Source organism: Actinosynnema sp. NPDC053489 (genome assembly GCF_044544865.1).
GTDB lineage: Bacteria > Actinomycetota > Actinomycetes > Mycobacteriales > Pseudonocardiaceae > Actinosynnema.
On the sequence record NZ_JBITXT010000024.1, the window covers coordinates 1 to 57,032 of the forward strand.

Genomic DNA, 57,032 nt, shown 5'->3' on the forward strand with positions numbered 1-57,032 from the left:
GAGCGGCGCTTCGACAACGTCCGATCTACCAGGAGTTCCCCCGTCTGCGCACCAAAGGGGCCTTCACCACCTCAAGCTCGGAAACAGGCACTGAGAAGCGCCCTGGCGGCCTGTCCGCTTCCCTCTCGCGCACTTCCCCCAGCAGCCGCTCACCGCGCCTGAAGTCCGCTCACGGCGGGTTACCGAGCACGCGGCCGTTGCCGCCTAACCCTGATCAACACCAACCGTATTTGATCAGCACCAACCAGGACCCGCCTTGTCGGTCGAGACCCACCCGTTGTGAGTGATGTCGTGGTAGCGACCGTTGTCGATGACGTCGTACCAGAAGTTCGTGCAGGCCCCCAATTTGACGTCGTAGTGGGTATCGCCGTGCGGGCTCACGTAGAGCCAGGTGTACGTGATGTTGGAGTTGACGTGGGCCTGACTGGCCATGATGGTCACGTCACTCGCCTCGGCCGTGGAGTTGGCGGCGGGCACGAGGACCGTACTCGCGGTGAGCGCGCCGGCCACGGCGAACATTTTGAAAACACCTGAACGCATGGAACGAACCTCCATGACGGACGGAATTCATCTAAGAAATCTCAAGGCTGCGAAGGACAACTAAACACGTCCCGATGCCCCTGTCCACATGGGTCACTCAGCTGTCGCAGTGTGTACCACCGGGTGGCGGCAACGCGGCGGACACTCAGCCGAACCGAAATGCGATCATTATTCGGTTTGCTCCATGCCGATGACCGGCACTCGCCTGACCGATCCCTTATCGAGGTGGTCGGATATGACCGAAATGATGCATTGGCGGGTCTCCACATTAGTCCTTACCAGACACCACGCCCACTGCGGCTTGACAACCGCACAGGGGCACTCCGGCAGGGACCCTCGCGCCGGGTGGAGAACAGTCCCCACGGGCGTCCCCACAAGGGTTCCCGGACTGCGCGAACGGCCCTGAACGTCGCTGTAGCGCGCAAGCACCCCACCTCGAACCCGGCGCGCTTGGCGAAGGCACCTCGTGTAGGGGAACAGGAGGTGATCCCATTCACGGGTGAAGAGACCCGGCACGTTCTGAACCAACCGTCAAGCGCCGTAACGGTGTGCGGTTCGCAATGGCGCTCGCGCTCGGTCTGCGAAAGGGTGAGGTACTGGGCTTGAAGTGGTCGCGGATCGACCTGGACAACGGTGTGCTCCGCACATTTCGGCAACTTCAGCGCCACATGTGGCAATACGGATGCGCCGATCCTCAGGAGCGCGACTCTGCACACCACAAGACCCAGCTTTGCAAGAAGAACTGCACCCGACACCACCGTAAGCCGTGTCCCTCACCCTGTCCGCCCACGTGCACGGCGCACGCTTCAACGTGCCCACAACGCCATGGCGATGGGCTCCGGAAGTGGACGTGAGATCACGGACGGGAAGGCGTGCGGTCGGCATTCCCAAGCCGCTGGTAAAGCCGCTCCGAGAGCACAAGGCGACCCAGGGTGCCGAACGGGAAACTGTCGGGCCGGAGTGGCACGAGGAACTGCTGCGAGAAGCAGGTGTCCGCGATGCGCGCCTACACGATGCCCGGCACACCGCCGCCACGATTCTGATGGTGTTGGGCGTATCACCCAGGCAGTCATGGAGGTGACGGACTGGTCGCAGGTGCCCATGACGGCCCGGTACCAACACGTATCCACCGCGTTGGCCAGCAGCATCGCCAGACAGGTTGAAGATCATCTTTAGACATAGTGGGATTCACTTGAATTCCACGCTGTGCCGAATTCCGTCGAATGTAGACCGTTCGAGTGAACCTCGGTAAAGCTCCACCAATCCGACGGACAGTCTGGCAATCTACGACCGGGCAACGCGTTCGGGGGGGGGGGGGGGAATCCCGGAGAAGCGGTTGAAAGTTTCAACGCGCCCATTTTCGGAAAATAAGGGGATTGAATGAACAGCAAAATGCGACTGGCCCTGGCCGCAGTGGCGATTGCTTGCGCGAGCGTGGCACCGGCGACCGCCGCGTACGCCGATGCCGCCACCGACACGGGCACCGGCACGGTCGCACCGCAGTGGTTCGGGGACGCTCACGTGACGCTGAACACGTCCAGCAGCTTCGGCGGGTGGGTCGACGGGAACGGCCCCGACAGCTACCAGGCATACGTCTACTGCAGCGACGGTTCTTACAAGACCGGCGCGACGCGATGGGCGGGCGACCGCCGAGGGTCCTTCGCCTACTGCGCATCCGGGAAGACGAGGACCTCCTACGGTTTCAGGCTCATCGAAGCCTGAGACGACGCACGACACCTCAGCGTGGCGGTCGGTTCAAGTTGAACCCCGATTCAGCGGGGTGACGACCGAGACCCGGACCGAGACCCGCTATGATCATGAAGACGCCCCCTGACCAGGGTCTTCCCCGGTCAGGGGGCGATTCGTGTCGAGCCGGTGGCGGGACTTGAACCCGCAACCTTTCGCTTACAAGGCGAGTGCTCTGCCAATTGAGCTACACCGGCGTCGGCCCGGAGGCCGGGAACATCGTAAGCGCCCGCACGGGGTGCCACCTGCGGCGAACGGTCTGCTCACCCCGGGGTGGCGTTGGTCCGTCCGGAGGTCGCGGGTACCGTCCGGGTGGCGTCGGCCGTCGGTATAACCGCAGGCCAGCGGCATCAACAGTATCGAACGGACAGTGATCGAATCACCTGGTCCAGGTAGCTCGTCCGAGGGTGGCGCAGGACACAGCCTCGACTGCGACACGACGGGCGTGGCGGACCGGCGGGAAGGGCGGCTCCGGGTGCGGCTGTGGCGGCGGCGGGCGTGGCACCGGACCCGGCACACCGGGGAGGCGCCACCCGTCGAGGGACCGCCCCTCCCGGACGAGGCGACCGTCCACCTGGTGCTCGACCTCGCGCTGCGCGTCGGCGAGGCGCAGATGGCGGGCGGGGCAGGCGCGGCCGACGTGACGGCCACGGTCCTGGCCGTGGCGACCGCGTACGGCCTGCCGCACACCGAAGTCGACGTGACCTACACGGCGATCACCGCCTCCTGCCACCGCGGCACGGGCGCGCCGCCCGCCACGGCGCTGCGCGTGGTGCGCGGCCGCAGCGTCGACTACACCCGGCTCGCCGCCGTGGAGGACCTGATCCGGCGGATCGCCGCGGGCGGGGTCACGGCGGTGGACGCGATCGCCGCGATCGAGCGGATCGGTCGCGCCGAGCACCCCTACCCCCGGTGGGTCGCCACGCTGGCGTGGGCCGGCATGGCGGCCTCGGTGGCGCTCCTGGTCGGCGGCGGCCCGCCGCTCGCGGCGACGGCGGCGGTCGTGACCGCGCTGATCGACCGGGTCGGGCGGCTGCTCAACCGGCGCTCGCTGCCGTTCTTCTTCCAGCAGGTCGTCGGCGGCGCGCTGGCCACGGCGGTGGCGGTGGCGCTGTACGCGGCGGACCTGCTGACCGGCGTGCGGCCGTCGCTGCTCATCGCCACCGGGATCGTGGTGCTGCTGTCCGGGCTGTCGCTGGTCGGGACCGTGCAGGACGCCATCACCGGCTACAACGTCACCGCCGCCGGCCGCACGGTCGAGGTCGCGCTGCTCACCGCGGGCCTGATCGCGGGCATCGCGCTGACCCTGCGCGCCGGCGTCCAGTTCGGCGTGCGGACCACCGTGACCGACCCGCTGCCGCCGCTGATCTCGGACGTCCCGGTGCAGTTCGCGGCCGGCGCGAGCACCGCCGCGTTCTTCGCCCTGGCCAGCTACGCGCCGGTGCGGGCGCTGCCGGTGGCCGCCGCCGCGGGCGCGGTCGGCACCGGCAGCTACGGCCTGCTCGCCCTCACCGGAACGAACACCATCACGTGCGCGGCCGTCGCGGCCACCGTCGTCGGCTTCGGCGGCAAGGTCGTCTCGCGCCGGCTCGGGATGCCGCCGCTGCTCGTGGCGGTGGCGGGCATGGTGCCCCTGCTGCCCGGCTGGACCACCTACCGGGGCCTGTACCAGCTCACCGCGGAGGGCGATCCGACCGGTTTGTCCACCCTCGCGCTGGCCGCCGGCACGGCGCTCGCGCTCGCGAGCGGCGTCGTCCTGGGTGAACATTTGGGGCGTCCCGTCCGCACCGGCCTGGGCAGGCTCGCCGCCCGTTCCCGGCGGTGACCACCTGAACACGCCCTTTCCACGTGAGATCGCCCACCTGACGCTCTTTCGTCAAGTCAACACAGTGTGACGGGGCCGACGACAGGGCATCCAACCTGCGCGTTCCCACTAACCTCGACGGTGGGCGAGACGAATCCCTTAGGAGGCGCTACCCGGTGAGCAGCATTGGCGAGAACGGCGCGGATTTCCTGGTCGTGGCCAACCGCCTGCCGGTTGACCTGGAGCGCCTGCCCGACGGCACGCAGCGGTGGAAGCACAGCCCCGGCGGCCTGGTCACCGCCCTGGAGCCGTTCCTGCGCACGCACAGCGGGGCGTGGGTCGGCTGGCCCGGCATCGCGGACGCGGAGGTCGACGCGTTCGAGGAGGACGGCCTGCAGCTGCACCCGGTGGCGCTGAGCGCCGCGGAGGTCGCGGACTACTACGAGGGATTCTCCAACGGCACGCTGTGGCCGCTCTACCACGACGTCGTCGCGCCGCCCGCCTTCCACCGCCGCTGGTGGAACGCCTACGTCCGGGTCAACCAGCGCTTCGCCGACGTGACCGCCAAGGTCGCCGCCCAGGGCGCGACCGTGTGGGTGCAGGACTACCAGCTCCAGCTGGTGCCCGCGATGCTGCGCGAGCTGCGGCCCGACCTGCGCATCGGCTTCTTCCTGCACATCCCGTTCCCGCCGGTCGAGCTGTTCATGCAGCTCCCGTGGCGCACCGAGATCATCCGCGGCCTGCTGGGCGCGGACCTGGTCGGCTTCCACCGGCCCGGCGGCGCGCAGAACTTCCTGTGGCTGGCCCGCCGCCTGGTGGGCCTGGAACCGAGCCGGGGCGCGGTCGGCGTGCGCACCCGGCCGGGTGTGGTCCAGGTCGGTGACCGCACCGTTCGGGTCGGGGCATTCCCGATCTCTATCGATTCGGCGGGGCTGGACGCGCTCGCGCGCGACAAAGAAGTCCAAAAGCACGCGCGGCAAATCCGCGAAGACCTCGGGAACCCGAAGAAGATCCTGCTCGGCGTGGACCGCCTCGACTACACCAAGGGCATCGACGTCCGGCTGCGCGCGCTGTACGAACTGCTCGCCGACGGCCGCGTCGACCCCGGCGAGGTGACCATGATCCAGCTCGCCACGCCCAGCCGGGAGCGCGTCGAGCACTACAAGCAGATGCGGGGCGAGATCGAGCAGGCGGTCGGCCGGATCAACGGCGAGTTCTCGACCGTGGGCCACCCGGTCGTCCACTACCTGCACCAATCGGTCAACCGGCGGGAGTTGACCGCGTTCATGAGCGCCGCGGACGTCATGGTCGTGACTCCGGTGCGTGACGGGATGAACCTGGTCTGCAAGGAGTACGTCGCCACGCGCTACGACCTCGGCGGCGCGTTGGTGCTCTCGGAGTTCGCCGGAGCGGCGGCCGAACTCACGAGCGCGTTCCTCGTCAACCCACACGATCTGGACGGTGTCAAGAACGCGTTGGAGGCCGCCCTCACGCTCGATCCGGCCGAAGGTCGCCGTAGGATGCGCGCGCTGCGCCGCCAAGTCCTCACGCACGACGTCGACCGATGGGCTCGATCGTTTCTTGATGCCTTGGGCGTGCAGTCCGCGATCTGAATCAGTTCAGCACAATCAGATCACAGTTACCGACCCTTGTCCCACCGAGCATTGAGGAGGGGCGTTGACCGCCGAGGCCCTCCCCGCCGAACTTCGTCGTGCGATCGTTCAGCTGGCACGCACACCGCGCCTGCTGGTCGCCTGCGACTACGACGGGACATTGGCTCCGATCGTGGCCAACCCAGAAGACGCCCGCCCGCTGCCCGAGTCGGTGGGCGCGTTGCGCTCCCTGGCCGGTCTGCACGAGACGACCGCCGCCGTGATCTCCGGGCGCGCCCTGCGCGACCTGGCGACGCTGTCGCGCCTGCCGTCCGAGGTGCACCTGGTGGGTTCGCACGGCTCCGAGTTCGACGTCGGTTTCGTGCACGCACTGGACGCCGACGCGAAGCAGCTCCACCGACGCCTGGAGTCCGAGTTGGAGGGGGTCGTCGCCGGGCACGAGGGCGTCGGCCTCGAGGTGAAGCCCGCGAGCATCGCGGTGCACGTGCGACGTGCCGACCCCGCCGTGGGGGAGCGGGTTCTCCACACCGTGCGCACCGGACCGGCCACTTGGGACGGCGTGCAGGTCACCGAGGGCAAGGCGGTGATCGAGTTGGCGGTGGTGCAGACGGACAAGGGACATGCCCTGGACGTGCTGCGGCACCGCGCGTCGGCGACCGCGGCGGTGTTCGTGGGCGACGACGTGACCGACGAGAAGGCGTTCGCCCGGTTGTCGGGTCCGGACGTGGGCATCAAGGTCGGTGACGGCGAGTCGCTGGCCGAGTTCCACGTCACCGACACGCTGGACGTGGCCACGGTGCTGGCGTTCCTGCTGGAGGAGCGCCGCGCGTGGTTGCACGGTGACCAGGCGGTGCCGATCGAGCGGTTGACCATGCTGGCCAACGAGCGGTCGGTGGCGTTGTTGACCCCCGATGCGCGGGTGAACTGGTTGTGCCACCCGGAGCCGGACTCGGCGGCGGTGTTCGCCGACCTGCTGGGCGGTCCGTCGGCGGGTCACTTCTCGATCAAGCCGGAACACGGGTCGCTGCCGTTGGGGCAGCGGTACGTGCCGGGCACGATGATCGTGGAGACGCGCTGGTCGCGGTTGTTGGTGACCGACTACCTCGACCACGACGTGCCCGGGCACCGCACCGACCTGGTGCGGCGGATCTCCGGGTCGACCAACGCGGTGATCACCTTCGCGCCGCGGCCGGAGTTCGGGCAGGTGCCGGTGCGGCTGCTGCGCGAGCGCGACGGCCTGCGCGTGGTGGGCACCTCCGAGCCGATGGTGCTGCGCTCGCCGGGTGTGGACTGGCAGATCACCAGCGACGGCATCCAGGAGACCGCCACCGCCGTGGTGCGGCCCCGTGAGGGCGCGCCGATCCTGCTGGAGCTGCGCTGCGGCACCGACGACCTGTCGGAGGCCACGCTGGGCGAGCCCGAGCGGCGGGCGCGGGCCGGGGCGTTCTGGTCGGACTGGGCGGCCACGCTGAAGCTGCCGCCGGTGGAGTCGGACCTGGTGCTGCGGTCGGCGCTGACCCTGAAGGGCCTGGTGCACCACGACACCGGTGCGATCATGGCCGCCGCGACCACCTCGCTGCCCGAGGAGCTGGGCGGCATCCGCAACTGGGACTACCGCTACTGCTGGCTGCGCGACGCCGCCCTGACCGCCCAGGCCCTGGTCTCGGTCGGGTCGACCGGCGAGGCCGAGTCGTTCCTCGGCTGGGTGCACGGGGTGCTGTCGACCCTGCCCGGCCCGGAGCGCCTGCACCCGCTGTACACGCTCCAGGGCACCATGCTGGGCGCCGAGGCGGTCATCGACACGCTGCCCGGGTACGCCGGGTCGCGGCCGGTGCGCGTGGGCAACCTGGCCAACCAGCAGGTCCAGCTCGACGTGTTCGGGCCGGTCGTGGACCTGGTCGTGCAGCTGGCCGACGCGCGCGGCTCGCTCACCGACCAGGACTGGCTGATGGTGCAGGCCATGGCCGAGGCGGTGGCCCGCCGCTGGCACGAGCCCGACCACGGCATCTGGGAGGAGCGGCACGCACCGCGCCACCACGTGTACTCCAAGGTCATGTGCTGGGTGACGCTGGACCGGGCGGTGAAGCTGGCCGAGACCTACGGCCGCGACGTCGACCCGGCGTGGCCGGTGCTGCGCGACACCATCGCCACCGACGTGCTCAAGCACGGCTGGAGCGAGGAGGCGCAGTCCTTCACCACCGCCTACGACGGCGACGACCTCGACGCCGCCTCCCTGCACGTCGGCCTGTCCGGCCTCATCGACCCCACCGACGACCGCTTCCAGGCCACCGTCACCGCCATCGAGGCCGAACTGCGCTCCGGCTCCACCGTCTACCGCTACCGCCGCGACGACGGCCTGCCCGGCGACGAAGGCGGCTTCCACCTCTGCGCCGCCTGGATGATCGAGGCCTACCTGCTCACCGGCCGCCGCACCGAAGCCGAAGAACTGTTCACCCAGATGGTCGACGCCGCCGGCCCCACCGGCCTGCTCCCCGAGGAGTACGACCCCATCGCCGAGCGCTCCCTCGGCAACCACCCCCAGGCCTACAGCCACCTGGGCCTCATCCGCTGCGCGCAGCTGCTCGCGGCCACGAAGTAGGCGTTGCCGGCGGACGGTGCCCCCTCGCCCGAGGGGGCACCGTCCGCTACTTCTTCAGCTTGAGCAGGTTCAGGGCCTCGTGCAGGTCGTTGGCGACCAACGCGCGCGTGCCCTGGGGCAGCGGGCCCGCGTCCGGCGGCACGAGGGCCTTGGTGAAGCCCAGCCGGGCGGCCTCGGTCAGCCGGCGGCCCACGCCGTTGACGCGGCGCAGCTCGCCGGACAGGCCGACCTCGCCGACCACGACGAGGTCGTGCGGCAGGGGCAGGTCGCTGGCGGCCGAGGCGACCGCCAGGGCCACCGCGAGGTCCACGGCGGGCTCCACGAGCCGCATGCCGCCGACCGTGGCGGTGAAGACGTCCTTGTTGCCCAGCCCGACCCGGCCGCGCTTCTCCAGCACCGCGAGGACCATGGCCAGGCGCGCCGAGTCCAGGCCGCTCACCGCGCGCCGGGGCGCGGGCAGCGCGGTGGGCGTGACCAGCGCCTGAACCTCGCCGAGCATCGGCCGCTTGCCCTCCACGACGACGGTGACGGCGGTGCCGGCCACGGCCTGGTCGCGGCGGTGCAGGAACAGGCCGGACGGATCGGGGACGCCCGCGATGCCGTCGTCGCGCAGCTCGAAGCAGCCGACCTCGTCGGCGGGCCCGAACCGGTTCTTGACCCCGCGCAGCAGCCGCAGCGTGGAGTGGCGGTCGCCCTCGAACTGCAGCACCACGTCCACCAGGTGCTCCAGCACCCGCGGCCCGGCGACCGAGCCCTCCTTGGTCACGTGGCCGACCAGCACGACGGGCAGCCCGCGCTCCTTGGCGACGGCGATCAGGCCCGCGGTGACCGCGCGGACCTGGCTGACCCCGCCCGGCGCGCCGTCCACCGCGGGCGACGACATGGTCTGCACCGAGTCCACGATCAGCATGCTCGGCTTGACCGCGTCCACCTGGCCCAGCACGGCGGAGATGTCGCTCTCGGCGGCCAGGTAGATCTCGTCGTGCAGGTTGCCGGTGCGGTCGGCCCGCAGCCGCACCTGGCCCGCCGACTCCTCGCCGGTGACGTAGAGGCACCGGCCGACCGACAGCGCCCACTGGTGGGCGACCTCCAGCAGCAGCGTCGACTTCCCGACCCCCGGCTCGCCCGCGAGCAGCACCACCGCGCCCGGCACGAGGCCGCCGCCGAGCACCCGGTCGAGCTCCAGCACGCCGGTCGAGACGGCCCGCGCGGACTCGATGTCGACCTGCGCGATGGGCCGCGCCTCGCTGCTGGGCGTGCCGGCGACGAACCGGGGCGCGGCGGACACCCCCCGCTCCTCGACCGTGCCCCAGGCCTGGCACTCCGGGCAGCGCCCGACCCACTTGGCCACCTCGTGCCCGCACTCGGCGCACCGGTACGTCGGCCTGGCCACCCGCGCAGTCGTCTTCGCCACGCCGGGAGGCTATCCGGCGGCCCCGACAAGATCGTTCCGCGTGCCCGGCCGGGTGCGGGGCGCTGTGAAGACCATCACCCGTCCGGGGAAGACGAAACAAGGGCCCCCTGACGGGAGCCCTTGCCGTACGCGCGTCCGCCGGGCGTCAGTGCTCGGACTTGCCGTCCTTGCGCGGCTCCGGGGAAGCCCCGATCGGCAGGTCCAGGGTGACCTCGCCCGCCTTCTCGAACAGGAACGTGACCCGGATCGTCTCGCCCGGCCGCAGCGCCTTCTTCAGGCCCTTGAGCACGATCTTCACCGAGCCCGGCTCCGTCGGGTCCACCGAGGACGGCAGCTTCGTGCCCGTGGTCGGCGGCGCGGAGATGGACGTGCCACCGCCCGAGGTCGGCGTCACGGAGCCCGTCGTGGTCGCGGCGGGCGAGCCGGACGTCGCGGTGGTGGGCGTGGTCGTGGTCGTCTGCGACGCCGAGGAGTTGGACTGTGAGGAGTTCGACTGCGAGGACGCCGAGGACGACGCCTTGGTGGTCGTCGTGGCGCTCGCGGTCGCGTCGTCCTGGTCGGAGCCGCTGAGGATGACCGACGACGGCTCGAGCACCGCGTCGCCGCTGATCTCGGCGGGCGCGGAGGACTCGCTGGTCACGCCGGTGAGCCTGTCGACCTGGCCGCCGTTGTTGGCGATCGCGACGACGATCGGCGCGTCCTCGCCCTCTTCGTAGAACCCGTGCGCCACCGGGAACAGGAACTGGGCGTCGCGGACCGCGACGTCGCCCACCTGCCCGTTGGCCCCGTTGACGGCGGCCACCTGGGTGTCCGTCTGCGTGACCTGACCTGCGCCGCAACCTGCGGCGGCCAAGCCGAGGCCCGTCGCCAGGGCGGCCACGACGGCCAGGCGGCGCGGCGCGGTGGACTTCTGGAGTGCGCGACCCACGGCTGCTCGGATCCTTCCCGGTGTGCTGACGAGGCGGGTCGTCCCCGGTAGTAGCGGGTCCGACCACCAGTCCAGGAGCCTAACCGGGTGCGTCCGGACCTGCGGCACGTGGTGCCCCGCAACCACCCGCGGCGCGCCTCCCGCCCGTCCACAGTGGAGCAAGATCGACCTCGGCCGTTGCATGCGACCGGGTGGTTTGTCAACCCCCCACGCGGCCCTGACCAGCGCGAACCGATCTCAACAGGCCGAAGAGGGGATTGCTCGGCGTGTTAGGATGGGGTTAGCGAAAGGGGCAGAGGACACATGGTTTTCAAGGTCGGAGAGACCGTCGTCTACCCGCACCACGGTGCCGCTCTCATCGAAGCGATCGAGACCCGTGTGATCAAGGGCGAGGAGAAGAAGTACCTCGTCCTCAAGGTCGCCCAGGGCGACCTCACGGTTCGCGTCCCCGCCGACAACGCCGAGATCGTGGGCGTGCGCGACGTCGTCGGCCAGGAGGGTCTCGACAAGGTCTTCGAGGTCTTGCGTGCTCCCCACACGGAGGAGCCGACCAACTGGTCCCGGCGGTACAAGGCCAACCTCGAGAAGCTCGCGTCCGGTGACGTGAACAAGGTGGCCGAAGTGGTGCGCGACCTCTGGCGGCGCGAGAAGGATCGCGGACTTTCCGCTGGTGAGAAGCGGATGCTGGCGAAGGCTCGACAGATACTGGTTAGCGAACTGGCGCTCGCCGAGGGCACCGACGAGGACAAGGCCGAGGTCCTCCTCGACGAGGTCCTGGCCACCGCGTCCTGATCGTTCCACCCGAACAACAGTCTCGGAAACCGCGAACATGGGTGTGGTCGCGCTCGTGCCCGCGGCGGGCCGGGGTGAGCGGTTGGGCTACGGCATGCCCAAGGCGCTCGTGCCGGTCGACGGCGTACCGCTGCTCGTGCGCGCGGTGCGCGGCCTGCTCGACTCCGGTCGCGTGCGGCACGTCGTGATCGCCGCACCGCCGTCCGAAGTGGACGTTGTGAACACCGTCACCGCCCCGTTGGCCACCCCGGCCGGCGGGGCGGTGCACGTCGTGGCGGGGGGCTCCGAGCGGTCGGACTCGGTGCGCCTGGCCCTAACGTACGCCCTGCGCGAGATCCCCGACACTTCCATCGTGCTCGTTCACGACGCGGCCCGCGCCTTCACCCCGCCGGCCGTGGTCGACGCCGTCGTCGACGCCGTCGCCGCAGGTCACCCCGCCGTCATCCCGGTGCTGCCGGTCGCGGACACGGTCAAGCAGGTCGACGCGTCCGGCGTGGTGATCGCCACACCGGACCGCGCCGCGCTGCGGGTCGTGCAGACACCCCAGGGCTTCGACGCGGCCGTGCTGCTGCGCGCGCACGAGGCCGCGCACGAGGGCGCGACGGACGACGCGGGCCTGGTCGAGCGGCTGGGCGTCCCGGTCGTCACCGTCCCGGGTCACCCGGACGCCATGAAGATCACCACGAAGTTCGACCTGGCGGTCGCCGAGGCGCTGCTGGTCGGGAGCGGGGGAGCGCCGTGACACCCAGGGTGGGCATCGGCACGGACGTCCACCAGGTGGAACGCGGTCGCGAGTGCTGGCTGGCGGGTCTGCGCTGGGACGACGCGGACGGGTGCGCCGGTCACTCGGACGGCGACGTCGCCGCGCACGCGCTGTGCGACGCGCTGCTGTCGGCCGCCGGACTGGGTGACCTCGGCGCGGTGTTCGGCACGAGCGACCCGCGGTGGTCGGGCCGGCACGGCGTGGAGTTCCTGGCCGAGGCGCGCCGGCTGGTCGAGGAGGCCGGCTACCGGGTCGGCAACGCCGCCGTGCAGGTCATCGGCAACGCGCCGAAGATCGGCAGGCGGCGCGACGAGGCGCAGCGGGTGCTGTCGGAGGCGGTCGGCGGGCCGGTGTCGGTCAGCGGCACCACCACCGACGGCCTGGGGCTGACCGGGCGCGGCGAGGGCATCGCCGCCGTGGCGACGGCCCTGGTCCTGCCACTAACCTGACCGGCATGGCGGTCACCCTCAGCGCGGCGACGCGCGCCCTGGTCGACGGGAAGAACTTCGCCGCGATGGCGACGCTGAACCCGGACGGCAGCCCGCAGACATCGGTGCTGTGGGTCACCCGCGACGGCGACGACCTGTTGTTCTCGACGCTGCGCGACCGGGCGAAGGCGCGCAACCTCGTGCGCGACCCGCGGGCCAGCGTCAGCGTGTGGAGCGCCGAGGACCCGGAGCGGTACGCGGAGATCCGCGGCACCGTGGCGGTGGTCGAGGACGAGGGGCTCGCCGTCATGAACGCCCTGGCGCAGAAGTACTACGGCCGGGACTTCCCGCCGCCCTCCCCCGGTCAGGTGCGCGTGGTGCTGCGCCTGACGCCCACGAAGGTGACCGGCAACGCCGTGTGAAGGCCGCATTTCGGCGGTGAGACTCCTCTCGCAGTGCGGGAAGGTCGAGACCTCCGATGTCCTCATCACGTAACGTGCGTTATGTGACGATCCGCGCCGTGCTCTTCGACTTCTCCGGCACCCTGTTCCGCTTGGAGCACGACTCGCTGTCCGCCCACGCCGACCTGATGCGCGCGCTCACCGCGCCCGTCGGCGTGGCGGAGGGGCTGGACGTCGACCCGGCGCAGTGGGAGCGCCGCGACCTCGACCCCGACGCCCACCGCGAGATGCACCTCGCCGTGCTGGCCAAGGCGGGCGCGAAGGACCCCGAGCGGTTCTACGCCAACCTGTGCAGCCCGCCGTTCTGGCAGGCGTACCCGGACACCGCGCAGGCCCTGGGCACCGAGGTGCCGACCGCCGTGGTCAGCAACATCGCCTGGGACATCCGGGGCGTCTTCGCCCGGCACGGCGTCGAGAACCGGGTGGACGAGTTCGTGCTCTCCTACCAGGAGGGCTTCATGAAGCCCGACCCCAAGATCTTCCGCATCGCCTGCGACCGGCTCGGGGTGCACCCCAGCGAGGCGCTGATGGTCGGCGACAGCGTCGAGGCCGACGGCGGCGCGGCGGCCATCGGGTGCCGGGTGGAGATCGTCGAGCCGCTGCCCACGGCCGGTCGGCCGGACGCGCTGGTGCAGGTGCTGCGCAAGCACATCTGACCGGGCGATTCAACCCCCTCTGGTCACCGCCCGTACCATTCGGGTGTGAGCCTCCACCTCTTCGACACCGCGACCCGGTCCATGCGGGAGTTCGTCCCGCAGGTCAGCGGAACGGCGTCGATCTACGTCTGTGGGGCCACCGTGCAGGGCGTTCCGCACATCGGCCACGTGCGCAGCGGCCTCAACTTCGACGTGCTGCGGCGCTGGCTGGCCCGCGACGGCTCGACCGTGCGGCTGGTGCGCAACGTCACCGACATCGACGACAAGATCCTCACCAAGGCCGCCGACCACGGCGCCGAGTGGTGGGAATGGGCCTACCAGCACGAACGGGCGTTCGACGACGCCTACGACGCGCTGGGCTGCCTGCCCGCGTCCTACTCGCCGCGCGCCACCGGCCACGTGACGCAGATGGTCGACCTGATGGAGCGGCTGGTCGAGAAGGGCCACGCCTACCCCGCCGACGGCGACGTGTACTTCTCGGTGACGTCGTTCCCCGAGTACGGCGCGCTGTCCGGGCAGCGGCTGGACGAGGTGCACCAGGGCGAGTCCGCCGCGACCGGCAAGCGCGACCCGCGCGACTTCACGCTGTGGAAGGCGGCCAAGCCCGGCGAGCCGTCCTGGCCGACGCCGTGGGGCCCGGGTCGGCCGGGCTGGCACCTGGAGTGCTCGGCGATGGCGACCGCGTACCTGGGCGGCACGTTCGACATCCACGGCGGCGGCATCGACCTGATCTTCCCGCACCACGAGAACGAGCAGGCGCAGTCCCGCGCGGCCGGCGACGGCTTCGCCCGGTACTGGATGCACAACGCGTGGGTGACGCTCAGCGGCGAGAAGATGTCGAAGTCGCTGGGCAACACCGTGTCGATCCCGGCGATGCTGGAGCGGGTGCGCGCGCCCGAGCTGCGGTACTACCTCGTCGGCCCGCACTACCGGTCGGCGATCGAGTACTCCCCCGAGGCGCTGGACGAGTCGGTGTCGGCCTACCGGCGCATCGAGTCGTTCCTGCGGCGCGTGGTCGAGCGCACCGGCGCCGTCGGCGAGGCCGGCGAGCTGTCGCCCGCGTTCGTCGCGTCGATGGACGACGACATGGGCACGCCCGGCGCGCTCGCCGCGATCCACAAGCGGGTGCGCGAGGGCAACACGGCCCTGGAGTCCGGTGACGACCTGGGCGCGCGTGCCGCCGCCGAGTCGGTGCGCGCGATGACCGGCGTGCTCGGGTTGGACCCGCTCTCGGCCCGGTGGCACGACGCCGCGGCCGGCGGCGCGGGCGGGCGCGCGTTGGGCGTGCTGGTGGAACGGCTGCTGCAGGAGCGGTCGCAGGCCCGCAAGGACCGGGACTTCGCGCGCGCGGACGCGCTGCGCGACCACCTGCTCCTGGCCGGTATCGCCGTCGAGGACACCCCCGACGGTCCGTTGTGGACGTTGAAGGACGACTGAGCTCGTGGCTGGTAACTCCCGGCGCCGTGGCGCCATGCGCAACCCCGGCTCCAAGAAGGGCGCGGTCGTCGGTTCCGGCGGGCAGAAGTCCAAGGGCCTGCAGGGCAAGGGGCCGACGCCGAAGGCGAGCGACCGGCCCAACCACCCCGCCTACAAGCGGGCCGCCGCCGCGGCGAAGGCCGACCAGGTCCGGGCGCAGCGGCGCAAGGCCGCCGAGAGCGGCCCGGAGACGGTGGCCGGGCGCAACCCGGTGGTCGAGTGCCTGCGGGCGGGCATCCCGGCGACCGCGCTGTACGTGGCGCTGGGCATCGACGCGGACGACCGGGTCGCCGAGGCCGTGCAGCTGGCCGCCACGCGCGGGATCTCCGTGCTGGAGGTGCAGCGCGGTGAGCTGGACCGGATCACCGGTGGCGCGATGCACCAGGGGCTCGGCCTCCAGGTGCCGCCGTACGAGTACGCCGAGCCGCGCGACCTGCTCAAGATCGCGAACGAGGCCGGCACCCCCCCGTTGCTGGTGGCGCTGGACGGCGTGACCGACCCGCGCAACCTCGGTGCCGTGGTGCGCTCGGCGGCGGCGTTCGGGGCGCACGGGATCGTGCTGCCGCAGCGGCGCTCGGCGGGGATCACGGCCGTGGCGTGGCGGACCAGCGCGGGCACGGCGGCGCGGATGCCGATCGCCGTGGCGACGAACCTGACGCGGCAGCTCAAGGAGTGGGCCGAGGCGGGGCTGATGATCATCGGCCTGGACGCGGACGGTGACGTGGACGTCGACGGCCTGGACCTGGCGACCGGGCCGCTGGTGGTCGTGGTCGGGTCGGAGGGCCGGGGGTTGTCGCGGCTGGTGAAGGAGACGTGCGACCAGACCGTGTCCATCCCGATGGCGGCCGGGGTCGAGTCGTTGAACGCTTCGGTGGCGGCCGGGGTCGTGCTGGCGGAGGTCGCCCGGCGGAGGCGCCAGGCGATCCGCGGGTGACGTGAGGGGGCCCGGGGGCCCGCGGAGCACGCCCTCGCCGGTCGGCCCGGGTCGGGCGTCCGGGCTCCGCGACCCCGGCCGGCCCGGTGAACCGGAGCGGTTTGCGAGGTGATCCCGTCCGCCGCTCCTCGACGGCGGATAAGGTCTGCGGCGATGTCCTTCGCCAGCCCGCTCTTCCTGTGGTTCTTCCTGCCGGTCGTGCTCGCGACCGTCCTCGTCACGCCCGGGAACCGGCGCAACGGCGTGGTCGCCGTGGCGAGCCTGCTGTTCTACGTCTCGGGCGCGGGCGGGACGACGTTGTTGCTGCTCGGGTGCATGGTGGTCAACTTCCTGGCCGGCCGGCGGCTCGAGCCGGGCACGCCCGGTGACCGCAGGCTCGTCCTGGTCGGGTCCATCGCGGTGAACCTGGGCGTGCTCCTGATCTGGAAGTACGCGGGGTTCGCGACCGAGCAGCTGCACGACATCGCGGCGGTCGTGGGTGCCGACCTGCCGGTGGTGGAGCTCGCCCTGCCGATCGGCATCTCGTTCTACACGTTCCACCACATCTCGTACGTGGTCGACGTGTACCGGGGCGAACGGCCGGCGCTGCGCGAGCCCGTCGCGTTCATCACCTACATCGCGATGTTCCCGCAGCTCGTGGCCGGCCCGATCGTGCGCTACCGGGAGATCGCCGACCAGCTCCCGCAACCCCGCCTGCACCGCTGGGACGACATCGCGGCCGGGTTCCCCCGCTTCGCGCTCGGCCTGTGCAAGAAGGTGATCGTCGCCGACTCGCTCGCGCCGATGGTCGACGCCTGCTTCGCCACCCCGGCCGACCGGATGACCACGGCCATCGCCTGGCTCGGCGCGGTCGGGTACGCGCTGCAGCTGTACTTCGACTTCTCCGGCTACTCCGACATGGCCATCGGCCTGGGCCGGATGCTGGGCTTCCGGCTGCCGGAGAACTTCGCCCGCCCGTACTCGTCGGTCACCGTCACGGAGTTCTGGCGGCGCTGGCACATGTCGCTGTCGCGCTGGTTCCGCGACTACGTCTACATCCCGCTGGGCGGCAACCGCGGCGGCGTGCTGCAGACCTACCGGAACCTGTCGATCGTTTTCGTGCTGACCGGTTTCTGGCACGGGGCCAACTGGACGTTCCTGGTGTGGGGTTTGTTCCACGGCGCGCTGCTCGTGCTGGAGCGCCGATTCGGCTGGGATTCCGCGCCCGTCACTACGCGTACCCGAATTGCCCGCCGCGCCGGGACCATGCTGCTGGTGGTAATCGGCTGGGTGTTCTTCCGGTCCGCCGATCTCGGCACGGCGTTCACAATCATCGGTCACCTGGTGTGGCCGGATTTCAGCGGCCTGACCGAGGCCGTGGCCGCCGCGGCGACGAATCAGCGCATTGTGCTGCTGGTGCTGGCGCTGGCGGTCGTCGCGCTGCCCGACCACCCGGTGAGCGGCCCCTACCTGGAGTCTTCCCGGGATCGGGTCGCCACCGCGGCCAGGGTCTCCCTGATGACGGTCGGCGTCGCGTACGCGGCGATCCTCGTCGCGAGCGGCACGTTCAGCCCGTTCCTCTACTACCAGTTCTGAAGATCGCCGCGCCGGCGAAGTTCAACAATTGACGCTGCACCGGGCGCGGCGGCCCTCGGCGACGGCAGGAACGCGCTGGACCGGTCGGCCCAACCGCGCCGTGCCCAATGGGTGCCGTGGTCGACGTAGCGTAGGCGAGGATTGCTCACGCCGTGTCACCTACCGTCAACTGTGAAGAATAAGTGGGCGGTTTTTCGCTCTTGTAACTACTTTATGTAACCGACCTGCTCCGTTCGGGTACACAGTGTGGTAGGACAGAGATTGCACATCCGGCAGCTTCTACCGTGCTAACCGAGGGAATTGTTACTTCGGGTGGGGGTAACGTGACTCACTCATCGGTGCCGAGCGACCTGGGGGAGTTGTGACTTCCGGGGGGACCGTTCGCGCGCTCGTGGGCAACCGCGAGTTCCGCGGCCTGTGGATCGGCTCGACGGTGTCCACCGTCGGCGACCAGCTGGCCGCGGTCGCGCTCTCCCTCCTGGTGTTCGAGCGCACCCAGTCGCCCGCGTGGACCGCCCTGACGTGGTCGTTGACGCTGTTCCCGCCGCTGGTCTCCGGGCCGCTGCTGGGCTGGGTCGCGGACCGGTTCCCCCGCCGCACGGTCATGGTGTGGTGCGCCTGGCTGCAGGCCGCCCTGATGGCGTTGATGGCGCTGCCGAACGTGCCGCTGTGGGTGATGATCGCGCTGCTGGTCGTCGTCCTGATGATCGCGTCGCCGTTCCTGGCCGCGCAGGAGGCCAGCCTGCCGCACGTGCTGCCCGACGACCGCTACGACGACGGCGTGGCCCTGTTCGGCACGTCGGTGGACGTCGCGCAGATGGCGGGCCTCGCCGGCGCGGGCTTCCTGGTCACCGGGGCCGGCGCGCACGTGGCCCTGGCGATCGACGCGGGCACGTTCGTGCTGGTCGCGCTGCTGGTGCAGTTCTCGGTGCGGTACCGCCCCGCGGCGGACCCGCTGGGCAGCCGGCGCGACCCCGAGGGGCCGCGGGGCGCGTTCACCCTGCTCGTGTCCGAACCGCGGCTGCGCAGCCTCCTGGGCGTGCGGCTGCTCGCGGGCCTGGCGATGGTCCCGGAGGGCCTGGCCGTGCCGCTGGCGAACGACCTGGGCGCGGTGTGGGCGGTCGGCCTCATCCTGGCCATCGAGCCCGCGGCGAACGTCCTGGGCGTCGCCCTGCTGTTCCGGCTGGTCCGCGACCCGGCCAAGCGCGAGCGGCTCATCGGGCCGCTGGCTATCCTGTCCCTGGCGCCGCTGGTCATGTTCGCCCTCGACCCCAACCTGACCTGGACGATCGCCCTCCTGGTGATCGCGGGCATGGCGGGCGCCTACCACACGCCCGCGCGGTCGGCCTGGATGCGGATTCTCCCCGACGGTTACCGTGGCAGGGCGTACGGCATCAGCCGGGCGGCGCTGCGCACGTCGCAGGGCGGCGGCATGGCGGCGGCGGGCGTCGTGGCGCACACGGTCGGTTCGGTGACCGCGACCATCGCGGGCGCCGGCGGGATAGGCATCCTCCTCGCGACCCAGGCCGCAGTGGCGTGGCGACGGGCGAGGGCGCGGAACGAACCGGAGGCGGTGGCCATCTGAAACGGAGTGACCACGGAACGCGATTGTCCATCATGAAGCGCCCCTCGACTGCGGCCAGCTAGCCGGCGGGCACGCAGGAGCACTCGGTCTGGTTGCGCATGGCGAACACCTTCTCGGAGCGGGCCCTACGAACCGGAGTGCGGCGGCGGACCGAGCACGTCGCACGGGTGTCGGGCAGAGGGTAGGGGATCGTGGTGAAGAGCAGTCCGACCGACCGGCAGCCACCCGGCCCGGTCAGTCGGGTCGCGGTCCGCGAATGGGATCTGTGGAAGTTGCGCCCGGCGGCGCTCGGCTACCTCTTCAGCGTGGAGGTGGCGGTGGCCGCGGCGGCGGTGTGGTTGCTGACGACCACCGCGGACACGGTCTCCGACGCGGACTGGATGCGCTTCGTCGCGGTGATGTCGGCCATAACCATCCACCTCCTGATCGTCCGGCGCGCCGAGGAGTCCCGGCGCAACGAGTCCTCCGGCCCGCACATCGACCTGACCTCGGTGTGGACGTTCGCGGCCGCGATAGCCCTGCCGGGCGCGCTGGTCGTGCTGGTCACCATCTGGATGCGGATCCTGATCCAGCCGATCGCGCGGCGGCAGCCGTACCGGTTCGTGTTCTCCTCGGCGAGCATCCTCGGCGGCACGATGCTCGCCTGGGTCGTGGTGCACCTGTCGGGCCTGTCGCTGCTGGCCACCGGGCGGGTCGTGCCCGACCTGGGGCTGGTGCTCGTGCTGCTGGTGGCGGCCGTGGTGAACTGGGCGGCGCAGGGCCTGAGCATCGCCGCAGTGGCGAAGATCGTCGCGCCGCGCACCCGCTTCCGCAGGCTGATCGGCTCGCGGGCGGACAACATGCTGGAGCTGAGCACGCTCGGCGCGGGCGCGATGCTGGGCATGCTGATGACCACCCACTGGGTCGGTCCGCTGCTGCTGGTGTTCCCGGTGATCCTGGTGAACTCGCTGCTCTACCACGCCGCCGAACGCCGGGCGCACCTGGAGCGGCTGCTGCGCGAGCAGGAGCAGCTCCAGGCGAGGCTGGCCGAGGACGCGCACACCGACTACCGGACCGGCCTGCTCAACACCAACGGGCTGGCCGAGTACGGGGGCAGGCTCACCGACCGGTGCCGCCACGACGGGCAACCGGTGACCGTGCTGGCCATCGACCTGGACCACTTCAAGCGGATCAACGACACCTGGGGCCACCCGGCGGGCAACGCCGTGCTGGCCGAGGTGGGCCGCATCCTGCGGGAGAAGCTGCGGCCGGGTGACGTGGCCGGGCGCGACGGCGGCGAGGAGTTCGTGGTGGTGCTCGCCGACACGGGCCTGGCCCAGGGCACGGCCATCGCCGAGCGGGTGCGCGAGGCGATCGGCGAGATGTCCGTGGTGACCACGGACAAGCACCGCAACACCGTCACGCTGCGCGGCCGGAACCTGCCGCTGACGGCGGACGGGCCGGAGGTGCGCGCCATCTCGGCGTCCATCGGCGTGGCGGTGCTGCCCGACAACGGCGACTGCCTGCAGGACGCGCAGCACTGCGCGGACGCGGCGCTCTACGCGGCCAAGGAGAACGGGCGCAACCAGGTGCGGGTCGCCGGCGGGGAGATCCGGCTGCTGCCCGCGCCGCGGGTGGACCAGGCCGTGGCCGACGAGCCCGTCGACCAGGGCGAAGCCGCCGGGGTCACCCGCACGGCGTGAGCCCCGTCGGTGTGAGCCCGGTCGGCGTGGCGCCCTCAGGCGGCGACCCGCTCCCGCTTGCCGCCCGCCACCCGGCAGACCAGGTAGATCAGGAACGAGATCGCGGTGACGAACGCGCTCACCGGCATGCCCGGCGCGAGCGAGAGCAGCATCCCGCCCAGCACCGCGACCTCGGCGAACACCACGGACAGCACGGTGGCCCGCACGGGGCTCGCGGTGACCCGGGTCGCCGCCGCCGCGGGCGTGATCATCAGCGACAGCACGAGCAGCGCGCCGACGAGCTGCACGCTCAACGCCGTCGCCACGCCCACCAGCACCGCGAACACCACCGACAGCGCCCGCACCGGCACCCCGCGGGCGGTGGCCACGGCGGCGTCCACGCTGGCGAAGTGCAGCGGCCGGTAGATGACCGCCAGCACCGCGAGCACGGCCGCGGACGAGCCGATCAGCAGCCACAGGTCGGTCGACCCGACGCTGACCACCTGCCCGGTGAGCAGGCCGAACTTGTTCGCCGCCCGCCCGGGGTACAGGGCGAGGAACAGCACGCCGAGGCCCAGGCCGAACGCGAGGATCGCGCCGATGACCGAGTCGCGGTCGGAGTCGCGCCTGCTCAGCAGCCCCAGCAGCAGCGCGGCGATCACCGAGCCGGCCAGTGCGCCGTACCCGACGCCGACGCCGACGAGCAGGGCCGCCGCGCCGCCGGTGAACGCCAGCTCGCTCGTGCCGTGCACGGCGAACGCCATCCGCCGGGTCACCACGAGCGGCCCGAGCAGGCCCGCGACCACCCCGAGCACCGCGCCCGCGATGAGCATCGGCTGGACGTAGCCCAGCAGTTCGAGCGTGAGCCCGACGTCGAAGAAGTTGTCCATCAGCCCTCATCCGCCACGTGGTGCGGCTCCTCCTCGCACACGTGCTGCGCGCCGACCACGTGGATCTGGTCGCGCACGCGGACCACCTCGACGTTCGTGCGGTACAGCTCGGTGAGCGTCCGCGAGGTCATCACCTCGGCGGGCGTGCCGATCCGGAACCGGCCGTCGACCAGGTACAGCACCCGGTCGACCAGCGGCAGGACCGGGTTGATCTCGTGGGTCACGAACAGCACGGCCGTGCCGGCGGCCCGGCGGCGCGCGTCGATCAGGTCGCTGACCACGCGCTGGTGGGCGAGGTCGAGCGAGAGCAGCGGCTCGTCGCACAGCAGCACCTCGGGGTCGCCGACGAGGGCCTGCGCCACCCGCAGCCGCTGCTGCTCGCCGCCGGAGAGCAGGCCGACCGGCTCGTCGGCGTACCTCGTCGCGCCGACGGCCTCCAGCGCCGCGTCCACCCTGGCCCGGCGTTCCCGCCGGGTGCGCCAGCCGACGCCCCAGGCGTGCCCGTCCAGGCCGAACCCGACCAGGTCGCGCCCGCGCAGGGCCAGGGTCGAGTCGAGGGCCCGCTGCTGCGGGACGTAGCCGATGCGCCGGTTGCCGCCCGCCACGTGGACCGTGCCCGCCGACAGCGGTTGCAGGCCGAGCAGCACGCGGATGAGGCTGGTCTTGCCGGAGCCGTTGGGCCCGAGCACGGCCACGAACTCGCCGGGCGCGACGTCGAGGTCCAGCCCGTCCCACAGCACGCGGGCGCCGTAGGAGAGCCGCGCGCCGCGCAGCGCCACGGCCGCGCGCGTCGACCGGTCCGCCACCTGGGCCGTCATGCGGCCAGCGCCCCGACCAGCGAGTCGACCTGCTTCGTCATCCAATCAAGGTAACCCGTGACGCCTTCGGGCAGCGTCTCGGTCACCTCGGTGACGGGCACGCCCGCCGCCTTCGCCCCGTCGACCACCTGCCGGGTGCCGGCGTTCTCGGTCTGCGCGTTGGCGACCAGCAGGGAGACCTGCTTCTGCTCGACCAGGCGGGTGACCTCGGCAAGGGCGGCGGCGGGGATGTCGGTCTCCTGCTCGACGGCGTCGCTGAACGACTCGGGGGTGACGTCCTCGACGCCCGCGGTGTCGAGCAGGTAGTGCGCGACGGGCTCGGTGGCCAGCACCTTCTTGCCCGCGCCCGTGCCCGAGACCCGCTGCTCCAGCCCGGTGAGCCGGTCGGTGAAGCCCTTCGCGTTGGCCTCGAAGGCCGACTTCTTGTCGGGCGCGATCGCGGCGAGGTCGGCGGCGGCCTGGTCGGCGACCTCGCGGACGGTCTCGAAGTCGTACCAGACGTGCTCGTTGACGGCGTGGTCATGGCCGTCCGCGCCCGCCTCGGGCTCCTCGTGGTCGCCCGCCTTGCCCGACAGCGGGAACGCCTCGATCTTGCGGACGCCCTCGGTCTCGGGGCCGAGCAGGGTGGCGAAGAAGTCGTCGTAGCCGCCGCCGTTGAACACGACGAGCCGGGCGTCGCGCACGGCGGCCAGGTCGGACGGTTTGCTCTCGTAGGAGTGCGGGTCGCCGGCGGGGTCGTCGATGAGCGCCTGGACGCGCACGGCGTCGCCGCCGACGGCCTGGACGACGCTGCCCCACACGTTGGTGGAGGCGACGACGGCGATCCGGCCGTCGTCCGCCGCGGGGGTGTCCCGGGCTCCGCACGCGGTGAGGACGACGGCGGTCGCGGCGGCAACCGCGCCGAGCAGCACGTTGCGGACGGTCATGAGAACACTCCTCGACAGGTGGGCGGAGAGGGAATGGAAACCGTTGTCGAGTTCAGTTTAGAACGCTCCGCCACCGCCGCGTCCACCGACCGGGTGTTGACCGCACACGACAGGGGCCACCTGCCGCCGGAACGGGAGGTGGCCCCTGTCGTGGTGGGTCGTCAGTTGGTCAGGCGGTAGCCCGACTCCGGGTGGAACAGGTGGACCTCGCCGGCGTCGCGCACGGCGACCTTGACCGTCTGGCCCAGGGTCGGCGGCGTGCGGCCGTCGACGCGGACCACGAACCGCTCGGGCACGTCGCCGATGCGGACCGAGCCGTGCATGAGCGCGTCCGCGCCCAGCTCCTCGACCAGCTCGACGGTCATGTCCATGCCGTGCTCGTGGGAGCCGACCAGCGCCAGCGACTCGGGCCGGATGCCGAACGTGACCTCGGACAGGCCCTCGGCCGCGGCCTTGTCCAGCGCGCTGCGCTCCAGCGGCACCACGATGCCGTCGAGCTTCGCGCCCTCCGACGTCAGCGGCACGGTCTTGAGGTTCATGGCGGGCGAGCCCATGAAGCCGGCGACGAACGCGTTGGCCGGCTTGTCGTACAGCGCGCGCGGGGTGTCGCACTGCTGGAGCAGGCCGTCCTTGAGCACGGCGACCCGGTGGCCCATGGTCATGGCCTCGACCTGGTCGTGCGTGACGTAGATCGTGGTGGTGCCCAGCCGCGCCTGGAGGGCGGCGATGTTCGCGCGGGTCTCCACGCGGAGCTTCGCGTCGAGGTTGGACAGCGGCTCGTCCATGAGGAAGACGGAGGGCTCGCGGACGATCGCGCGGCCCATCGCGACGCGCTGCCGCTGACCGCCCGACAGCGCCTTCGGCTTGCGGTCGAGGTACTTGGTCAGGTCGAGCATCTTGGCCGCCTCGGCGACCTTCTCCTTGATCTCGGCCTTGTTGACGCCGCGCAGCTTGAGCGCGAAGCCCATGTTCTCGGCGACCGTCATGTGCGGGTACAGCGCGTAGGACTGGAACACCATCGCGATGTCGCGGCCCTTGGGCGGCACGTTCGTGACGTCCTTGCCGCCGATGTGGATAGCGCCCTCGTCGACGTCCTCCAGGCCCGCGAGCATCCGCAGCGCGGTCGACTTGCCGGAGCCGGACGGACCGACCAGGACCAGGAACTCACCGTCGGTGACGTCCAGGGACAACTCGTCCACCGCGCGGACCGGCGGGTTGCCGGAGAAGACCCGCGAAGCCTTGACGTAGGCGACCTCAGCCATTGAAACGCACCTTTCGCTGTCACGCTTTCGGGTAACGGTAGGGATTGCAAGCGCTTACGGGAACAGGTGGATTGGTACGTTTCTGAATCGATCTCAATAGGTGCCGCACCACCGCACGCACACACTGTGAAGTCGTGGAACGCGACCCGAGGCCGTGATCCCCGGTCGGATCGACCGGGATTGGTCCACGTCCGCGCGGTGGGGCGGCGCTCGGTGGGGCGGTGGCCGGTGGCGGCGACCGGTAGGTGGCCGCCGCCCGCCGCTACCCCTTGACCGCGCCCGACGACAGGCCCGTCACCAGGAACCGCTGCACGAGGTAGAACACGGCGATCGCGGGGATCGCGACCAGGATCGAGGCCGCCGCCAGGTGGCCCCACTCGGTCCGGTTCTGCTGCACGAACACCTGCAGGCCGACCGCCAGCGTCTTCGACTCGTCCGCCGCCGACAGGAACGCCGACGCGAACGCCACCTCGCCCCACGCCGTCAGGAACGCGTAGAACGCCGTCACGGCCAGCCCCGGCCGGGCCAGCGGCAGCACCAGCCGCCAGAACACGCCGAACGGCGACAGGCCGTCCACCCGCCCCGCCTCGTCGATGTCGCCGGGGATGGTGTCGAAGTAGCCCTTGAGCATGTAGGTGCAGAACGGCACGGCGGTCGTGCAGTAGACCAGCACCAGGCCGAGCGACGTGCCCTGCAACCCGAGCGCCAGCAGGATGTTGTACAGCGGCACGATCAGCACCGCGAACGGGAACATCTGCACGACCAGGAACGACAGCATCAGCGACCGCTTGCCCGGGAACCGGAACCGGGACACCGCGTAACCGGTCGTCGCGGACAGGAACACGGCCAGCAGCGTGGTCATCAGCGCGATCAGCACCGAGTTGCCGAACCACGCCAGGAAGTCGCCCTTCTCCCCCGCCAGGATGCGCGCGTAGTTGCCCAGGGTGGAGTCGTTGAGCAGCTTCGGCGTGGTCTCCACGGCCTTGGCGTCCGGCTTGAACGACGTCACCAGCACCCAGAACACCGGGAACACGGCGATCAGCGACGCCACCACGAGCGCCGCGTGCAGCCCGGCGCTCGCCCCGACCGACCGCTCCGAGCGCCGACGCGCGCGGACCGGCCGGACCGCCTCCACCGACTTCACCGACTTCACCGACTTCACCGACGCGGCTTCGACCGTCATCACCACACCTCGCCTTGCCTGCGCAGGGCCCGCCGGTACACGCCCGCGAAGACGAGCAGCACGGACAGGACCAGCACGCCGTAGGTCGACGCCACCGCGAAGTCGCGGGACGCGCCGGAGAAGAACCGCTCGAACGCGTAGGTCACCAGGATGCGGGTGTTCGGGTTCGGCCCGGTGACCAGGTAGATGACCGCGAACATGTTGAACGTCCAGATGACGCCCAGCAGCACCACGGTGCCGGACACCGACCGCAGGCCGGGCAGCGTCACGTCGCGGAACCGCTGCCACGCCGTCGCCCCGTCGACCTCGGCGGCCTCGTACAGGTCGACCGGGATCGACTGCAGGCCGCCCAGCAGCGCCACCATCATGAACGGCACGCCGAGCCAGATGTTGACGACCATCACCGCGGCCAGCGCCCAGTTCGACTGGCCGAGCCACACCGGCGGGTCGTCCACGCCGAGGAACCGCAGGAACTGGTTGATGATCCCGTACTGCGCGTTGAACATGTACTTCCAGGCGAACGCGCTGATGAACGCGGGCACGGCCCACGGCAGGATCAGCAGCACCCGGTAGACCGCCCGGCCGCGCACCTCGCGGTTGAGCAGCAGCGCGAGGCCGAGGCCGATCGCGTAGTGGCAGAGGACGCAGCCGAAGGTCCAGATCAGCGTGCGGACGAGCGTGCCCCAGAACGCGCCGTAGCTCGCGTCGCCGGAGAGGATGTTCAGGTAGTTGTCCAGGCCGACGGCGACGTAGGTCGCCGGCCGGTCGAGGATCGGGTTGGCGATGTTGCCCTCGTTGATGTCGGTGAAGGTGAAGAACACGCCCTGCGCGAGCGGGTACAGCACCAACACCGCGATGACCACCACGACCGGCAGCACCATCGCGTACGCGTACCAGTGCCGGTCCAGGAACCTGCGCACCGGGGTCTCCCTTCGCCGCCCCGCCACGCCGGTCCACGTGCGGACCGGCGCGGCGGGGGATGGTCAGCCGACGGTGTACTCGGGGACGACGGTGTCCTTGTATGCCTTGGCGACCTCGTCCAGCGCCGCCTTGGCGTCCTTCTTGCCGGCCAGCACGTCGGCGTAGGCGACCTTGAGCGGGTCGAACAGCTGCCCGCCCTCGGGGATCCACGCGCGCGGGTGGGCCGAGGTGACGACCGGCTGGAACGCGGACACGACGGCGTTGGCCTTCACGTCGGCGTTGTCGTAGGCCGACTTGCGGGTGGGCAGCAGGCCCAGCTCCCTGGCCACCCGCGCCTGGGACTCGGTGCTGCTCATGCAGGCGATGAACTCGACCGCCGAGTCCTTGGCCCTGGTGCCCTGGCGGATGACGTAGTCGTGGCCGCCGACCGGCGCGGAGCCCTCGCCCGCGGCCGAGCCGGGCACGGGCGCGATGCCCAGGTTCGAGGCGTCGGCGAACGCCGTGCCCTTGAGGTAGTCGGCGACCGACCACGGGCCGTTGACGACCATGGCGACCTCGCCCGAGGTGAACGCGGCCTGCATGTTGTTGTAGGAGTTCGCCGGGTCGAGGGCGGTGGACGCGGCCTTGGCGTCCAGCAGGCCCTTCGCGGTCTCCAGCGCCTTCACGTTGTCCGCGGAGTTGACCACGATCTTCTTGGCGTCGGCGTCGACCAGGTCGCCGCCCTCGCCGTAGATGAACGGCAGCGCGTAGTAGGCGTCGTTGTTGATGAAGATGGTCTTCTCTCCGCCGAGCTTCGCGGCGGCGGCCTTCACGTCGTCCCACGTCTTCGGCGGCTCGACGCCCGCGTCGGCGAGCAGCTTCCTGTTGTAGAACAGCGCCAGCGAGTCGGTCACCTGGGGCACGCCGTAGGTCTTGCCGTCGAACTTCGTCGAGCCGAGCGGCGTCTCCAGGAAGTCGGAGGTGTCGGAGGCGAGCCGCGTGCCGCCGAGGTCGACGAGGTAGCCGAGCTTGGCCAGCTGCGGCACCCACGCGACCTCGGCGCGGAAGACGTCCGGGCCCTGGCCGCCCTGCGCGGCCGTCCGGTAGTTGTTGAGCGCCTGGTCGAAGGCGACGGTCTCGGTCTTGACCCGGTAGCCGCCCTTGGTCGCGCACTCCTGCGCGATGGCGGAGAACACGGGGCTCTCGTTGGGGCCGCTGGTGTCCCAGAAGGTGATCTCGCCGGAGTCACCGGACGCCGATCCGCCGCCGCCACCACCGCACGCGGTGAGGACGAGGGCGGAGGCTGCCGCCACTGCGGTCACGAGGGTGGTACGTCGCATCGTTGCTGTCGTCCCTCCTGCGGCCTCCACCGGGATGAAGGCTCTTGCAAGAACTTGCGAAATTGTTGCCGCGGATTTCATCCCGCCGACCAGGGCCGGGTCAAGGGGCTTGACGTAACCAAGCCGTAACGGAGCAGTCGGGGCGGCGGAAACCACGGTGGGCGTTGCAAAAATTTGCCGTGGACGGCAGGCTGCACGTCACCAGGAGTCGGGTGAGGAGGCAGGGTGTCCGGTCTGTCCGAGATCGCCAGGGCAGCCGGGGTGAGCATCTCGACGGTCAGCCGGGTGCTCAACCGCCGGGCGGGCGTGAACGACGAGACGCGCCAGAAGGTGCTCGCGGTGCTTGCGGAAATGCCTTACACGCCCCGCGGGCTCGGCGCGCTCCAGCGGACCGGCGTCATCGGGCTCCTCGTGCCGGAGCTGTCCAACCCCGTGTTCCCGGCGTTCGCCGAGGCGCTGGAGGTGCGCGCGGCCCGGCTCGGCTACTCGTCGCTGCTGTGCAACACGCGGGCGACCGGCGCGGGCGCCATGGGCGAGGAGGAGTACGTGCGGATGCTCCTCGCCCGCGGGGTCGAGGGCATGGTGTTCGTGTCGCCGGAGATCACCAACGTCGAGGTGCCGCTCGGGCAGGCGCCGCGCCCGTCGTACTACGCCAAGCTGCTGGCCGACGGCGTGCACATGGTGTTCGTCAACGGGGCCACGCCGTCGCTGGACGTGCCGGACGTGACCGTGGACGAGCAGCACGCCGGCTACGCGGCGACCAGGCACCTGGTGGAGCTGGGCCACCGGCGGATCGGGTTCGTGTCGGGGCCGGCGCGCTCGCTGCCGTCGCGGCTGAAGCGGGCCGGGTGGGCGGCGGCGCTGGAGGAGGACGGCCTGCCGGCGACGTCGGACTTCGTCGCGCACGCGCCGTTCGGGCCCGAGGGCGGGGCGGAGGCGGTGTCGGCGCTGCTGGACACCGTGCGGCCGACGGCGGTGATCTGCTCGTCGGACCACATGGCGATCGGCGTGCTGCGGGAGGCGCACCGGCGGGGGCTGGCCGTGCCGCGCGACCTGTCGGTGGTGGGGTTCGACGACATCCCGCTGGCGTCGTACTGCTCGCCGTCGCTGACCACCCTGGCGCAGCCGATCGAGGAAATGGCGGCGGCGGCCGTGGACGAGTTGGTGCACCGGTTGGACCCGGATCGGCGCAGGCGCCCGGCGGGGAACTACACGCGTGTTTTCCGGCCTCGGCTGGTGGTGCGCGAGTCGTCCGCCGCACCCCCATTGGTTTAGACCACTGTACCGGAGGGTAACCAATTCCGACCTGCGCCGATGAATAATTAAAGGGACGCCCGTCACCCCCACTTCTGTAATTGGTTCTGAACCGTTACGGTCACTTCATGGCGCGGTCGATGCATGTGCGACGCCCCGCGACGCTCGCCTCACTGGCGGCGGAGCTGGGTGTTTCCCGGACAACGGTGTCCAACGCGTACAACCGTCCCGACCAGCTCTCGCCGGAGCTGCGACGCCGGGTGTTGGAGACAGCGAGACGACTCGGGTACCCGGGGCCCGACCCGGTGGCCCGTTCCCTGCGGACCAGGAAAGCGGGCGCGGTGGGCCTGCTGCTCACCGAGAACCTCTCCTACGCGTTCCGCGACCCGGCGGCGATCGGGTTCCTGGAGGGGTTGGCCCTCGCGTGCGAGGACGCCGGCACCGGGCTGCTGCTGGTGCCCGCGAACCCCGAGCGCGAGGACGTGGCGGCCGTGCACCGGGCCGGGGTGGACGGCTTCGTCGTGTACTCGGTGCCCGACGACGACCCCCACCTGGCGGCGGTGCTGGAGCGGCCCGTGCCGACGGTCGTGTGCGACCAGCCCGACCTGGGCAACGTCGACCGCGTCGGCATCGACGACCAGGCGGCCATGCACGCGCTGGCGCAGCACCTGATCTCGCTGGGGCACCGGCGGGTCGGCGTGGTGTGCATGCGGCTGGCCCGGGACCGCAACGACGACTTCGTGACGCCGGAGCGCCAGCAGGCCGCGCACTTCCACGTGCAGCGGTCCCGGTTGGCGGGCCTGGCGCAGGCGTTCGCGTCGGTCGGCGTGGACTGGGCGACCGTGCCGGTGGCGGAGCGGTTCGACCACACCATGGCCTCCGGCGCGTCGGCGGCCGCGCAGGTGCTGGAGCGCGACCCGCAGATCACCGCGCTGATCTGCACCTCGGACATACTGGCCCTCGGCGCGATGGCCGAGCTGCGGCGGCGCGGCCTGCGCGTGCCCGCGGACATCACCGTCACCGGGTTCGACGGCATCCGCGAGGCGGAGCAGGCCGGCCTGACCACGGTCCGCCAGCCCGTCCTGGAGAAGGGCCGCGCGGCGGGCAAGCTGCTGCTGGACTCGGCCGAGCGCACCCGCCCCCGGGCCGTCACGCTGTCCACCGAGCTGGTCGAGGGCACCACCGCCGCCCCGCCGCGCGGCACGGCGGAGGAGCGCTGGTTCGGCCCGTGAACCCGCGGGCCTGATCTCTCCCGACGCACCGCAGGGTTCCCCTTTCCAGGGGACCCCTGCCGTCGTTCGCCCGTCGGGGGAACGCCTCGCGGGTGACGCGGCCGGTTGGACCGGGCGGTGGCGGGTAGCCCACGTGCTCCGGGAACCGAGGAGTCCTCGTGCGGGTGACGTTGTCCGGTCGGACGGAGGTCGGCGCGCTGCTGCGCGGCCTGCGCGACCGCGGGCTCAACTACGACCCGGCCGAGGTGCGCGAGCCGCGCTGGGTGTTCGACGTGCACCGGCACGACCTCGGCACCGAGACGCCCGGCCCGCCGGAGCGCGACGGGCTGTGGCAGCGCGCGCGGGAGCTGGTCGCCGCCTACGAGTTCAGCCCGCCCGAGATCATCCGGGCGTACTACGAGACCGGCTCCGCCCTGCTCGGGCGGGACATGCTGCTGCAGGCCCGGCTGCCCGGCCTGCGGTTCCTGATGGGCGTGCGGGTCACCGACGTGCGCGACGACGCCCGCGCCCGGCTCACTCTCTGGGGGTGGAGCTACGAGACGCTCGAAGGCCACCTCGAACGCGGGCGCGTCGACTACCGGCTGGTCAAGCACCACGACACCGGCCGGGTCGAGTTCGTCGCGAGCAGCTACTCGCAGTTGCACCCGCGGGCGCCGTGGTGGATGCGGTGGGGGTGGCGCTGGTTCGGGCGACGGGTGCAGCTGCGCTTCTACCGGCGCGCCGGGCAGCGGCTGCGGCTGCTCGCGCACGGCGGGCCGGTGGTGGCGGTCGCGCCGGTCGCGGTCGAGCGCCCGGGCCGCTGGAGCCTCAGCCTGTCCAACCCGATCCGGTGAGCTTGGCGGGGGTGCGGCCGGGTAGCCGGTGACGAGGCCGCCGGTGACGAGGCCGATCGGCCGATCCCGAGCGGATGGAGCCCGCCGTGAAAGTCGTGATCACCGGTGCTTCCGGCAACGTGGGGACGGGCGTGCTGCGCGCGTTGGCGGCCGACGGCGGCCACGAGGTCGTCGGGATCTGCCGGCGACCGCCCGCGCCCGGGCCGCCGTTCGACGGGGTGCGCTGGCACGCCTGCGACCTCGGCGGGGACAACGCCCACGACGTGCTCGGCGAGGCGCTGGCCGGCGCGGACGCGGTGGTGCACGCGGCGTGGATGTTCCAGCCGATCCGGCAGGGCGAGCGGCTGCACCGCACGAACCAGACGGGCACCGCGACCGTGGTGGAGGCCGCCCGTCGCGCCGGCGTGCCGCACGTCGTGCACACCTCCTCCATCGCCGCGTACGCGCCCGGTGGTGACGGGCCGGTGCCCGAGACCTGGCCCACGACGGGCGTGCCCGGCTCGGTGTACGGCGTCGGCAAGGCCGAGGTCGAGGCGGCGCTGCGCCGGTTCGTCGCCGAGAACCCGGGCACGGCGGTCGCCGTCGTGCGGCCGACGCTGGTCGCGCAGAGCGCCGCGTCGGCTAGCTTCCTGGCGCTGTTCTTCGACCCCCTGGTGCCCGGGTGGCTGATCCGGCAGGTGCGCGAGGGCCGCGTGCCGCTGCTGCCGCTGCCGGCGGGCATGCGCGTCCAGCTCGTGCACGCCGACGACGTCGGCGACGCCGTGGTGCGCATCCTGCGCCGCCGGGCGGCGGGCGCGTTCAACCTGGCCGCGGACACCCTCACCACCGCCGACCTCGCCGGGGTGGCGGGCGCGCGGGCCGTGCCGGTCCCGGCGGCGGCGATGCGCGCCGCGGTGGGGCTGCTGTGGCGGGCGCGGGCGCTCGGCATGTCGCCGGGCTGGTTCGACGTCGGCACCCGGTCCCCGCTCGTGGACACCACGCGGGCGCGGGAGGAGCTGGGCTGGTCCCCGCGGTTCGACAGCCTCGACTGCGCCCGCGAGCAGCTCGCCGGGCTGGCCGGCGGCACGCCCGGCCCGAGCCCCGCCCTGCGCCGGGACCGGTTGGTGGAGGACCGGCGGGCGGCCCGGCTGACCTGACGTGGCCCGGGGCCGGGTCCGGCACCTCGTCGCGTAGCTGTTCCACCCAGTGGACGTACCTCCGGCGGAGGTGAGAATCGAGGCATGCCGCCGCCTTCACGACCGCTGCGCAAGCTCGGGTTCCTCACCATCGGCCTGTTCGACGAGGCCGACCCGCGTCGCGGGCACGAGGCCACGCTGCGGGTGATCGAGCTGGGCGAGCGGTTGGGGTTCGACAGCGCCTGGGTGCGCCACCGGCACCTCCAGTTCGGCATCTCCTCGCCCGTCGCGGTGCTCGCGGCCGCCACCCAGCGCACCAGCCGGATCGACCTGGGCACCGCCGTCATCCCGCTCGGCTGGGAGAACCCGCTGCGCCTGGCCGAGGACCTGGCGACCGTGGACGTGCTGTCCGGCGGCCGGCTCAACCCCGGCGTGAGCGTCGGGCCACCGATGCACTTCGACCGCGTCCGGGAAGCCCTCTACCCCGACACCGCCGACGCCGAGGACTTCACCCACCGCCGGGTCGAGCGCCTGCTCGCCCACGTGCGCGGCGAACCCGTCACCGACTTCCGCGGCACGGAGGGCATCGAGGTCTTCTCCGACCGGGTCCAGCCGCACTCCCCCGGCCTGGCCGACCGGCTCTGGTACGGGGGCGGCAGCTTCGGCTCCGCCCGCTGGGCCGGTGAGCACGGGCTGAACCTGCTCGTGAGCAGCGTGGTGAAGGCCGAGGGCCGGACCGGGTTCGCGGACATCCAGCGGGACCAGATCCTCGCCTTCCGCTCGGCCCACCCGGACGGCGACCGCGCCCGGGTCTCCCAGGGCCTCGTGGTCATCCCGACCGACTCGGCCACCGCGTCGCAGCGGGCGAAGTACGAGGCGTACGCCGCCGCCCGACTGCCGCGCACGGCCACGCCCCAAGGGCCCGCCGGGCTGCTGTTCTCGCCCGACTTCGTGGGACCGGCGGAGGAGATCGCCGAGCGGTTGTCCGCGCACGCGGGGTTCCGGGAGGTGGACGAGGTCGCCTTCGCGCTGCCGTTCACGTTCGAGGCGGGTGACTACGAGCAGATCCTCACCGACATCGCCGGCGCGCTCGGTCCGGCGCTGGGCTGGAAGCCGAGCGTCGACGGGGGCTGAAAAACCCGAAGGGCCCTCGCGGCCCCTCACGTCACCCGGAAGATCACCGGATTGCTCGCCCTGCCCGCCACCACCGCCGTCAGCAGGTAGTCACCGGCACCCACCCGCGACTGCTTCCGGCAACCGGGTTCGGACGTCACCCCGGCCCACTGGATGCCGTACGCGAACCGCTCCCCCGGTCGCAGCACCCGCACCTCCGACCCGTCCGCGACGAAGCAGTCGTTGCTCGACCACAGCCGGGTCACGCCGTCCACGCCGGTCACGACCAGCTCCCGCACCCGCCGCCCGATCTCCTTGGCGCAGGGCAACGGACCGGTGTTGGAGACGGCGATCGTGAACCGCACGGCCTGCCCGGCCGGGGTCGACGGGCGGTCCACTTCGGCGGCCACGGCGAGTTGCGCGTCCTCGCACGCCGGCGGCGGGCCGGGTGGCAGGGTCGGCGACGGCGAAGCCGGGGCGGGCGGCGCGGTGGTCGCGGGGGACGCGGCGGCCACGGGGGCGTCGGCGGGCTCCGGCGGGCGGGACGACGGCTGCGCCGGCACCGGCGGCGGGTCGCCGCGGCCGGCCACCAGGGCGACCAGCCACACGACGAGCACCAGGGCGACCACGGACCCGCCGACCGCCAGCGCGCGCCGCCTCCAGTACACCGACCGCGGGAGCGGGCCTGTGTGCTCGGTCACGCCGTCGAAGGTAGCCGGGTCGGGTGGAATGATCGCTCCAATCCGGATCACCCGATGTAATGAACGTGACGTCGGGCCAGGTCATCGGCCCCGACCCGGTCGTCCGGCCGGAGCGGTTCCCCCGCGTGGAAGACTGTGGGGCGCTATGAGCCTGGACGCCGACCTCCTCCTCGACTGGTTCGCCGACACCGCCCGCGACCTGCCCTGGCGCCGACCGGAGTGCACGGCCTGGGGCGTGCTGGTCAGCGAGATCATGCTGCAGCAGACGCCCGTGGCCCGGGTCGAGCCGATCTGGCGCGAGTGGCTGGCCCGCTGGCCGACGCCCTCGGCGATGGCGCGGGCGGGCCAGGGCGAGGTGCTGCGCGCCTGGGGCAAGCTCGGCTACCCGCGCCGCGCCCTGCGGCTGCACGCCGCCGCGCAGGCCATCGCCGAGCACCACGACGACGTCGTCCCGAGCGACGTGGACACCCTCCTGGCGCTGCCCGGCATCGGCGCGTACACGGCGCGGGCGGTGGCCGCGTTCGCCTACGGCCGCCGGTGCCCGGTCGTGGACACGAACGTGCGCCGGGTCGTGGCGCGGGCGGTGCACGGGGCGGGTGACGCGGGACCGCCGTCGACCACCAAGGACTTGAAGGACGTCGAGGCGCTGCTCCCGGAGACCGACGAACGCGCCGCCGCGTACTCGGCCGCCCTGATGGAGCTGGGCGCGCTGGTCTGCACGGCCCGCGCGCCCAAGTGCGCCGACTGCCCCGTGTTCGACGCCTGCGCGTGGCAGCTCAACGGCCGCCCCGCCTACGACGGCCCGGCGAAGGCGGTGCAGAAGTTCGCGGGCACCGACCGGCAGGTGCGCGGCCTGCTGCTGGACGTGCTGCGCGGCACGGCCGAGCCGGTCCCGAAGGCGCGGCTCGACCTGGTCTGGTCGGACGCGGGCCAGCGGGACCGGTGCCTGCACTCGCTGCTGGCCGACGGCCTGGTCGAGCAGACCGAGGCGGGCCTGTTCGCGCTGCCCGGGGAGCACTGACCCGTGCACGCGCTGGTGTTGTTCTTCGACGACGAGGCCGACCGGGCGGTGCGGGCGCTGTGGCGGCGCATCGGCGCGCGGTCCGGGCTGCCGCCCCACCTGACCTACGCGTCGGCGGGCGTGATCGGCCCGAAGGTGCGCGCCGAGCTGCGCGAGGACCTGTCCCGGCTGTGGCTGCCGGACCTCTGGCTGCACACCCTGGGCGCCACGGGCAGCACCCTGCAGCTCGGCGCGGTCGTGGACGCCGAGCTGCTGGCGGTGCACTCGGCCGTGCACGACGTGCTCGCCGGCCGCGTGAAGAACCCCTCCGCCCGGCACCTGCCGGGCAGCTGGGTGCCGCACTGCGTCCTGCTCGACGGCGAGGGCGACGCGGTGGCGGCCGCGTTCGCCGAGCTGCACCCGATCACGCCGATCCGGGCGAGGGTCCGCGAGCCGGCGATCGTCGACACTCAGACCGGGTCGATCGAACCGCTCAGGAACGCCTCCACCGCGCCCCGGTAGACCTCCGGTGCCTGGTCGTGCACGACGTGCCCGGACTCCGGCACCACCAGGTGCGCCGCACCGGTCCGCCGCGCCACCTCGGCCATCTGCCCGGCCCGCAGGCCGCCGAGCCCGGCCTCGACCACCAGCATCGGGCAGCGGATCGCGTCCACGAAGTGCCAGTAGTCCCGCTCGCCCCACTCGGAGGCGATCTCGTACAGGTCGGACAGGTGCGCGATGAGGTGCCAGCCGTCCTCGCGCTCCTCGAACAGCTCCTCCACCCGCGGCACGTCCACGACGGTCCGCACGTGCGCCAGGGACTCGAACACCGGCGGCCAGGTGTCGAAGTACCACCTCCACTCCTCGACCGTGCGGCCCCGGTTGTCCGGCACCACGTCCTCGGCGACCACCGCGCGCACCAGGTCCGGCCGGGTCGCGGCGAGCGCCCACGCGTGCAGCCCGCCCATCGAGTGCCCGATCACCACGGCCGGCGCGAGGTCGTGGCGCTCGATCACCCCGGCCGCGTCGGCGACGAAGTCCTCGGTGCGGAACGGCCCCCGCACCGGGTTGCGGCCGTGCCCGCGCGCGTCCGGCGCGACCACCCGCCCGTAGGGCTTGAGCCACTGCGCCACCGTCCACCACGTGCTCGCCCGGCTCATCAGGCCGTGCAGGAGCAGGATGCCCTGCCCCGATCCCCCGAACTCCGCGACGCTCATGCGTGCATCATGTCGGCATGGCCATCAGTCCCCGGGCGCGCCCGTACCTGATCGTCGTCATCGTGGTGCTGGTGGTGGCCGGGATCGTGGTGGCGGAGCTGCCCCGGGACCGGCCGACCGACCGGTCGACCGCCGCGCCGACGGCGACGACAGCTCCCCCGGTGGTCGACGCGCGGGGCGGCGACGGCGCGGGCGACCCGTACTACCCGCAGGACGGCAACAGCGGCTACGACGTGGGCGCCTACGACGTGTCGGTCACCTACGACCCGGCGACCAAGCGGCTGGACGGCGTCGCGACGATCACCGCGAGGGCGACCGCCGACCTGGCCCGGTTCAACCTCGACCTGTACGCGCTGAAGGTCGACGCGGTGGAGGTGCGCGCCCGGGCCGCCGCGTTCCGCCAGGAGGGCGACCACGAGCTGGTGATCACGCCCGACGCGCCCCTGACCGGCGGCGAGGAGTTCACCACCACCGTCCGGTACGGCGGCGAGCCGACCCTGTTCGCCGACCGGGCGCTGGGTCGCAGCGGCTGGCAGGTGTCCAAGACCGGTGGCGCGTTCGCGGCGGGCGAGCCGCACTCGGCGACCACCTGGTTCCCGGCCAACGACACCCCGCGCGACAAGGCGTCGTTCGCGTTGACCGCGCGCGTGCCGGAGGGCTGGTCGGTGGTGTCCAACGGCATCGGGGGGAACCCGACCACCGAGGCGGGCTGGACGTCGTTCCGCTGGGTCGCCGAGCAGCCGATGGCGACCTACCTGACCACGATCGCGATCGACCGGTGGACGGTCGAGCGGTCCACCCTGCCCGACGGCACGCCGGTGGTGGACGCCTACGCGCCCGGCGCGGAGAACGGCCGGGAGCACCAGCGGCGGCTGCCCGAGGTGCTGTCGTTCCTGGCCGAGAGGTTCGGGCCCTACCCGTTCAGCTCGGCGGGCGGGATCTTCCTGGCCGACGACATCGGTTTCTCGCTGGAGACGCAGACCCGGCCGGTGTACGCCGGCTGGGCCGACCTCGACACCGTCGTGCACGAGAACGCCCACCAGTGGTTCGGCGACTCGGTGAGCGTGGTGAACTGGGCCGACATCTGCCTGAACGAGTGCTTCGCCTCCTACGCGCAGTGGCTGTGGGCGGAGGCGAAGGACGGCGTCGACCTGGACCAGCGGTACCGCGACGAGGTCCGGCGGGTCGGGGACCGCGACACCTACTGGAACCGCAAGCTCTACGACATGGGCCGCGGCAACGAGTTCCGCGGGGTCTACGACAAGGGCCAGCTCGCCCTGCACGCGTTGCGCCGGCAGGTGGGTGACGCGGCGTTCGACCGGGTGCTGAAGGAGTGGATCGCCGGGCACCGGGGCGGCAACGCGTCGTGGCCGGAGTTCGAGGCGCACGCGGAGCGCGTGTCCGGGCAGGACCTCGACGGCTTCTTCGCCGCCTGGTTCCGGGGCGACCGGGTGCCCGCCGACGAGTTCCTGTACCCGGGAGCCCTCCGCCGGTAACCGGTTACAGTGGTTACATGACCACGTGGACCAGGACGCTGACCGGCCGCGACGGGCAGACCTGGGGCTTCGACCCCGGCAGCTTCGCGCTGGAGCTGCTGCTCAGCGGCGGTCCGGGCGAGTACCGGCGGTACGAGGTGCTGCACGGGCCGGACGACCTGGCGACGTGGCTGGCCGACTCCCGCCTGACCACCACCGCGCCGTTCACGGCGGCCGACGTGCGGGTCACCGAAGCGGAGCTGGCCGCGGTCAAGGAGCTGCGCGACGCGTTCTGGCGGATCGCCCGGGCGATGACCCGCGGTGCCGACGTCCCGGCCGGCGACCTCGACGTGCTCAACGCCGCCACCGCCGAGACGCCCCGGCCGGTCCTCGACCCGGCCACGCGCGCGGTGGCGTGGGCGAGGCCCATCACCGGCGCGCAGGTCCTCGGCGCGGCGGCCCGCGACGCGGTCGGGCTGGTCGCGGGCGGCGGCGTGCGCGAGTGCTCGGCGGCCGACTGCCAACTCGTGTTCCTGGACACCTCCCGGTCCGGCAAGCGGCGCTGGTGCTCCATGGAGCGGTGCGGCAACCGCCACAAGGTCCGCGCCCACCGGGCCCGTCACGAGACGCGACCGGCCCGCGCCCAGTAACGTCGGTGGCATGGCGGTTGTGAAGATCAACGCGATCCACGTGCCCGACGGCTCCGGCCCCGAGCTGGAGAAGCGGTTCGCCGCGCGGCTGGGCGCCGTGGACTCCGAGCCCGGCTTCCTCGGCTTCCAGCTCCTGCGGCCGGTCAAGGGCGACGACCGGTACTTCGTGGTGACCCAGTGGGAGACCGAGGAGGACTTCCGCAACTGGATGGGCGGCCGGGCCAAGGAGGCGCACTCCGGCGAGCGCGCCAAGCCCGTGGGCACCGGCTCGGACCTGCTGGAGTTCGAGGTCGTGCTCAGCTCCGCGCCCAAGAAGTGACCCCGGCGGGGTGGAGGAGGCGCTCGACCGCGCGGCGGAGCTGATCCGGCACGCCGACGCGGTGCTGGTGTGCGCGGGCGCCGGGATGGGCGTCGACTCGGGCCTGCCCGACTTCCGCGGCGCGACCGGCTTCTGGGCGGCCTACCCTCCCTACGAGCGGCTGGGGCTGCGGTTCGAGGAGCTGGCCGACCCGGCGCACTTCGTGGAGGACCCGGCGCTGGCCTGGGGCTTCTACGGCCACCGGCTCGACCTGTACCGGCGCACGACCCCGCACGACGGCTTTCGCGTGCTGCGGGGGTGGGGCGCGCGGGTGTTCACGTCCAACGTGGACGGCCAGTTCCAGCGCGCCGGGTTCACCGACGTGGCCGAGGTGCACGGGTCGATCCACCACCTCCAGTGCGTGGAGCCGTGCACCGACGAGGTGTGGCCCACCGACGACGTCGTGGTGGACGTCGACCCGGTGACGATGCGCGCCACCGGACCGCTGCCGTCGTGCCGCAACTGCGGTGGCCTGGCCCGGCCGAACATCCTCATGTTCGGCGACTGGTCGTGGCTCGGCGGCCCGTCGCAGAAGGCGCTGGACGACCTCGCGCGGTGGCGGCGGGCGCACCGCGACCTGGCCGTGCTGGAGATCGGGGCGGGCGTCGCGGTGCCGACCGTCCGGCGTCAGGCCGAGCTGGCCGCCGCCGCGTCGGGCGCGCTGGTCCGGATCAACCCGCGCGAGCCGGAGGTCCGGCACGGGCGCGGGGTGTCGCTGCCGATGGGGGCGCTGGCGGCGCTCACCGCGCTGGCAGCACGAATCGGGTGACGATCGCCCGGTGGTCCGTCCCGGGCACGTCCAGCACGGTGAAGCCCTCCACCGGGCACCGGTCGTCCACCAGCACGTGGTCGATGGTCACCGGCGGCGGCCAGAGGGCACCGGACGGCCACGTCGGGTCCAGGCCCGCGCCGACCTGGTCGGCCGCGTCGACGTAACCGCTCGTGAGCAGCCGGCGCAGGCCCACGTGGTCCAGCGTGGCGTTGAAGTCGCCCGCCAGCACGCGCACCGGCCCGCCCAGCACCCGCTTCGGCAGGCCCGCCAGGTCGCGCTGCCAGTGCTCCGGCCCCTCGTCGACCACGGGCGGCAGCGGGTGCACCGACACCAGCTCCAGGTCCTCGCCGGGCAGGTCGACCAGCGCGCCCGCCTGGCGCAGCGTGCTGGGCGCGGCGAGCGCGCGCGGCGACACCGGGTAGCGCGACGCGATGCCGGACCCCGAACCGCCGGGTTCGTCCAGGAAGTGCCGGTACGGCAGCACCTCGGCCAGGCCCGCGCGGTCGAGGTCGCGCACCATCGCGGGCGACAACTCCTGCAGCGCCAGCACGTCCACGCGCCGCTCCCGGACCGCCGCCACGACGGCCTCCGCCTCGGCCGTGCCGACCAGCAGGTTCAGCGACATCACGGTCACCTCGCGGCCCACCGCCACCGGGCGCGGGTCGGGGAACGCCCGCGGCGCGACCGCCGCCACCAGCACCGCGGCGACCAGCAGCGTCACCGTGCCGACCGCCCAGCGCCGCGCGAGCAGCGCCACCGCGCCCAGCAGCACGCCCGCCGCCGTGAAGTAGGGCGTGAGGGCGGTCGTCGCCACCATGTGCCGGGTGCCGTCGATGCCGAGCAGCCGCGTGAAGGCCGCGAGCAGGAACGCGATGGCCGCCACGACCAGCAGGAACGTCGTCCCCTTGCGCTTGGTGCGGCGTTCCTCGATGTCGACCACGCGTTCTAGTCTGCCCGAGTGGACGTTTTGCTGACGGGCTTCGAGCCGTTCGACGGCGAGGGCGTCAACCCCTCCTGGGACGCGGTCGACGCGGTGCGACCGGACGGTTACGAGCTGACGCGGCTGCGGCTGCCGTGCGTGTTCGGCGACTCGATCGCCCTGCTGCGCGACGCGCTGGCCGCCCGCCCGTACGACCTGGTCGTGTGCGTGGGGCAGGCCGGTGGGCGGGCCGGGGTCACGCCGGAGCGCGTGGCGGTGAACCTCGACGACGCCCGCATCCCGGACAACGCCGGGGCGCAACCCGTCGACGTGCCGGTGGTGCCGGGCGGGCCGGCGGCGTACTTCACCGGGCTGCCGGTCAAGGCGTGCGTGGCCGCGCTGGAGGCCGAGGGCATCCCCGCGTCGGTGTCGCACACGGCGGGCACGTTCGTGTGCAACCACGTGTTCTACGGCCTGATGCACCTGGTCGCGACCGAGCACCCCGGCGTGCGCGGCGGGTTCGTGCACGTGCCGTTCTCGCCGGAGCAGGCCGAGGGCCGCGGCCTGCCCGGCCTGCCCGTCGCCACCACGGCGCGGGCGCTGGAGCTGATCGTGCGCACGGCGTCGACCACCGCGGTCGACCTGCGGACCACCGCCGGCACCCTGCACTGACCCCGGCACGCGCAACGCCCCCCGGGCGGACCCGGGGGGCGTTGCGTCGGCCGTGCGTCAGGCGGACTCGACGTCCGAGTCGCCGCCCGAGTCGCCACCGGAGGCGGCCAGGTCGACCGGCGGGGCGTCCGGCACCCGCAGCGGCTTGGCCTCGCCGCGGAAGGTGAAGTGCGCCTTGTCGTCGGCCTCGGACTCGCCGTCCCAGCCCTCGACGTCGGTGATGATGATCTGGCCGGGCTGGATCTCCCCGAACAGGATCTTCTCCGACAGCTGGTCCTCGATCTCGCGCTGGATCGTGCGACGCAGCGGCCGGGCGCCGAGCACCGGGTCGAACCCGCGCTTGGCCAGCAGCTTCTTCGCGCGATCGGTGAGCTCGATCGCCATGTCCTTGTTCTTCAACTGCTGCTCGACGCGGGCGATCATCAGGTCCACCATCTTGATGATCTCGTCCTGCGTGAGCTGGTGGAAGACGATGATGTCGTCGATGCGGTTGAGGAACTCGGGCCGGAAGTGCTTCTTCAGCTCGTCGTTGACCTTGTTCTTCATGCGCTCGTAGTTGGACGCGGTGTCCTGACCCGAGGTGAAGCCCAAGCCCACGGCCTTGCTGATGTCCGACGTGCCCAGGTTGGACGTGAAGATGATGACGGTGTTCTTGAAGTCCACCGTCCGGCCCTGACCGTCGGTCAGGCGGCCGTCCTCCAACACCTGGAGCAGCGTGTTGTAGACCTCCTGGTGCGCCTTCTCGATCTCGTCGAACAGCACCACGGAGAACGGCTTGCGGCGCACCTTCTCGGTGAGCTGGCCGCCCTCTTCGTAGCCGACGTACCCGGGAGGGGCACCGAACAGGCGCGACGCCGTGTACCGGTCGTGGAACTCGCCCATGTCGATCTGGATCAGGGCGTCGTCCTCGCCGAACAGGAAGTTCGCCAGCGCCTTGGACAGCTCGGTCTTGCCGACGCCGGACGGGCCGGCGAAGATGAACGAGCCCGACGGGCGCTTCGGGTCCTTCAGACCCGCCCGCGTGCGGCGGATCGCCTGGCTGACCGCCTTGACGGCGTCGACCTGGCCGATGATCCGCTTGTGCAGCTCGTCCTCCATGCGGAGCAGACGCGTGGTCTCCTCCTCGGTGAGCTTGAACACGGGGATGCCGGTCCAGTTCGCCAGCACCTCGGCGATCTGCTCGTCGTCCACCTCGGCGACGACGTCGAGGTCGCCGTCCTTCCACTGCTTCTCCCGCTCGGCCTTCTGGCCGAGCAGCGTCTTCTCCTGGTCGCGGAGCTTCGCGGCGCGCTCGAAGTCCTGCGCGTCGATCGCGGACTCCTTGTCCCGGCGCACGTCGGCGATCTTCTCGTCGAACTCGCGCAGGTCCGGCGGCGCGGTCATCCGGCGGATGCGCATCCGCGCGCCCGCCTCGTCGATCAGGTCGATCGCCTTGTCCGGCAGGAACCGGTCGTTGATGTACCGGTCGGCCAGCGTGGCGGCCGCGACCAGCGCCGAGTCGGTGATCGAGACGCGGTGGTGCGCCTCGTACCGGTCGCGCAGGCCCTTGAGGATCTCGATCGTGTGCTCCAGCGACGGCTCGCCGACCTGGATCGGCTGGAACCGGCGCTCGAGGGCGGGGTCCTTCTCGACGTACTTGCGGTACTCGTCGAGCGTGGTCGCGCCGATGGTCTGCAGCTCGCCGCGGGCCAGCATGGGCTTGAGGATCGACGCCGCGTCGATCGCGCCCTCGGCCGCGCCGGCGCCCACCAGGGTGTGGATCTCGTCGATGAACAGGATGATGTCGCCGCGCGTGCGGATCTCCTTGAGCACCTTCTTGAGGCGCTCCTCGAAGTCACCGCGGTAGCGCGAGCCCGCGACCAGCGAACCCAGGTCGAGCGTGTAGAGCTGCTTGTCCTTCAGCGTCTCGGGCACCTCGCCCTTGACGACCATCTGGGCCAAGCCCTCGACCACGGCGGTCTTGCCCACGCCGGGCTCGCCGATCAGGACCGGGTTGTTCTTGGTGCGGCGGGACAGCACCTGCATGACCCGCTCGATCTCCTTGGTGCGCCCGATCACCGGGTCGAGCTTGCCCTCCCGCGCGCTGGCGGTCAGGTTGCGCCCGAACTGGTCGAGGACCAGGGACGAGGACGGGGTGCCCTCACCGCGGCCGCCGGACTCGGCCGGCTCCTTGCCGCCGGAGTAGCCGGACAGGAGCTGGAGGACCTGCTGGCGCACCCGGTTGAGGTCCGCGCCGAGCTTGACCAGCACCTGGGCGGCGACGCCCTCACCCTCGCGGATCAAGCCGAGCAGGATGTGTTCCGTGCCGATGTAGTTGTGACCGAGCTGGAGCGCCTCGCGCAGCGACAGCTCGAGCACCTTCTTGGCGCGCGGGGTGAAGGGGATGTGGCCGGACGGGGCCTGCTGGCCCTGGCCGATGATCTCCTCGACCTGCTGGCGGACGCCCTCCAGCGCGATCCCCAACGACTCCAGCGCCTTGGCGGCGACACCTTCACCCTCGTGGATCAACCCCAGGAGGATGTGCTCGGTGCCGATGTAGTTGTGGTTGAGCATCCTGGCCTCTTCCTGGGCCAGGACAACCACCCGCCTCGCGCGGTCGGTGAACCTTTCGAACATTCGCACTCCCTGACTGCTGCGCCGGCGGTCCTCGGGCTCACCACTGGCTGACCGTCTGGCTGACCGTGGAGAGCGCGGCACCGTGGGACCACTGTAGTCGCCAGTGCCGACACTCTCAGTTCCCGATCGCAGGCAGCCGTCTTCGGGGATCTCTGACATCGGTACCAACGCGTGATCTGCCAGCGGGATTCCACGGAACCGGGGTTGTCCGCTGACCGCGAACATCCCCCCGTCCGGCGACGCCGGGGGTGACCGGGGTCACCGCGGGGGTACAACTTAGGTGAGCCTGGGTTAGGTTAGGCATGCCTTCAATCCGATCGCCCCCACCGGAACGAAGAGGACTTCCTGGACATGACCGTACCGGCGCAGACCCGCACCTGCGACGTGGTGACGCCCGTCGCGCGGTCCGTCGGGAGGGTCTCGCTGTACGAGGGCTTCGAGGCGCGGTTCGGCCTGCCGGAGGAGCGCGGTGGCTGGGTGCTGTGCTCGGAGTTCACCGGCGGGCCGGAGCGGTTCGACGCGTGGCGCGAGGCGCTGGCGGAGTGGCTTCGGGAGCAGTACGGGGAAGCGCCCGACCGGACCACCGCCGGGTACGTCATGAGCTGGTACCTCGGCGTCGTGGGGATGGCGGGCGGGCTGCTGTTCCACTCCGAGCGGCGGGTGCCGTCGCTGCGGCCCGCCGACGTGGCCGTCAAGGTGGCGTGGGGCGGCCGGCCGCACGTCGTGGGCCTGGCGCTGCTGGCCGAGGAGTTCGCGTGCCTGCCGGACGACCCGGAGGCCGACCACCCGGCGGCGACCGTCGTGGCCGACGAGACGGCGCTGGCGGCGTTGCTGCGGGCCCGGTTCGCGGCGCACGCGGCGGCGTTCGTGGGCGTGTTCGGGCCGACCGTGCGGCTGGGGCGGCGGACGCTGTGGGCGGCGGCGACGGACGCGCTGGACAGCGCGGCGTGGACGGCCGGTCAGCTGTGCGGCGACGAGACGGCGGGCGTGGCGGACTCGGCGCTGCTGCTGCCGGCGAAGCTGGACCCGTTCACCTCGGCGTCGACCCTGCGCGCCACCGGGACGGGCTGGACCCGCCGCCGCGAGAGCTGCTGCTTCCACTTCGCCCTGCCGAACGCCGAACCCTGCGCCACCTGCCCCCGCCTCCCCTGACCCACCCCGTGTGTCGAACCCCGAGGCCCGGTGTGTCGAACGCTCAAGCCTCGTGTGTCGAACGCCCGGGTCCCGTGTGTCGAACCTCCAGGACCCCCGAGTTCAACGCTCGCGGCCTGCCGGCGCGTCCTGAGCGGTGAATTCGGGGGTCCTGAGCGTTCGACACGCGGGACCCGGGCGTTCGACACACGAGGCTTGGAGGTTCGACACACGGGTCAGGGTTCGGGGGTGCGGTGGCGGTGGCCGATCGGGACGACCAGCGGGGTGGCGGAGACCGGGTCCGGGATCACGCGGGCGTCCAGGCCGAACACGTCCAGCAGGTTCGCCTCCGTCAGCACGTCGGCCGGCGCGCCGGCCACCACGATCCGCCCGTCCTTCATCGCGACCAGGCGGTCGGCGTACCGGGCCGCCAGGTTCAGGTCGTGCAGCACCATCACCACGGTCCGGCCGAACTCCCGGTGCAGCCGCTGCACGAGGTCGAGCACGTCGATCTGGTGCGCCAGGTCCAGGTACGTCGTCGGCTCGTCCAGCAGCAGCAGGTCCGTGCCCTGCGCCAGCGCCATCGAGATCCACGCCCGCTGCCGCTGCCCGCCCGACAGCTCGTCCACGGTCCGCCCGGCCAGCTCCGCCATGCCGGTCATGTCCAGCGCCGCCGCGACCGCGGCCTCGTCCTCCGGCGACCACTGCCGGTACCACGCCTGGTGCGGGTGCCGGCCGCGCGCCACCAGCTCCGCCACGGTCAGCCCCTCCGGGGCCTGCGGCGACTGCGGCAGCATCGCCAGCACCTTCGCCACCTCGCGGGTCGGCGTGCGGTCGATCCGCTTGCCGTCCAGCAGCACGGCACCGCCCCGCGCGGGCAGCAGCCGGCCCAGCGCCCGCAGCAGCGTCGACTTGCCGCACCCGTTCGGCCCGATGACCGCCGTCACCGAACCGGACAGGACGTCCAGGTCGAGCCCGGACACCACCAGCCGCTCCCCGTACCCGACGGACAGCGACTGCGCCCGCAGCCGAACAGCGGTCATACCCGGGCCTCCCGGCGACTGCGGACGAGCAGGTACATGAGGTAGGGCGCGCCGAGCACCGCGGTCACCACGCCCACCGGCAGCTCGAACCCGCCGAACGCGAGCCTCGCCACCAGGTCCGACACCACCACGAGGAGCCCGCCGACCACGGCCGACCCCAGCAGCGGCGGCGTGGCGGAGCCGGCCAGCCGCAGCGCGATCTGCGGCGACGCCAGCGCCACGAACGCCACCGGGCCCGCCGCCGCCGTGGCCACGGCCGCCAGCACGACCGCGATCAGCAGCATCACGCTGCGCGCCCCGTTCAGCCGCACGCCCAGCCCGCGCACGGTGTCGTCGTCGAACTGCAGCGCGCCCAGCAGCCGCGAGCCGACCAGCGCCGCCGGCACCAGCACGGCCAGCGCCAGCCCGACCGGCACGACGTGCTCCCACCCGCGCCCGTTGAGGCTGCCGGTGATCCACACCATCGCCCGCGCCGCGTCGGTCACGTCCCCGACGGTCAGCAGGTAGTGGGTGAAGTTGCCGGTCACCGCCGAGACGCCGATGCCGACGAGCACCAGCCGGAACCCCTCGACGCCCCGCCGCCACGCCAGCCCGTGGACCAGCAGGCCGGCCACCAGCCCGCCCGCCAGGCTCGCCAGCGGCACCCCGACGGTCGCCAACGTCCCGCCGACCGCGCCCATCGAGCCGCCGAACGTGATGGCCGTGACCGCGCCCGCAGCCGCGCCCCAGGTGACGCCGAGGATGTCCGGGCTGGCCAGCGGGTTGCGCGCGACCGACTGGAACACCGCACCGGCCAGCCCGAGCGCCGCGCCGACGAACACGCCGGTCAACGCCCGGGGCAGGCGCAGGTCCAGCACGATGAACCGCTGCCCGCGCTGCCCGCCGCCCAGCAGCACGTCGAACACCTGGCCCAGCGGGATCGGGAAGTCGCCGCGGGCCACGCCCACCGCCCCGGCCAGCACCACGAGCGCGAGCCCCGCGACCACCACGGCGGCCGGCCGCCACCGCAGCCGCCCGGACACCGGTCCCAGCCGGAAGCCGGTCACAGCTTCACCAGCTTCCGCCGCCGCACCAGGGCGATGAAGAAGGGCGCGCCGACCAGGGCCATGACGACGCCGACCTCCAGCTCGCCGGGCCTGGCCACCACCCGCCCCACGACGTCGGCCACCAGCAGCACGATCGCGCCGAGCACCCCGGCGAACGGCAGCAGCCACCGGTGGTCCGGCCCGGTCAGCGCCCGCGCCGCGTGCGGCACTACGAGCCCGAGGAACCCGATCGGCCCGCACACCGCCACCGCACCGCCCACCAGCAACGTCGTGGCGACCACGCCGACGATCCTGGTCGCCGCCACCCGCTGGCCGAGGGACCTGGCCACGTCGTCGCCGAGGGCCAGCGCGTTGAGGCCGGTGGCGTTGGCCGCCGCGAGCACGAGCCCGAGCGCGAGGAACGGCAGCACCTGCCACAGCAGGTCGAGGTCGCGCCCGGCGATGCCGCCGACCTGCCAGAACCGGAACGCGTCGAGGCTCTGCCGGTCCAGCAGCACCAGCGCGGACACCAGGCCCTGCATGAGCGCGCTGACCGCCGCGCCGGCCAGCGCCAGCGTGACCGGGGTCGGCCCGCCGCGGCCCGAGCCGAGCAGGAACACCACGACGCTGGCCACGAGCGCGCCGCCGAAGGCGAACCACACGTACCCGTAGAGGTCGGTCACGCCCAGCGTGAAGATCGACAGCACCACCGCGAACGCCGCGCCCTGCGTGACGCCGAGGATGCCCGGGTCGGCGAGCGGGTTGCGGGTGTGGCCCTGCATCAACGCGCCGCCGACGCCCAGCGCCACGCCCACCGCGATGCCCAGCAGGGTCCGCGGCACCCGCAGCTCGCGGATCACCAGGTCGTTCTCCAGCCCGGCGGGCGCGGTCAGCGCGTGCCACACGTCGGCGAGCGGGACGTCCTTCGCGCCGATGGCGACGCTGGCGAGCGCGACCAGGGCGAGGAGCCCGACGAGCAGGACCAGGCGGGTGCTGCGGAGGGCCAACGCGCTCGTTCCTCCCCCGCTCCCGGTCGTTCGGTGAGGTGAGCCTAACCGAACGCGGTCCGAACGGGACCGGGCACGGACCGTACCGCCGAACGGACCACGGGAAGATCACTCGAGCGCCCGCGCGGGTGATCTCCGGAATGGATCTTCACCGCGCCGGCGCGAGTACCGGAAAACAACCGAGGGGCGCCGGAGAATCCGGCGCCCCTTCGTCGATCGACGTAATTGCCGTGGTCTTCACCACGACCGCGACTGGCGTCAGCCCTGCTGGTGGTAAGCCTCCAGCACCTCGGCCGGGATGCGACCGCGATCGGACACCTTCATGCCCTGCTTGCGGGCCCACTCCCGAATCGCCTGGTTCTGCTCGCGATCCGCCGAAGCCGGACGGGCCGCCGCCTTCACACCGGCCGGGCGACCCGGGCCGCGCTTGCGACCGCCCGCCTTGCGGGCGCTGGCGACGAAGTCGGCGAGGGCGTCGCGGAGCCTGGACGCATTGTCCGCAGAAAGGTCGATCTCGTAGGACACACCGTCCAATCCGAAGCCGACCGTCTCCTCGGCCTTCCCACCGTCCAGGTCATCGACCAGGGTCACGGTGACCTTCTGCGCCATGCGTATCCTCCTGGACTCGAATGCGCGGTGTTCCCCGACCGCGACCTAAAGCATTGGCGAGTGCAGGTTAGCGCACAAGTGCGGGAATGCGCCGCCCGGAGTCCGAGAAGTTACTCATTCCGGGCGCACGAGGGGGAACAGGATCGTCTCCCGGATACCGAGACCGGTGAGCGCCATCAGCAGCCGGTCGATGCCCATTCCCACGCCACCGCTCGGTGGCATTCCGTACTCCAGCGATCGCAGAAAGTCTTCGTCGACCGGCATGGCCTCGGCGTCACCGGTCGCGGCAAGGCGGGCCTGGGCTTCCAACCGCTCGCGCTCCACCACCGGGTCCACCAGTTCGGAGTATCCCGTGGCCAACTCGAAACCGCGCACGTACAGGTCCCACTTTTCGGCCACACCCGGACGGGTGCGGTGCTGGCGGGTGAGCGGCGAGGTCTCCACCGGGAAATCGCGCACAAACGTGGGCGCGTGCAGGGTGTCGCCCACCAGGTGCTCCCACAGCTCTTCGACCAGCTTGCCGTGCCCGAGCTTCGGGTCGGTCTCCAGGCCGTGCTTGTCGGCGAGCTCCCGCAGCCGCTCCGGAGTGGTTTCGGGCGTGACTTCTTCGCCCGCCGCCGCGGACAACGACTCGTACATGCCCAACGTGGTCCACTCGCCGCCGAGGTCGTACTCGGAACCGTCGGCCAGCGTCACGACGTGCGAACCGGCCACCGCCATCGCGGCTTCCTGGATCAGCTCGCGGGTCAGCACGGCGTTGGTGTCGTACGTGGCGTACGCCTCGTAGTACTCCAACATCGAGAACTCGGGCGAATGGGACGAGTCCATGCCCTCGTTGCGGAAGTTGCGGTTGATCTCGAAGACCTTCTCGATACCGCCGACCACGCACCGCTTGAGGTACAGCTCCGGCGCGATCCGCAGGAACAGGTCGATGTCCAGCGCGTTCGACCGGGTCACGAACGGCCGGGCGGTGGCGCCGCCCTGCAACGTCTGCAACATCGGGGTCTCGACTTCGACGAAACCACGGCGGTGGAACGACTCCCGCAACGAGCGGACCACCGCGGCCCGGTTGCGGACCGTGTTCCTGGCCTGCTCGCGCAGGATCAGATCGACGTACCGCTGGCGAATGCGGGTTTCCTCGGCGAGTTCCTTGTGCGCGACCGGCAGCGGGCGCAACGCCTTCGCCGCCATCGACCACCGGTCCGCCATCACGGACAGTTCGCCGCGGCGGGACGTGATGACCTCGCCGTGCACGAATACGTGGTCGCCCAGGTCGACGTCGGACTTCCATTCGGCGAGCGCCTGCTCGCCCACGCCGTTCAGGCTCAGCATGGCCTGCAGTTCGGTGCCGTCGCCCTCGCGCAGCGTGGCGAAGCACAACTTGCCGGTGTTGCGGATGAACATGACCCGGCCGGTCACCCCGACCACGTCACCGGTGGACGTGTCCGGTTCCAGGCCCTGGTGCGCTTCGCGCACCTCGCGCAACGTGTGCGTGCGCGCTACTTCGACCGGATACGGGTCGACACCGCGTTCCAGCAGTCGCGCCCGCTTCTCCCGGCGCACCCTCAGCTGCTCGGGGAGATCGTCGTCGCTGGTCGCGGAACCGGTCGCTGGCTGCTCACTCACAGGACGAAGAGTACGGAAAGACCTCTCGGGAAATCGAACCGGATCTCGCTAGGCTCGGGGTGGTGACGGGTGACGACTTGCGGGCACGGCGGGCGAACTCCTTCGGGGCGCACGCGTCGGCATACGCGCAACACCGGCCGGACTACCCGGTCGAGGCCGTTCGGTGGTCGCTGGAGCCGGTGGGCCCGGGACCGCGCGAGGTGCTGGACCTCGCGGCGGGCACCGGCAAGCTGACCGGCGTGCTGATCGCCGAGGGCCACCACGTGACGGCCGTCGAGCCGGACGAGGGCATGCTGTCGGAGCTGGTGCGCCACCACCGCGCGGTGCGCGCGCTGCCCGGCAGCGCGGAGCGCATCCCGGTGCGGGACCACACGGTCGACGCGGTGGTGGTCGGGCAGGCGTTCCACTGGTTCGACGCCGACCGCGCGATGGCCGAGATCGCCCGGGTGCTGCGGCCGGGCGGCGTGCTCGCCGCGCTGTGGAACGACTTCGACGACTCGGTGCCGTGGGTGGCGGAGTTCGTCGCGGTCGCCAGGGGCAGCGTGACCGCCGTGCCCGACGTGCAGCGCGACCCGGTGCCGGAGCACGAGCTGTTCACCGGCACCGCGAACCGCGTCTTCCGGCACCTGCACCGGCGCACCGCCGAGTCCGCGGTGGCGACGATCAACACGCACTCGCACGTGCTGGTGATCGGGGAGGAGGAGCGCGCCGAGCTGAACGCGCGGGTGCTCGCGTTCCTCAAGTCGCGCCCCGAGACCGCCACGGGCGAGTTCGACTTCCCGCTCACCACCTACGTGAAGCGGCTGCGCCGGGTCGCCTGACTCAGGCGCGGTTGCGCTCGAACACCAGCCGCAGGCCCAGCAGGGTCAGGTCCGGCACGTGCGACCGGATCTCGGCCGACTCCGCCACCACCAGCGGGGCGAGGCCGCCGGTCGCGATGACCGCCACCGGTCCCGGCTCGCTCTGCTGCAACTCGTCCACGATCCGGCGGACCAGGCCGTCGACCTGGCCGACGAACCCGTAGACGATGCCGGACTGCAGGCACTCCACCGTGTTCTTGCCGATCACTGACCGGGGCCGCACCAGCTCCACCTTGCGCAGCTGGGCGGCGCGGGCGGCCAGCGCGTCCACGGAGATCTCGATGCCCGGCGCGAGCGCGCCGCCGAGGAACTCGCCCTTGGCCGAGATCACGTCCAGGTTCGTGGACGTGCCGAAGTCGACCACGACGCACGCCGTGCTGTGCAGGTGGTGCGCGGCCAGCGTGTTGATCACCCGGTCGGAGCCGACCTCCTTGGGGTTGTCCACGAGCAGCGGCACGCCGGTGCGCACACCCGGTTCCACCAGCACCTTCGGCACGGTGGAGTAGTACCGGCCGAGCATCACCCGCAGCTCGCGCAGCACCGCGGGCACGGTGGACAGCGCCGAGATGCCGGTGATCGCGTCGGCGTACTCGCCGAGCAGGCCGCGCATGGTCAGCGCCAGCTCGTCGGCGGTCATCCGGGCGTCGGTGCGCATCCGCCAGTCCCGCAGCAGCCTGGCGGAGTCGCCCGTGCCGTCGTACAGGCCGAGCACGATGTTGGTGTTGCCGACGTCGATCGCGAGCAGCACTGCGCGTTCCCCCTAGTCCTCGGCCTGGATCAACGCGTCCAGCGCCGCCGCGTCCTCGGTCTCCGCCGCCACCGGCTCCGGCTGCGCCGGGACGACCGCGGTGGTCGACCCGTTGACCAGCCCGGAACCCGCCGGCGCGTGCGCCGGGTCGGCGCCCAGCTCGACCACCTTGTTGTCGGCGTCGACGAAGACCACCTTCGGTTCGTACGCCCGCGCCTCGGCGTCGTCCATCTGCCCGTAGGCGATGAGGATCACCAGGTCACCCGGCTTGACCAGGTGCGCCGCCGCGCCGTTGATGCCGATCACGCCCGTGCCGCGCGCGCCGGGGATGACGTAGGTCTCCAAGCGCGCGCCGTTGGTGACGTCGACGATCGCGACCTGCTCGCCGGCCAGCAGGTCGGCGGCCTCCATCAGGTCCTCGTCCACCGTGACGGAACCGACGTAGTGCAGGTCGGCCTGGGTCACTGTGGCGCGGTGGATCTTCGACTTCAACATGGTGCGGAACATGGCCGTCCCCCTCACTCGTCGCCGGTGCCGAGCAGCACGGCGACGTTGTCGATCAGTCGGGTGGAGCCGACGCGGGCGGCCACCAGCAGGCGGGCGTCGCCGTTCTCCGGCGCCGGACCGAGGTCGGGCGCGCGCAGCTCCAGGTAGTCGAGCTCGACGCCGGGCGCCGCGGCGAGCGTGTCCCGCGCGGCCCGCAGCACCGCCTCCGCGCCCTGGCCGCTGACGTACGAGCCCGCCACCAGGGCGGCGGACAGCGCGGTCGCGGCGGTGCGCTCCTCCTCGGACAGGTAGCGGTTGCGCGAGGACAGCGCCAGGCCGTCCGGCTCGCGCACGGTCGGCACGCCCACCACGTCCAGCGGGAAGTTCAGGTCGCGCGCCATCCGGTGGATCAGCGTGAGCTGCTGGTAGTCCTTCTCGCCGAACACCGCGTAGGTCGGCTGGACGATGTTGAACAGCTTGGCCACCACGGACAGCACGCCGGCGAAGTGACCGGGCCGGGTGCGGCCCTCCAGCTCGTCGCCGAGCGGGCCGGGGTGCACGGTGACCGTGCCGCCGGGCGGGTACATGTCCTCCACCGACGGCGCGAACACCAGCCCGGCGCGCTCCGCGCGGCAGATGTCCACATCGGACTCGAAGCTGCGCGGGTAGCGGTCGAAGTCCTCGTTCGGGCCGAACTGGGTCGGGTTCACGAAGATGGAGACGACGACCACGGTGTTCTGCATGACGTGCGCCTCGCGGATCAGCTTGCGGTGACCCTCGTGGAGCGCGCCCATGGTCGGCACCAGCGCGATGTTGCGACCGGCCGCCTTCAACGCCCTGGTGACGCGGCGCAACCGTTCCGGGTCGCGGTGCACCGTCACGTCGTTCGGCGTGTAGTCGTCCTTGGTGAGCGGCTTGGTCATGCCTGTCCCTCTAGGGTGGTGCGGACTTCGGACGCGAGTTCCGGCTTGAGCAGCCCGGCGGCCCGGGCGCGCGCCGCGGTGCGGAGCGCGAGCACCCGGTAGGCGGGCAGCGCGTCGACGCCGGTGTCGGAGGCCGCCCCGGCGAGCACGGCCAGGTGCTTGGCCACGGTGCCCGCGTCGCCCCGCGCGACGGGGCCCGTGAGCGCGCGGTCGCCGTGCCGCAGGGCGTTGTCGAGCGCGGCGGACAGCAGCGGGCCGAGCATCCGCTCGGCGTCGGCGATGCCCGCGCCGCGCAGCAGGTCGGCGCAGTCGGCGACCAGGGTGATCAGGTGGTTCGCGCCGTGCGCGAGGGCCGCGTGGTAGAGCGGGCGGGCCGCCTCGGGCACGCGCACCGGCTCGGCGGACATCTCCACCACCAGCGCCTCGCCGACCCGCCAGGCGATCTCGTCGTCGTCGGCCGCGGTGACGCCGACGGAGCAGGCGTTGACCCGCTGCACGTCCTCGACCCGGCCGGTGAACGTCATCACGGGGTGCAGGGCCATGCACAGCGCGCCCAGCTCGGCGGCCGGCCGCAGCACCTCCACGCCCTGCGCGCCGCTGGTGTGCACGACGATCTGGCCGGCGCGCAGCGAACCGGTGGCGACGAGGCCGCGGACCAGGCCCGGCAGCTCGTCGTCGGGCACGGCGAGCAGCACCAGGTCGGCGGAGGCGGCCACCTCGGGCGGCGACAGCACCGGCACGTCCGGCAGCAGCTCCTCGGCACGCCGCAACGAGGCGCGGGACACGGCGGAGACGGCGCTCACGACGTGCCCCGACCGGGCCAGCGCGGCGCCCAGCACCGAACCCACCCGGCCGGCGGAGATCACTCCCACGGCCAACCGCGCGGGGCGGGGGGTCGCGTCCATGCGACGTAACTCCTTCAAGGCGGCGTTCCAGGCCCGAGGCTTCGGGTACCGGACGACGGCCGCGAGCGTAATCCGGCGGGTCGGGGTGGACCGTCAACTGCGACGAACGCCACCCGCGGCCTTCAGCGCGCCCGGCGCGTCCACGGCCGCCTGACGTGCGGCGACGAGGGCGGCGAGCAGCTTGGCGTGACGTTCCTCCGCGTCGTTGCCCGCCGTGCCGTTGGCCATGCGGTGCCGCAGGAACGCCAGCTCCGTGGCCGCCACCTGGTAGCCCGCGACCGCCTTGGCCGCCTCGTCGCCGACCTTGCGCCTCACCGCGCGCCGCCACCGGCTGCGGCCCTGCAGGCTCGCCAGCAGGGTGACCTCGCTGGAGGCGATCCACTTGTTGGCCGCCATGGCCGGCAGCTGGCCCGCGACGATCCGCTGCTCCCGGCGGCGCTGCCAGACGACCATCAGCACCATGCCCGCGAAGACCGGCACCATGATCAGGAAGTACAGGTTGATGAACGTGGAGCCGGTGCCGACGGTGGTGGAGAAGTTCCACAGCGAGTGCAGCCCGGCCGCGCCGAGGTAGCCCAGCACGGGCGCGGCGACCTGGACCCGCCTGCTGCCGCTCAGGGCGGCGATGCCGATCCCGATGCCGGTCATCGACGTGAACAGCGGGTGCGCGAACGGCGAGAGCACGCCCCGCAGGATGAACAGCGCGATCACGCCGCTGCCCAGGTCGCCGAACCCGCTGTCGGAGAAGACGCGGGCGAAGTACCAGATGTTCTCGGTGAACGCGAAGCCCGCGGCCGTGACGCCCGCGTACACCACGCCGTCCACCACGCCGTCGAACTCCTGCCGGCGGCGCAGGAACAGCACCACGATGAACGCCGCCTTCGCGGCCTCCTCGGTGATCGGCGCGCCCACCACGGCGGCGAACGTGCTGCCGTCGTCGCCGTTGATGAGCTGGCCGAGCACGTGCGCGGTCTGGTTGAACACCAGGGAGGTGATCGTCGCGCCGCACGCGCCCCAGAGGAACGCCAGCAGCAGGATCCTGGCGGGCTCCGGCTCCCAGCGGTCGACCCACAGGTACGCGCCGATCACGGCGAGGACGGGCAGCAGCGCGGCCACCGCGCCGACCAGGATCGGCAGCAGGCCCGTCCGGGACGTGCCCAGGCCGAACAGGACCAGCCCGCACACGCCCAGCGCGACCAGGCCCAGGACCGGGAGCAGGACGGTCCAGCGCTGCTGGTCGACTCGCTTGCGGGCGGGAGTGCTCACGGGGGAACTTTAAAGGGACACTTGACCGGTGGTGGAGTCGGAAGCCCTGTGGCGGGAGGCGCTGTACGGGCCCTCGGGTTTCTTCACGCGCGGCGAGGTCCCCGCGGACCACTTCCGCACCGCGCCGCTGATCGGCCCTGAGCTGGCCGAAGCGCTGCTCCTGCTGCTCGATCGGGTGGACTTCGCCCTCGGCAGGCCGGCTCGGCTGGACTTCGTGGACGTGGGCGCGGGCGGCGGTGAGCTGGCGGGCGCGGTGCGGTCGTCGGCGTCGGGTCCGCTGGCCGCGCGGCTGGTCGTGACGGCGGTGGACGTGGGTCCGGCGCGGTCGGTGCCGGGGGTGCGGTGGCGGCGGGACCTGCCGTCGTCGGTGTGCGGGCTGCTGGTCGGGCACGAGTGGCTGGACGCGGTGCCGTGCCCGGCGGTGACGGGGCCGTTCACCCACCCGTGGCTGGACCGGTGGTGGCCGGTGCGGGACGGGGAGCGGGCCGAGGTCGGCGAGCCGCGGGACGCGGCGTGGGCGGACGCGGTGTCGCGGGTGGCGCGCGGTGCGGCGCTGGCGGTCGACTACGGGCACCTGCGGGAGGACCGGGTGGCGGGGCGGTACGCGGGCGGGACGTTCGCCGCGTACCGGGGTGGGCGGCGGGTGGAGCCGGTGTTCGACGGGAGTTGCGACCTGACGGCGCACGTGGCGCTGGACGCGTGCGCCGAGGCGGCCGGCGGGGAGTGGGTGCTGGTCTCGCAGCGGGACGCCCTGGGGGCGCTGGGCCTGGCCGGCACCGCGCCACCGCCGCCACTGGCCGGTGCGGCGGTGGCTCACGCCCCGCTGGCCGAACCGGACCCGGCGACCGGATCGGGCACCTCGATCGAACCGGCCGGGCTCGGGACCGCGGCCGGGCCGGGCGAAGGCACCGGCGTGGACGGGCGCGGGCGGGTGGCGGCCGGGTTGGCGTGGTTGGCGGCGGCGGAGCGGGCGTCGCGGGTGGCCGAGCTGCGGGACCCGGGCGGGTTGGGGGCGTTCGGCTGGCTGCTGCACGGCGTCGGCGTGCCCGTGTCGGCCCTCCTGCCGCCCCTGCCCCCGTGGCGGCCCTGACCGGCGACCCGGGGACCTACAGCGACCAGGGCGGCGTCAGCCGCTGCCCCCGCACCGAACCGGTGATCCCGACCGACGTGGCCACCAGCACC

At 72.2% G+C, this 57,032-nt stretch carries 54 protein-coding genes and 1 tRNA gene (1 of these 55 running past the window's edge); 29 read left to right on the forward strand and 26 right to left on the reverse strand.

Going from position 1 to position 57,032, the window contains the following annotated elements; genetic code table 11:
* Positions 1–234: 234 nt before the first annotated feature.
* Entirely contained in the window at positions 235–510 is a 276-nt protein-coding gene (locus tag ACIGNX_RS33635; protein WP_396545410.1) for a hypothetical protein, read from the reverse strand.
* Between the two features lie 1,410 nt (positions 511–1,920).
* Here ACIGNX_RS33635 and ACIGNX_RS33640 point away from each other — a divergent pair.
* Entirely contained in the window at positions 1,921–2,262 is a 342-nt protein-coding gene (locus tag ACIGNX_RS33640; protein WP_396545412.1) for a hypothetical protein, read from the forward strand.
* A 148-nt stretch (positions 2,263–2,410) separates the two neighbouring features.
* Here ACIGNX_RS33640 and ACIGNX_RS33645 read toward each other — a convergent pair.
* Positions 2,411–2,483: transfer RNA gene (locus ACIGNX_RS33645), tRNA-Thr, on the reverse strand.
* Positions 2,484–2,731: 248 nt separating this feature from the next.
* On the opposite strand from ACIGNX_RS33645, the gene ACIGNX_RS33650 reads away from it, so the two are divergent.
* The 3 genes from ACIGNX_RS33650 to otsB all read left to right on the forward strand — a co-directional run bounded on the left by ACIGNX_RS33650 (position 2,732) and on the right by otsB (position 8,302).
* Entirely contained in the window at positions 2,732–4,111 is a 1,380-nt protein-coding gene (locus ACIGNX_RS33650) for a threonine/serine exporter ThrE family protein (RefSeq protein WP_396545414.1), read from the forward strand.
* Positions 4,112–4,266: 155 nt separating this feature from the next.
* Positions 4,267–5,703, forward strand: a complete 1,437-nt coding sequence (locus ACIGNX_RS33655) for a trehalose-6-phosphate synthase (RefSeq protein WP_396545416.1) — start codon at positions 4,267–4,269, stop codon at positions 5,701–5,703.
* Positions 5,704–5,767: 64 nt separating this feature from the next.
* Complete coding sequence (otsB, locus tag ACIGNX_RS33660) at positions 5,768–8,302, forward strand: trehalose-phosphatase (protein WP_396545418.1); 2,535 nt, start codon at positions 5,768–5,770, stop codon at positions 8,300–8,302.
* Positions 8,303–8,348: 46 nt separating this feature from the next.
* On the opposite strand, the gene radA is transcribed toward otsB, so the two are convergent.
* Positions 8,349–9,716: a DNA repair protein RadA gene (radA, locus tag ACIGNX_RS33665; RefSeq protein WP_396545420.1), complete on the reverse strand. Its 1,368-nt coding sequence runs from the start codon at positions 9,714–9,716 to the stop codon at positions 8,349–8,351.
* Between the two features lie 145 nt (positions 9,717–9,861).
* A complete protein-coding gene (locus ACIGNX_RS33670; protein ID WP_396545422.1) occupies positions 9,862–10,644 on the reverse strand; it encodes a hypothetical protein in 783 nt (260 codons plus the stop codon).
* Positions 10,645–10,947: 303 nt separating this feature from the next.
* On the opposite strand from ACIGNX_RS33670, the gene ACIGNX_RS33675 reads away from it, so the two are divergent.
* The 10 genes from ACIGNX_RS33675 to ACIGNX_RS33720 all read left to right on the forward strand — a co-directional run bounded on the left by ACIGNX_RS33675 (position 10,948) and on the right by ACIGNX_RS33720 (position 20,996).
* On the forward strand, positions 10,948–11,436 hold the full coding sequence (locus tag ACIGNX_RS33675) for a CarD family transcriptional regulator (protein WP_012782996.1): 489 nt from the start codon (positions 10,948–10,950) through the stop codon (positions 11,434–11,436).
* 37 nt (positions 11,437–11,473) lie between these two features.
* Positions 11,474–12,178: a 2-C-methyl-D-erythritol 4-phosphate cytidylyltransferase gene (ispD, locus tag ACIGNX_RS33680; RefSeq protein ID WP_396545424.1), complete on the forward strand. Its 705-nt coding sequence runs from the start codon at positions 11,474–11,476 to the stop codon at positions 12,176–12,178.
* Positions 12,175–12,648 (forward strand): 2-C-methyl-D-erythritol 2,4-cyclodiphosphate synthase, encoded by a 474-nt coding sequence (gene ispF / locus ACIGNX_RS33685; RefSeq protein ID WP_396545426.1) that lies wholly within the window; start codon positions 12,175–12,177, stop codon positions 12,646–12,648. The genes ispD and ispF overlap by 4 nt, the downstream gene beginning before the upstream one ends.
* A 5-nt stretch (positions 12,649–12,653) precedes the next feature.
* On the forward strand, positions 12,654–13,049 hold the full coding sequence (locus ACIGNX_RS33690; RefSeq protein WP_396545428.1) for a PPOX class F420-dependent oxidoreductase: 396 nt from the start codon (positions 12,654–12,656) through the stop codon (positions 13,047–13,049).
* A gap of 83 nt (positions 13,050–13,132) precedes the next feature.
* Positions 13,133–13,744, forward strand: coding sequence for an HAD family hydrolase (locus tag ACIGNX_RS33695; RefSeq protein ID WP_396545430.1), 612 nt, complete (start codon positions 13,133–13,135; stop codon positions 13,742–13,744).
* Positions 13,745–13,789: 45 nt separating this feature from the next.
* A complete protein-coding gene (gene cysS, locus ACIGNX_RS33700; RefSeq protein WP_396545432.1) occupies positions 13,790–15,181 on the forward strand; it encodes a cysteine--tRNA ligase in 1,392 nt (463 codons plus the stop codon).
* Positions 15,182–15,185: 4 nt separating this feature from the next.
* On the forward strand, positions 15,186–16,154 hold the full coding sequence (gene rlmB, locus ACIGNX_RS33705) for a 23S rRNA (guanosine(2251)-2'-O)-methyltransferase RlmB (RefSeq protein ID WP_396545434.1): 969 nt from the start codon (positions 15,186–15,188) through the stop codon (positions 16,152–16,154).
* A 153-nt stretch (positions 16,155–16,307) separates the two neighbouring features.
* Positions 16,308–17,729 carry an MBOAT family O-acyltransferase gene (locus tag ACIGNX_RS33710; protein WP_396545436.1) on the forward strand — a complete coding sequence of 474 codons (1,422 nt, stop codon included), beginning with the start codon at positions 16,308–16,310 and terminating at the stop codon, positions 17,727–17,729.
* 391 nt (positions 17,730–18,120) lie between these two features.
* The gene (locus ACIGNX_RS33715; protein WP_396545438.1) at positions 18,121–19,314 is read left to right on the forward strand and encodes an MFS transporter; all 1,194 of its coding nucleotides are present in this window, start codon (positions 18,121–18,123) and stop codon (positions 19,312–19,314) included.
* A gap of 191 nt (positions 19,315–19,505) precedes the next feature.
* Complete coding sequence (locus ACIGNX_RS33720; protein WP_396545440.1) at positions 19,506–20,996, forward strand: GGDEF domain-containing protein; 1,491 nt, start codon at positions 19,506–19,508, stop codon at positions 20,994–20,996.
* A gap of 35 nt (positions 20,997–21,031) precedes the next feature.
* Here ACIGNX_RS33720 and ACIGNX_RS33725 read toward each other — a convergent pair whose 3' ends face one another.
* From ACIGNX_RS33725 to ACIGNX_RS33755, 7 genes are all read right to left on the reverse strand, one after another.
* Positions 21,032–21,865 (reverse strand): metal ABC transporter permease, encoded by an 834-nt coding sequence (locus tag ACIGNX_RS33725; protein ID WP_396545442.1) that lies wholly within the window; start codon positions 21,863–21,865, stop codon positions 21,032–21,034.
* A complete protein-coding gene (locus ACIGNX_RS33730) occupies positions 21,865–22,683 on the reverse strand; it encodes a metal ABC transporter ATP-binding protein (RefSeq protein WP_396545444.1) in 819 nt (272 codons plus the stop codon). Before ACIGNX_RS33730 ends, ACIGNX_RS33725 begins: the two co-directional genes overlap by 1 nt.
* Entirely contained in the window at positions 22,680–23,609 is a 930-nt protein-coding gene (locus ACIGNX_RS33735; RefSeq protein WP_396545446.1) for a metal ABC transporter solute-binding protein, Zn/Mn family, read from the reverse strand. Before ACIGNX_RS33735 ends, ACIGNX_RS33730 begins: the two co-directional genes overlap by 4 nt.
* Before the next feature lie 161 nt (positions 23,610–23,770).
* Positions 23,771–24,871 carry an ABC transporter ATP-binding protein gene (locus tag ACIGNX_RS33740; RefSeq protein WP_396545448.1) on the reverse strand — a complete coding sequence of 367 codons (1,101 nt, stop codon included), beginning with the start codon at positions 24,869–24,871 and terminating at the stop codon, positions 23,771–23,773.
* 262 nt (positions 24,872–25,133) lie between these two features.
* Complete coding sequence (locus ACIGNX_RS33745; protein WP_396545450.1) at positions 25,134–26,054, reverse strand: sugar ABC transporter permease; 921 nt, start codon at positions 26,052–26,054, stop codon at positions 25,134–25,136.
* Positions 26,054–26,974 carry a carbohydrate ABC transporter permease gene (locus tag ACIGNX_RS33750; protein WP_396545452.1) on the reverse strand — a complete coding sequence of 307 codons (921 nt, stop codon included), beginning with the start codon at positions 26,972–26,974 and terminating at the stop codon, positions 26,054–26,056. The genes ACIGNX_RS33745 and ACIGNX_RS33750 overlap by 1 nt, the downstream gene beginning before the upstream one ends.
* 63 nt (positions 26,975–27,037) lie before the next feature.
* Positions 27,038–28,294: an extracellular solute-binding protein gene (locus ACIGNX_RS33755; RefSeq protein WP_396545454.1), complete on the reverse strand. Its 1,257-nt coding sequence runs from the start codon at positions 28,292–28,294 to the stop codon at positions 27,038–27,040.
* Positions 28,295–28,519: 225 nt separating this feature from the next.
* Between ACIGNX_RS33755 and ACIGNX_RS33760 the strand changes: the two genes are divergently transcribed.
* From ACIGNX_RS33760 to ACIGNX_RS33780, 5 genes are all read left to right on the forward strand, one after another.
* Positions 28,520–29,569: a LacI family DNA-binding transcriptional regulator gene (locus ACIGNX_RS33760; protein ID WP_396545456.1), complete on the forward strand. Its 1,050-nt coding sequence runs from the start codon at positions 28,520–28,522 to the stop codon at positions 29,567–29,569.
* A 107-nt stretch (positions 29,570–29,676) separates the two neighbouring features.
* Positions 29,677–30,780: a LacI family DNA-binding transcriptional regulator gene (locus ACIGNX_RS33765; RefSeq protein ID WP_396545458.1), complete on the forward strand. Its 1,104-nt coding sequence runs from the start codon at positions 29,677–29,679 to the stop codon at positions 30,778–30,780.
* Between the two features lie 158 nt (positions 30,781–30,938).
* Entirely contained in the window at positions 30,939–31,613 is a 675-nt protein-coding gene (locus ACIGNX_RS33770; protein WP_396545460.1) for a DUF1990 family protein, read from the forward strand.
* 86 nt (positions 31,614–31,699) lie between these two features.
* A complete protein-coding gene (locus tag ACIGNX_RS33775) occupies positions 31,700–32,749 on the forward strand; it encodes an NAD-dependent epimerase/dehydratase family protein (protein WP_396545462.1) in 1,050 nt (349 codons plus the stop codon).
* Between the two features lie 84 nt (positions 32,750–32,833).
* The gene (locus ACIGNX_RS33780) at positions 32,834–33,862 is read left to right on the forward strand and encodes an LLM class flavin-dependent oxidoreductase (protein WP_396545464.1); all 1,029 of its coding nucleotides are present in this window, start codon (positions 32,834–32,836) and stop codon (positions 33,860–33,862) included.
* A 26-nt stretch (positions 33,863–33,888) separates the two neighbouring features.
* Here ACIGNX_RS33780 and ACIGNX_RS33785 read toward each other — a convergent pair whose 3' ends face one another.
* Positions 33,889–34,542: a hypothetical protein gene (locus ACIGNX_RS33785; protein WP_396545466.1), complete on the reverse strand. Its 654-nt coding sequence runs from the start codon at positions 34,540–34,542 to the stop codon at positions 33,889–33,891.
* 145 nt (positions 34,543–34,687) lie between these two features.
* Between ACIGNX_RS33785 and ACIGNX_RS33790 the strand changes: the two genes are divergently transcribed.
* Both ACIGNX_RS33790 and ACIGNX_RS33795 read left to right on the forward strand, forming a co-directional pair.
* Positions 34,688–35,563, forward strand: coding sequence for an A/G-specific adenine glycosylase (locus tag ACIGNX_RS33790; protein ID WP_396545468.1), 876 nt, complete (start codon positions 34,688–34,690; stop codon positions 35,561–35,563).
* 3 nt (positions 35,564–35,566) lie between these two features.
* A complete protein-coding gene (locus ACIGNX_RS33795; RefSeq protein WP_396545470.1) occupies positions 35,567–36,064 on the forward strand; it encodes a 2'-5' RNA ligase family protein in 498 nt (165 codons plus the stop codon).
* On the opposite strand, the gene ACIGNX_RS33800 is transcribed toward ACIGNX_RS33795, so the two are convergent.
* Positions 36,013–36,759, reverse strand: coding sequence for an alpha/beta fold hydrolase (locus tag ACIGNX_RS33800; protein ID WP_396545472.1), 747 nt, complete (start codon positions 36,757–36,759; stop codon positions 36,013–36,015). The genes ACIGNX_RS33795 and ACIGNX_RS33800 overlap by 52 nt on opposite strands.
* 17 nt (positions 36,760–36,776) lie before the next feature.
* Between ACIGNX_RS33800 and ACIGNX_RS33805 the strand changes: the two genes are divergently transcribed.
* Genes ACIGNX_RS33805 through ACIGNX_RS33820 form a run of 4 tightly spaced genes read left to right on the forward strand, consistent with a single transcriptional unit; the run spans position 36,777 to position 40,011 of the window.
* Complete coding sequence (locus ACIGNX_RS33805; protein ID WP_396545474.1) at positions 36,777–38,255, forward strand: M1 family metallopeptidase; 1,479 nt, start codon at positions 36,777–36,779, stop codon at positions 38,253–38,255.
* Positions 38,256–38,272: 17 nt separating this feature from the next.
* Positions 38,273–38,884 (forward strand): CGNR zinc finger domain-containing protein, encoded by a 612-nt coding sequence (locus tag ACIGNX_RS33810; RefSeq protein ID WP_396545476.1) that lies wholly within the window; start codon positions 38,273–38,275, stop codon positions 38,882–38,884.
* A gap of 10 nt (positions 38,885–38,894) precedes the next feature.
* Positions 38,895–39,203, forward strand: a complete 309-nt coding sequence (locus tag ACIGNX_RS33815) for an antibiotic biosynthesis monooxygenase family protein (RefSeq protein ID WP_396545478.1) — start codon at positions 38,895–38,897, stop codon at positions 39,201–39,203.
* Positions 39,204–39,213: 10 nt separating this feature from the next.
* Positions 39,214–40,011, forward strand: a complete 798-nt coding sequence (locus tag ACIGNX_RS33820) for an SIR2 family NAD-dependent protein deacylase (RefSeq protein ID WP_396545480.1) — start codon at positions 39,214–39,216, stop codon at positions 40,009–40,011.
* Here ACIGNX_RS33820 and ACIGNX_RS33825 read toward each other — a convergent pair.
* Positions 39,983–40,954: an endonuclease/exonuclease/phosphatase family protein gene (locus ACIGNX_RS33825; protein WP_396545482.1), complete on the reverse strand. Its 972-nt coding sequence runs from the start codon at positions 40,952–40,954 to the stop codon at positions 39,983–39,985. The two genes, ACIGNX_RS33820 and ACIGNX_RS33825, sit on opposite strands and share 29 nt — an antisense overlap.
* An 18-nt stretch (positions 40,955–40,972) precedes the next feature.
* Between ACIGNX_RS33825 and pcp the strand changes: the two genes are divergently transcribed.
* Positions 40,973–41,605, forward strand: a complete 633-nt coding sequence (pcp, locus tag ACIGNX_RS33830; RefSeq protein ID WP_396545484.1) for a pyroglutamyl-peptidase I — start codon at positions 40,973–40,975, stop codon at positions 41,603–41,605.
* A 57-nt stretch (positions 41,606–41,662) separates the two neighbouring features.
* Here the strand turns inward: pcp and ACIGNX_RS33835 are convergent, their stop codons facing one another.
* A complete protein-coding gene (locus ACIGNX_RS33835; RefSeq protein ID WP_396545486.1) occupies positions 41,663–44,221 on the reverse strand; it encodes an ATP-dependent Clp protease ATP-binding subunit in 2,559 nt (852 codons plus the stop codon).
* Positions 44,222–44,572: 351 nt separating this feature from the next.
* Between ACIGNX_RS33835 and ACIGNX_RS33840 the strand changes: the two genes are divergently transcribed.
* The gene (locus ACIGNX_RS33840; protein WP_396545488.1) at positions 44,573–45,373 is read left to right on the forward strand and encodes a (2Fe-2S)-binding protein; all 801 of its coding nucleotides are present in this window, start codon (positions 44,573–44,575) and stop codon (positions 45,371–45,373) included.
* Between the two features lie 215 nt (positions 45,374–45,588).
* Here the strand turns inward: ACIGNX_RS33840 and ACIGNX_RS33845 are convergent, their stop codons facing one another.
* The 5 genes from ACIGNX_RS33845 to lysS all read right to left on the reverse strand — a co-directional run bounded on the left by ACIGNX_RS33845 (position 45,589) and on the right by lysS (position 50,662).
* Entirely contained in the window at positions 45,589–46,395 is an 807-nt protein-coding gene (locus ACIGNX_RS33845; protein ID WP_396545490.1) for an ABC transporter ATP-binding protein, read from the reverse strand.
* Positions 46,392–47,441 carry a FecCD family ABC transporter permease gene (locus ACIGNX_RS33850; RefSeq protein ID WP_396545492.1) on the reverse strand — a complete coding sequence of 350 codons (1,050 nt, stop codon included), beginning with the start codon at positions 47,439–47,441 and terminating at the stop codon, positions 46,392–46,394. The genes ACIGNX_RS33845 and ACIGNX_RS33850 overlap by 4 nt, the downstream gene beginning before the upstream one ends.
* Complete coding sequence (locus tag ACIGNX_RS33855; protein WP_396545494.1) at positions 47,438–48,427, reverse strand: FecCD family ABC transporter permease; 990 nt, start codon at positions 48,425–48,427, stop codon at positions 47,438–47,440. The genes ACIGNX_RS33850 and ACIGNX_RS33855 overlap by 4 nt, the downstream gene beginning before the upstream one ends.
* 258 nt (positions 48,428–48,685) lie before the next feature.
* On the reverse strand, positions 48,686–49,036 hold the full coding sequence (locus tag ACIGNX_RS33860; protein WP_396545496.1) for an Lsr2 family protein: 351 nt from the start codon (positions 49,034–49,036) through the stop codon (positions 48,686–48,688).
* A 114-nt stretch (positions 49,037–49,150) separates the two neighbouring features.
* The gene (gene lysS / locus ACIGNX_RS33865) at positions 49,151–50,662 is read right to left on the reverse strand and encodes a lysine--tRNA ligase (protein WP_396545498.1); all 1,512 of its coding nucleotides are present in this window, start codon (positions 50,660–50,662) and stop codon (positions 49,151–49,153) included.
* A 62-nt stretch (positions 50,663–50,724) separates the two neighbouring features.
* Here lysS and ACIGNX_RS33870 point away from each other — a divergent pair, with 62 nt between their 5' ends.
* Positions 50,725–51,483 carry a class I SAM-dependent methyltransferase gene (locus tag ACIGNX_RS33870; RefSeq protein WP_396545500.1) on the forward strand — a complete coding sequence of 253 codons (759 nt, stop codon included), beginning with the start codon at positions 50,725–50,727 and terminating at the stop codon, positions 51,481–51,483.
* Position 51,484: 1 nt separating this feature from the next.
* Here the strand turns inward: ACIGNX_RS33870 and ACIGNX_RS33875 are convergent, their stop codons facing one another.
* The 5 genes from ACIGNX_RS33875 to ACIGNX_RS33895 form a co-directional block, all read right to left on the reverse strand.
* Positions 51,485–52,270 (reverse strand): type III pantothenate kinase, encoded by a 786-nt coding sequence (locus ACIGNX_RS33875; protein ID WP_396545502.1) that lies wholly within the window; start codon positions 52,268–52,270, stop codon positions 51,485–51,487.
* Between the two features lie 12 nt (positions 52,271–52,282).
* Positions 52,283–52,777: an aspartate 1-decarboxylase gene (gene panD, locus ACIGNX_RS33880; RefSeq protein WP_396545504.1), complete on the reverse strand. Its 495-nt coding sequence runs from the start codon at positions 52,775–52,777 to the stop codon at positions 52,283–52,285.
* Between the two features lie 11 nt (positions 52,778–52,788).
* Positions 52,789–53,679 carry a pantoate--beta-alanine ligase gene (gene panC / locus ACIGNX_RS33885; protein WP_396545506.1) on the reverse strand — a complete coding sequence of 297 codons (891 nt, stop codon included), beginning with the start codon at positions 53,677–53,679 and terminating at the stop codon, positions 52,789–52,791.
* Entirely contained in the window at positions 53,676–54,584 is a 909-nt protein-coding gene (locus ACIGNX_RS33890) for a Rossmann-like and DUF2520 domain-containing protein (protein WP_396545508.1), read from the reverse strand. The genes panC and ACIGNX_RS33890 overlap by 4 nt, the downstream gene beginning before the upstream one ends.
* A 93-nt stretch (positions 54,585–54,677) precedes the next feature.
* Positions 54,678–55,850, reverse strand: a complete 1,173-nt coding sequence (locus tag ACIGNX_RS33895; RefSeq protein ID WP_396545510.1) for a PrsW family intramembrane metalloprotease — start codon at positions 55,848–55,850, stop codon at positions 54,678–54,680.
* Positions 55,851–55,878: 28 nt separating this feature from the next.
* Here ACIGNX_RS33895 and ACIGNX_RS33900 point away from each other — a divergent pair, with 28 nt between their 5' ends.
* Positions 55,879–56,940: an SAM-dependent methyltransferase gene (locus ACIGNX_RS33900; RefSeq protein WP_396545512.1), complete on the forward strand. Its 1,062-nt coding sequence runs from the start codon at positions 55,879–55,881 to the stop codon at positions 56,938–56,940.
* Positions 56,941–56,956: 16 nt separating this feature from the next.
* On the opposite strand, the gene ACIGNX_RS33905 is transcribed toward ACIGNX_RS33900, so the two are convergent.
* Positions 56,957–57,032: the 3' end of a cupin domain-containing protein gene (locus ACIGNX_RS33905; protein ID WP_396545514.1), read on the reverse strand. Its footprint extends 248 nt past the window's final position; 76 of the gene's 324 nt are visible here — the last part of the coding sequence; the start codon falls outside the window, past its right edge; it ends in the stop codon at positions 56,957–56,959.

Coding starts and splice junctions, on each gene's coding strand:
- ACIGNX_RS33890 (WP_396545508.1), bottom strand. CDS start 54,584: ATGGACGCGACCCCCCGCCCCGCGCGGTTGGCCGTGGGAGTGATCTCC.
- ACIGNX_RS33815 (WP_396545478.1), top strand. CDS start 38,895: ATGGCGGTTGTGAAGATCAACGCGATCCACGTGCCCGACGGCTCCGGC.
- ACIGNX_RS33800 (WP_396545472.1), bottom strand. CDS start 36,759: ATGAGCGTCGCGGAGTTCGGGGGATCGGGGCAGGGCATCCTGCTCCTG.
- ACIGNX_RS33730 (WP_396545444.1), bottom strand. CDS start 22,683: ATGACGGCCCAGGTGGCGGACCGGTCGACGCGCGCGGCCGTGGCGCTG.
- ACIGNX_RS33745 (WP_396545450.1), bottom strand. CDS start 26,054: ATGACGGTCGAAGCCGCGTCGGTGAAGTCGGTGAAGTCGGTGAAGTCG.
- ACIGNX_RS33755 (WP_396545454.1), bottom strand. CDS start 28,294: ATGCGACGTACCACCCTCGTGACCGCAGTGGCGGCAGCCTCCGCCCTC.
- ACIGNX_RS33725 (WP_396545442.1), bottom strand. CDS start 21,865: ATGGACAACTTCTTCGACGTCGGGCTCACGCTCGAACTGCTGGGCTAC.
- ACIGNX_RS33675 (WP_012782996.1), top strand. CDS start 10,948: ATGGTTTTCAAGGTCGGAGAGACCGTCGTCTACCCGCACCACGGTGCC.
- ACIGNX_RS33765 (WP_396545458.1), top strand. CDS start 29,677: ATGGCGCGGTCGATGCATGTGCGACGCCCCGCGACGCTCGCCTCACTG.
- ACIGNX_RS33810 (WP_396545476.1), top strand. CDS start 38,273: ATGACCACGTGGACCAGGACGCTGACCGGCCGCGACGGGCAGACCTGG.
- ACIGNX_RS33740 (WP_396545448.1), bottom strand. CDS start 24,871: ATGGCTGAGGTCGCCTACGTCAAGGCTTCGCGGGTCTTCTCCGGCAAC.
- ACIGNX_RS33790 (WP_396545468.1), top strand. CDS start 34,688: ATGAGCCTGGACGCCGACCTCCTCCTCGACTGGTTCGCCGACACCGCC.
- ACIGNX_RS33735 (WP_396545446.1), bottom strand. CDS start 23,609: ATGACCGTCCGCAACGTGCTGCTCGGCGCGGTTGCCGCCGCGACCGCC.
- ACIGNX_RS33640 (WP_396545412.1), top strand. CDS start 1,921: ATGAACAGCAAAATGCGACTGGCCCTGGCCGCAGTGGCGATTGCTTGC.
- ACIGNX_RS33780 (WP_396545464.1), top strand. CDS start 32,834: ATGCCGCCGCCTTCACGACCGCTGCGCAAGCTCGGGTTCCTCACCATC.
- ACIGNX_RS33835 (WP_396545486.1), bottom strand. CDS start 44,221: ATGTTCGAAAGGTTCACCGACCGCGCGAGGCGGGTGGTTGTCCTGGCC.
- ispD (WP_396545424.1), top strand. CDS start 11,474: ATGGGTGTGGTCGCGCTCGTGCCCGCGGCGGGCCGGGGTGAGCGGTTG.
- panD (WP_396545504.1), bottom strand. CDS start 52,777: ATGTTCCGCACCATGTTGAAGTCGAAGATCCACCGCGCCACAGTGACC.
- ACIGNX_RS33845 (WP_396545490.1), bottom strand. CDS start 46,395: ATGACCGCTGTTCGGCTGCGGGCGCAGTCGCTGTCCGTCGGGTACGGG.
- ACIGNX_RS33690 (WP_396545428.1), top strand. CDS start 12,654: ATGGCGGTCACCCTCAGCGCGGCGACGCGCGCCCTGGTCGACGGGAAG.
- ACIGNX_RS33860 (WP_396545496.1), bottom strand. CDS start 49,036: ATGGCGCAGAAGGTCACCGTGACCCTGGTCGATGACCTGGACGGTGGG.
- ACIGNX_RS33840 (WP_396545488.1), top strand. CDS start 44,573: ATGACCGTACCGGCGCAGACCCGCACCTGCGACGTGGTGACGCCCGTC.
- ACIGNX_RS33805 (WP_396545474.1), top strand. CDS start 36,777: ATGGCCATCAGTCCCCGGGCGCGCCCGTACCTGATCGTCGTCATCGTG.
- ACIGNX_RS33710 (WP_396545436.1), top strand. CDS start 16,308: ATGTCCTTCGCCAGCCCGCTCTTCCTGTGGTTCTTCCTGCCGGTCGTG.
- panC (WP_396545506.1), bottom strand. CDS start 53,679: ATGACCAAGCCGCTCACCAAGGACGACTACACGCCGAACGACGTGACG.